General features: G+C 73.8%; 42 protein-coding genes and 5 pseudogenes (2 of these 47 running past the window's edge). 28 read left to right on the forward strand and 19 right to left on the reverse strand.

Features of this window, described 5'->3' with window-relative positions; genetic code table 11:
- Positions 1 to 197: the 5' end (the start) of a peptide-N4-asparagine amidase gene (locus J1792_RS26425; protein ID WP_207248346.1), read on the reverse strand. The gene continues 1417 nt to the left of window position 1, outside the view; the window shows 197 of its 1614 coding nt (coding positions 1–197); the start codon lies at positions 195 to 197; its stop codon lies beyond the left edge, outside the window.
- Between the two features lie 148 nt (positions 198 to 345).
- On the opposite strand from J1792_RS26425, the gene J1792_RS26430 reads away from it, so the two are divergent.
- Together J1792_RS26430 and J1792_RS26435 are read left to right on the forward strand one after the other, a co-directional pair.
- A complete protein-coding gene (locus tag J1792_RS26430) occupies positions 346 to 2151 on the forward strand; it encodes an ABC transporter transmembrane domain-containing protein (protein WP_207248347.1) in 1806 nt (601 codons plus the stop codon).
- A 72-nt stretch (positions 2152 to 2223) separates the two neighbouring features.
- Entirely contained in the window at positions 2224 to 4005 is a 1782-nt protein-coding gene (locus J1792_RS26435) for an ABC transporter ATP-binding protein (protein WP_086570316.1), read from the forward strand.
- Between the two features lie 56 nt (positions 4006 to 4061).
- On the opposite strand, the gene J1792_RS26440 is transcribed toward J1792_RS26435, so the two are convergent.
- Entirely contained in the window at positions 4062 to 4853 is a 792-nt protein-coding gene (locus J1792_RS26440) for a metal-dependent hydrolase (RefSeq protein ID WP_207248348.1), read from the reverse strand.
- 73 nt (positions 4854 to 4926) lie between these two features.
- Between J1792_RS26440 and J1792_RS26445 the strand changes: the two genes are divergently transcribed.
- Both J1792_RS26445 and J1792_RS26450 read left to right on the forward strand, forming a co-directional pair.
- The gene (locus J1792_RS26445) at positions 4927 to 7500 is read left to right on the forward strand and encodes a DEAD/DEAH box helicase (protein WP_179198904.1); all 2574 of its coding nucleotides are present in this window, start codon (positions 4927 to 4929) and stop codon (positions 7498 to 7500) included.
- A 49-nt stretch (positions 7501 to 7549) separates the two neighbouring features.
- Complete coding sequence (locus tag J1792_RS26450) at positions 7550 to 8413, forward strand: acyl-CoA thioesterase (RefSeq protein ID WP_086570310.1); 864 nt, start codon at positions 7550 to 7552, stop codon at positions 8411 to 8413.
- Between the two features lie 29 nt (positions 8414 to 8442).
- Here J1792_RS26450 and J1792_RS26455 read toward each other — a convergent pair whose 3' ends face one another.
- Together J1792_RS26455 and J1792_RS26460 are read right to left on the reverse strand one after the other, a co-directional pair.
- Entirely contained in the window at positions 8443 to 9387 is a 945-nt protein-coding gene (locus J1792_RS26455) for a DUF6397 family protein (RefSeq protein ID WP_207248349.1), read from the reverse strand.
- A gap of 66 nt (positions 9388 to 9453) precedes the next feature.
- The gene (locus J1792_RS26460) at positions 9454 to 9882 is read right to left on the reverse strand and encodes a roadblock/LC7 domain-containing protein (protein WP_086575402.1); all 429 of its coding nucleotides are present in this window, start codon (positions 9880 to 9882) and stop codon (positions 9454 to 9456) included.
- Positions 9883 to 10006: 124 nt separating this feature from the next.
- Between J1792_RS26460 and J1792_RS26465 the strand changes: the two genes are divergently transcribed.
- The 5 genes from J1792_RS26465 to J1792_RS26485 all read left to right on the forward strand — a co-directional run bounded on the left by J1792_RS26465 (position 10007) and on the right by J1792_RS26485 (position 14237).
- On the forward strand, positions 10007 to 10435 hold the full coding sequence (locus J1792_RS26465; protein WP_086575404.1) for a PPOX class F420-dependent oxidoreductase: 429 nt from the start codon (positions 10007 to 10009) through the stop codon (positions 10433 to 10435).
- Between the two features lie 107 nt (positions 10436 to 10542).
- A complete protein-coding gene (locus tag J1792_RS26470; protein WP_086575406.1) occupies positions 10543 to 10857 on the forward strand; it encodes a hypothetical protein in 315 nt (104 codons plus the stop codon).
- Between the two features lie 166 nt (positions 10858 to 11023).
- Complete coding sequence (locus tag J1792_RS26475; RefSeq protein ID WP_207248350.1) at positions 11024 to 11917, forward strand: alkaline phosphatase family protein; 894 nt, start codon at positions 11024 to 11026, stop codon at positions 11915 to 11917.
- 2 nt (positions 11918 to 11919) lie between these two features.
- Positions 11920 to 13203, forward strand: a complete 1284-nt coding sequence (locus J1792_RS26480; protein ID WP_207248351.1) for an MFS transporter — start codon at positions 11920 to 11922, stop codon at positions 13201 to 13203.
- Positions 13200 to 14237 (forward strand): TolB-like translocation protein, encoded by a 1038-nt coding sequence (locus J1792_RS26485; RefSeq protein WP_086571484.1) that lies wholly within the window; start codon positions 13200 to 13202, stop codon positions 14235 to 14237. The genes J1792_RS26480 and J1792_RS26485 overlap by 4 nt, the downstream gene beginning before the upstream one ends.
- Here the strand turns inward: J1792_RS26485 and J1792_RS26490 are convergent.
- Positions 14221 to 15273 (reverse strand): fatty acid desaturase family protein, encoded by a 1053-nt coding sequence (locus J1792_RS26490; RefSeq protein ID WP_207248352.1) that lies wholly within the window; start codon positions 15271 to 15273, stop codon positions 14221 to 14223. The genes J1792_RS26485 and J1792_RS26490 overlap by 17 nt on opposite strands.
- 279 nt (positions 15274 to 15552) lie before the next feature.
- Between J1792_RS26490 and J1792_RS26495 the strand changes: the two genes are divergently transcribed.
- Both J1792_RS26495 and J1792_RS26500 read left to right on the forward strand, forming a co-directional pair.
- Positions 15553 to 18480: an SCO1167/SCO6262 family helicase gene (locus tag J1792_RS26495; protein WP_372446182.1), complete on the forward strand. Its 2928-nt coding sequence runs from the start codon at positions 15553 to 15555 to the stop codon at positions 18478 to 18480.
- Positions 18477 to 19721: an SWIM zinc finger family protein gene (locus J1792_RS26500; RefSeq protein WP_086571490.1), complete on the forward strand. Its 1245-nt coding sequence runs from the start codon at positions 18477 to 18479 to the stop codon at positions 19719 to 19721. The genes J1792_RS26495 and J1792_RS26500 overlap by 4 nt, the downstream gene beginning before the upstream one ends.
- A 23-nt stretch (positions 19722 to 19744) precedes the next feature.
- On the opposite strand, the gene J1792_RS26505 is transcribed toward J1792_RS26500, so the two are convergent.
- On the reverse strand, positions 19745 to 20155 hold the full coding sequence (locus J1792_RS26505; RefSeq protein ID WP_086571492.1) for a hypothetical protein: 411 nt from the start codon (positions 20153 to 20155) through the stop codon (positions 19745 to 19747).
- A gap of 165 nt (positions 20156 to 20320) precedes the next feature.
- The gene (locus J1792_RS26510; RefSeq protein ID WP_086571494.1) at positions 20321 to 21178 is read right to left on the reverse strand and encodes a phosphatidylinositol-specific phospholipase C/glycerophosphodiester phosphodiesterase family protein; all 858 of its coding nucleotides are present in this window, start codon (positions 21176 to 21178) and stop codon (positions 20321 to 20323) included.
- 200 nt (positions 21179 to 21378) lie between these two features.
- Between J1792_RS26510 and J1792_RS26515 the strand changes: the two genes are divergently transcribed.
- From J1792_RS26515 to J1792_RS26525, 3 genes are all read left to right on the forward strand, one after another.
- Positions 21379 to 22617 carry a phosphodiester glycosidase family protein gene (locus J1792_RS26515; protein WP_086571496.1) on the forward strand — a complete coding sequence of 413 codons (1239 nt, stop codon included), beginning with the start codon at positions 21379 to 21381 and terminating at the stop codon, positions 22615 to 22617.
- A 178-nt stretch (positions 22618 to 22795) separates the two neighbouring features.
- The gene (locus J1792_RS26520; RefSeq protein WP_086571498.1) at positions 22796 to 24208 is read left to right on the forward strand and encodes a family 2B encapsulin nanocompartment shell protein; all 1413 of its coding nucleotides are present in this window, start codon (positions 22796 to 22798) and stop codon (positions 24206 to 24208) included.
- Positions 24209 to 24333: 125 nt separating this feature from the next.
- Positions 24334 to 25740 carry a family 2B encapsulin nanocompartment shell protein gene (locus J1792_RS26525; protein WP_086571500.1) on the forward strand — a complete coding sequence of 469 codons (1407 nt, stop codon included), beginning with the start codon at positions 24334 to 24336 and terminating at the stop codon, positions 25738 to 25740.
- Positions 25741 to 25770: 30 nt separating this feature from the next.
- Here J1792_RS26525 and J1792_RS26530 read toward each other — a convergent pair whose 3' ends face one another.
- Positions 25771 to 25965 (reverse strand): hypothetical protein, encoded by a 195-nt coding sequence (locus J1792_RS26530; protein ID WP_086571502.1) that lies wholly within the window; start codon positions 25963 to 25965, stop codon positions 25771 to 25773.
- 230 nt (positions 25966 to 26195) lie between these two features.
- On the opposite strand from J1792_RS26530, the pseudogene lysX reads away from it, so the two are divergent.
- Positions 26196 to 29580, forward strand: a pseudogene (gene lysX / locus J1792_RS26535) (bifunctional lysylphosphatidylglycerol synthetase/lysine--tRNA ligase LysX).
- Positions 29581 to 29601: 21 nt separating this feature from the next.
- On the opposite strand, the gene J1792_RS26540 reads toward lysX, so the two are convergent.
- The 6 genes and pseudogenes from J1792_RS26540 to J1792_RS26565 all read right to left on the reverse strand — a co-directional run bounded on the left by J1792_RS26540 (position 29602) and on the right by J1792_RS26565 (position 35793).
- A complete protein-coding gene (locus J1792_RS26540; protein WP_086575233.1) occupies positions 29602 to 30279 on the reverse strand; it encodes an ABC transporter ATP-binding protein in 678 nt (225 codons plus the stop codon).
- A pseudogene (locus J1792_RS26545) lies at positions 30272 to 31182 on the reverse strand (ABC transporter ATP-binding protein). The gene J1792_RS26540 and the pseudogene J1792_RS26545 overlap by 8 nt, the downstream one beginning before the upstream one ends.
- A gap of 38 nt (positions 31183 to 31220) precedes the next feature.
- On the reverse strand, positions 31221 to 32048 hold the full coding sequence (locus J1792_RS26550) for an ABC transporter permease (RefSeq protein WP_086575288.1): 828 nt from the start codon (positions 32046 to 32048) through the stop codon (positions 31221 to 31223).
- A 5-nt stretch (positions 32049 to 32053) separates the two neighbouring features.
- Complete coding sequence (locus J1792_RS26555) at positions 32054 to 33022, reverse strand: ABC transporter permease (protein ID WP_086575290.1); 969 nt, start codon at positions 33020 to 33022, stop codon at positions 32054 to 32056.
- Between the two features lie 35 nt (positions 33023 to 33057).
- Positions 33058 to 34655: pseudogene (locus J1792_RS26560) on the reverse strand (ABC transporter substrate-binding protein).
- 48 nt (positions 34656 to 34703) lie between these two features.
- Positions 34704 to 35793, reverse strand: a pseudogene (locus tag J1792_RS26565) (LacI family DNA-binding transcriptional regulator).
- 149 nt (positions 35794 to 35942) lie between these two features.
- Between J1792_RS26565 and J1792_RS26570 the strand changes: the two are divergent.
- The 8 genes and pseudogenes from J1792_RS26570 (at position 35943) to J1792_RS26605 (ending at position 49054) form a co-directional block, all read left to right on the forward strand.
- Positions 35943 to 37238: an extracellular solute-binding protein gene (locus J1792_RS26570; RefSeq protein ID WP_207248353.1), complete on the forward strand. Its 1296-nt coding sequence runs from the start codon at positions 35943 to 35945 to the stop codon at positions 37236 to 37238.
- A gap of 4 nt (positions 37239 to 37242) precedes the next feature.
- Complete coding sequence (locus tag J1792_RS26575; RefSeq protein WP_086574369.1) at positions 37243 to 38118, forward strand: carbohydrate ABC transporter permease; 876 nt, start codon at positions 37243 to 37245, stop codon at positions 38116 to 38118.
- On the forward strand, positions 38118 to 38948 hold the full coding sequence (locus J1792_RS26580) for a carbohydrate ABC transporter permease (protein WP_086574367.1): 831 nt from the start codon (positions 38118 to 38120) through the stop codon (positions 38946 to 38948). The genes J1792_RS26575 and J1792_RS26580 overlap by 1 nt, the downstream gene beginning before the upstream one ends.
- Before the next feature lie 16 nt (positions 38949 to 38964).
- The gene (locus J1792_RS26585; RefSeq protein WP_207248354.1) at positions 38965 to 40209 is read left to right on the forward strand and encodes a glycoside hydrolase 5 family protein; all 1245 of its coding nucleotides are present in this window, start codon (positions 38965 to 38967) and stop codon (positions 40207 to 40209) included.
- Positions 40206 to 42277: pseudogene (locus J1792_RS26590) on the forward strand (endo-beta-N-acetylglucosaminidase). Before J1792_RS26585 ends, J1792_RS26590 begins: the two are co-directional and overlap by 4 nt.
- Before the next feature lie 47 nt (positions 42278 to 42324).
- Positions 42325 to 45363, forward strand: a complete 3039-nt coding sequence (locus tag J1792_RS26595) for an alpha-mannosidase (protein WP_207248355.1) — start codon at positions 42325 to 42327, stop codon at positions 45361 to 45363.
- A gap of 98 nt (positions 45364 to 45461) precedes the next feature.
- The gene (locus J1792_RS26600) at positions 45462 to 48173 is read left to right on the forward strand and encodes an alpha/beta fold hydrolase (protein WP_207248356.1); all 2712 of its coding nucleotides are present in this window, start codon (positions 45462 to 45464) and stop codon (positions 48171 to 48173) included.
- A complete protein-coding gene (locus J1792_RS26605; RefSeq protein WP_086574491.1) occupies positions 48170 to 49054 on the forward strand; it encodes an ABC transporter permease in 885 nt (294 codons plus the stop codon). Before J1792_RS26600 ends, J1792_RS26605 begins: the two co-directional genes overlap by 4 nt.
- 19 nt (positions 49055 to 49073) lie before the next feature.
- Here J1792_RS26605 and J1792_RS26610 read toward each other — a convergent pair whose 3' ends face one another.
- Positions 49074 to 49982, reverse strand: coding sequence for an SDR family oxidoreductase (locus tag J1792_RS26610; RefSeq protein ID WP_086574490.1), 909 nt, complete (start codon positions 49980 to 49982; stop codon positions 49074 to 49076).
- Position 49983: 1 nt separating this feature from the next.
- The gene (locus J1792_RS26615) at positions 49984 to 50769 is read right to left on the reverse strand and encodes an SDR family oxidoreductase (RefSeq protein WP_242705295.1); all 786 of its coding nucleotides are present in this window, start codon (positions 50767 to 50769) and stop codon (positions 49984 to 49986) included.
- A gap of 73 nt (positions 50770 to 50842) precedes the next feature.
- Between J1792_RS26615 and J1792_RS26620 the strand changes: the two genes are divergently transcribed.
- The 4 genes from J1792_RS26620 to J1792_RS26635 are packed head-to-tail and all read left to right on the forward strand — an operon-like array spanning position 50843 to position 54331.
- Positions 50843 to 51664 carry an enoyl-CoA hydratase family protein gene (locus J1792_RS26620; protein ID WP_086574488.1) on the forward strand — a complete coding sequence of 274 codons (822 nt, stop codon included), beginning with the start codon at positions 50843 to 50845 and terminating at the stop codon, positions 51662 to 51664.
- A gap of 14 nt (positions 51665 to 51678) precedes the next feature.
- Positions 51679 to 52527, forward strand: coding sequence for a CoA transferase subunit A (locus tag J1792_RS26625; RefSeq protein ID WP_086574496.1), 849 nt, complete (start codon positions 51679 to 51681; stop codon positions 52525 to 52527).
- Positions 52524 to 53288, forward strand: coding sequence for a CoA-transferase subunit beta (locus J1792_RS26630; RefSeq protein ID WP_086574487.1), 765 nt, complete (start codon positions 52524 to 52526; stop codon positions 53286 to 53288). Before J1792_RS26625 ends, J1792_RS26630 begins: the two co-directional genes overlap by 4 nt.
- Complete coding sequence (locus J1792_RS26635; RefSeq protein ID WP_207248357.1) at positions 53285 to 54331, forward strand: NAD(P)H-dependent flavin oxidoreductase; 1047 nt, start codon at positions 53285 to 53287, stop codon at positions 54329 to 54331. Before J1792_RS26630 ends, J1792_RS26635 begins: the two co-directional genes overlap by 4 nt.
- 11 nt (positions 54332 to 54342) lie before the next feature.
- Here the strand turns inward: J1792_RS26635 and J1792_RS26640 are convergent, their stop codons facing one another.
- The 3 genes from J1792_RS26640 to J1792_RS26650 all read right to left on the reverse strand — a co-directional run bounded on the left by J1792_RS26640 (position 54343) and on the right by J1792_RS26650 (position 57042).
- On the reverse strand, positions 54343 to 55500 hold the full coding sequence (locus J1792_RS26640) for an acetyl-CoA C-acetyltransferase (protein WP_086570682.1): 1158 nt from the start codon (positions 55498 to 55500) through the stop codon (positions 54343 to 54345).
- Positions 55501 to 55596: 96 nt separating this feature from the next.
- Positions 55597 to 56211, reverse strand: a complete 615-nt coding sequence (locus tag J1792_RS26645) for a TetR/AcrR family transcriptional regulator (RefSeq protein ID WP_086570683.1) — start codon at positions 56209 to 56211, stop codon at positions 55597 to 55599.
- A 30-nt stretch (positions 56212 to 56241) separates the two neighbouring features.
- Positions 56242 to 57042 carry an SDR family oxidoreductase gene (locus J1792_RS26650; protein ID WP_086570680.1) on the reverse strand — a complete coding sequence of 267 codons (801 nt, stop codon included), beginning with the start codon at positions 57040 to 57042 and terminating at the stop codon, positions 56242 to 56244.
- 45 nt (positions 57043 to 57087) lie between these two features.
- Here J1792_RS26650 and J1792_RS26655 point away from each other — a divergent pair, with 45 nt between their 5' ends.
- On the forward strand, positions 57088 to 57671 hold the 5' portion of the coding sequence (locus tag J1792_RS26655) for an enoyl-CoA hydratase (RefSeq protein ID WP_207248358.1). Its footprint extends 268 nt past the window's final position; 584 of the gene's 852 nt are visible here — the first part of the coding sequence; the start codon lies at positions 57088 to 57090; its stop codon lies off the right edge, out of view.

Consider the following 57671-nt stretch of genomic DNA (forward strand, 5'->3'; position numbering starts at 1 on the left):
GGCGTGTAGTCGCGGAACTCCGTCTGGGCGACGGTCGCTTGGCACGAGGTCGTGCCGGGGGTGGCCACGGGCGGGGCCGCGGTGACCGGGTCGTGCCAGTCGGTGCCGAATTCGGGGGGCGCCGCGGCCGAGGCCGGGCCGATGCCCGTCAACAGGCCGAGTGCGGCGGCGCACAGCACGAGAAGCAGTCGTCTCATGGGGCAGGAGTGAAGCGCTTCGCCGCGCGTCACACCAGTAGCGGTCTGGCCTGATCCGCCGCTCCGGGGGAAAAACCAGTTGAACCGGATGCTCGCGGAGCGCGAGCCTTGCACGGCCCCGCCCCCACCATGCCGAAGCCGGGATGCCATGCAGATTCGCGATCTTCCGTATGCCGATCCGGGTCGACCGGACGTCCGGTCGGGTCCGCTCTTCCTGCTCTGGCTCGGGCGCCGTCAGCTCGGCGGCCAGGTACGGGCCATGCTGTGGGGCACCCTCCACATGGCGTCCGTGGCGCTGTTCCCGCTGGCCGTGGGCATGGCCGTGCAGGCCGTCATCGACGGGTCGCAGGCCCGGCTGGCCGCGGCCGGCGCGCTGATGCTGCTGCTCGGCGCGCTGACCGCGCTGGGCGACACGATGCTGCACCGCGCCGCGGTCACCAACTGGATCCTGGTCGCGGCACGGGTCCAGCAGCTTCTGGCGCGCAAGACCGCCGAGTTGGGCTCCGCGCTGACCCGGCGGGTGGCCGCCGGCGAGGTCGTCGCGGTGTCCACCGGGGACGTCGAGAAAATCGGCTGGTTCGTGGAGTCCCTGTCGCGCTTCGCCTCGGCCGCGTTCACCACGGTGGTGGTGTGCGCGGCCCTCGTCGTCCACCAGCCCGCGCTGGGTACGGTGGTGGCGGTCGGCGTGCCCGTACTGGCCCTGGCCGTCCTGCCGTTGCTGCCACCCGCCGCCGAACGGGCCGACGAGCAGCGGGAGAAGGCCGGACGCGCCACCGAACTGGCGTCGGACACCGTGGCGGGCCTGCGGGTGCTGCGCGGCATCGGCGGCGAGGAGCTCTTCCTCTCCCGCTACCGGCAGGCCTCGCAGGAAGTCCGCCAGGCGGCCGTGCGCAGCGCCCGCATGTGGGCGCTGATCGCGGCGGTGCAGGTGGTGCTGCCGGGGCTGCTGCTGATCGCGGTGGTCTGGTACGGCGTGACGCTGGCCCAGGACGGCCGGATCGGCATGGGTGAGTTGGTCACGGTGTACGGCGTGGTGACCTTCCTGCTGTTCCCGCTGCGGCAGTTCGAGGAGATCGCCATGGCCTATTCCTTCTCCCGGCCGTCCGCGCAACGCGCCGCCCGGGTGCTGGGGCTGGAACGCACCGCGTCCGCGGCGGACGCCGACGGGCCCGTCCCAGCGCTCAAGGGCGATCTGTACGACCCCGCGAGCGGCCTCCTGGCCCCGGCCGGGCGGCTGACGGCGGTGGTGTGCGGCGACCCGGACGCGGCAGGACGGCTCGCCGAACGGCTGGGCGGGCACGCGGCGGACGCCCCGGCCGGCACCCCCTCCGTGCTGCTGGGCGGGGTCGCGCTGGACGAGGTGCCGCTGGACGCCGCCCGCGCCGCGGTGCTCGTGCAGGACAAGGACCCCGTGCTGCTCTCGGGCACGCTCGCCGAACTGCTGGACGTACCGTCCTCGGGGGACGTCACGGCCGAGGCGGCCCTCGCGGCGGCACAGTGCGAGGACGTCCTGGTCTCCCTGGCCCGGGCCTCGGCGGACTCCGCCGGCGACCCGGCCCGGGCCCGGATCACCGAGCGCGGCCGCTCGCTGTCCGGCGGCCAGCGCCAGCGGCTGGCGCTGGCCCGGTCGCTCGTGACCGACCCGGAGGCGCTGGTGCTGGACGAACCCACCTCCGCCGTCGACTCGCACACCGAGGCGCGGATCGCGGACGGGGTGCGCACCCTGCGGCAGGGGCGCACGACGGTGGTGTTCTCCTCCAGCCCGCTGCTGCTCGACCGGGCGGACCGGGTGGCGTTCCTGCGGGACGGCCGCGTCACGGCGACGGGAACGCACGGCGAACTGCTGCGGGCCGACCCCGTTTACCGCGCGGTCGTCACCCGCAGGACGGACGAGGAACCGGACATCCGGCTCGCGAAGCCCGACGAACGCGAGCCGGCCGAGGAGTCGGCATGATCGCCGGTCTCGGCGTGGTCGTCGATCGGGCAATGGACATGATCGAGAGGTCGGCATGATCAGGGAGTCGGCATGATCGGAGTCACGCCGCCGGCGTACGACCCGGCGGCACCGGAATCCGCGACCACCCTGCCGGTCGGCGGGCCGGCCACCGTACGCGCCTACGTGCGCGACCTGCTGCGCAGGCACCGCACGGCCTTCACCGTGCTGGTGGCGGTGAACGCGGTCGCGGTGACGGCCTCGATGGTCGGCCCGTACCTGCTGGGCGAACTCGTCGAGGACCTCTCGGCGGGCTCGCGGGAGCTCCACCTCGGCCGCACGCTCTCGCTCTTCGCGGTCGCCCTGGCCGTGCAGACGCTGTTCGTCCGCATGGTGCGGCTGCGCGGGGCGGTGCTGGGCGAGCAGATGCTGGCCGACCTGCGCGAGGACTTCCTCGTGCGGTCGGTGGCCCTGCCGCCGGGCGTACTGGAACGGGCCGGGACCGGGGACCTGCTGTCGCGGATCACCACCGACGTCGACCGTCTGGCCGAGGCCATGCGGGAGGCCGTGCCCCAGCTGGCGATCGGCTTCGTCTGGGCGGGGCTGCTGCTGGGCGCGCTGACGGTGACCGCCCCGCCGCTGGCGCTGTGCGTGCTGATCGCGCTCCCGCTGCTGATCGCCGGCTGCCTCTGGTACTTCCGGCGGGCGCCGGGCGCCTACCGCTCCGAGGCCGCGGGGTACGCGGCGGTCGCCGCGGCGCTCGCCGAGACCGTGGACGCCGGGCGGACGATCGAGGCCCACCGGCTGGGCCGCCGCCGGGTGGCGCTCTCCGACCGGCGGGTCACCGAATGGACGGCGTGGGAGCGCTACACCCTGTGGCTGCGTTCGGTCCTCTTCCCCGTGATCAACGGGACGCACGCGCTGCTGCTCGCCTCGGTCCTGCTCCTGGGCGGGTGGTTCGTCCTGCGCGGGTGGCTGTCGGTGGGCGAGCTGACGACGGGCGCGCTGCTCGCGCAGATGCTGGTCGACCCGCTCGGTCTGATCCTGCGCTGGTACGACGAGCTCCAGATCGCCCAGGTGTCGCTGGCGCGGCTGGTGGGCATCCGCGAGATCGAGCCCGAACCGGCGGACGAACGCGTCCGCCCCGAAGGCCGTGACGTGCGCGCGGCGGACGTGCGCTTCGGGTACCTGGCGGGCGCCGACGTGCTGCACGACGTCTGTCTGGACGTCCGGCCGGGCACCCGCGTGGCGCTGGTCGGGCCGTCGGGCGCGGGCAAGTCGACGCTGGGCCGGCTGCTGGCCGGGATCTACGCGCCGCGCACCGGCACAGTGACCCTGGGCGGGGCCGAGCTGGCGCGGATGCCGGCCGAGCGCGTGCGCCGTCATGTGGCGCTGGTCAATCAGGAGCACCACGTCTTCGTGGGATCCCTGCGCGACAACCTGCTGCTCGCCCGCACGGACGCCGACGACGGGGACCTGTGGTCGGCGCTGGCCGCGGTGGACGCCGACGGCTGGGCGCGGGCGCTGGAGAAGGGCCTGGAGACCGAGGTCGGCTCCGGCGGCCTCGCCCTCACCCCGGCCCAGGCGCAGCAGATCGCGCTGGCGCGGCTCGTCCTGGCGGACCCGCACACACTGATCCTGGACGAGGCGACGTCGCTGCTGGACCCCCGGGCTGCCCGCCATCTGGAGCGGTCGCTGGCAAAGGTGCTGGAGGGCCGCACGGTCGTGGCCATCGCCCACCGGCTGCACACGGCGCACGACGCCGATGTGATCGTGGTGACCGAGAACGGCCGCGTCAGCGAGCAGGGCAGCCACGACGAACTGGTCGCCGCGGGCGGGGCGTACGCGGCGCTGTGGCGCTCCTGGCACCGGTAGCCGCCGGCGCCGCGCGGGGCCCCGGGCCAGGGCGTGGCCGGCCCATCGGACCCGCCCTAGAAGAGGTCCAGGGCCCCGAGCCCGCCGACGCCGCCGAGCAGCATGAACGCCGGCATCAGCACCTTCACCTCCACCCGGCTGCCCGCCCGGAACCGCATGGCCTTGGGCGGGCCGAGCGGGTACCACCGCTTGCGGGCGATGGGCAGCGGCCACAGGATCGGGCAGCCCGAGACGGTCAGGGCGTCGCCGATGTCGTGCACCAGCGCGCCGAGGACTATCGGCAGGCCCAGCCACAGGTACTCCTGGCCGGTCCCGGTGAACAGCCACGTGGAGCCGTTGCCCGGCCGGTCCAGGATCCCGGCGAGTATCCACGCGCTCGTCGCGCCCAGCAGCCAGACCAGGACGTCGCTGGAGGTGCGGGCCGCCCGCCACAGCAGCCCCTCGACGGCGAGCACCATATGGACGAAGAGGATGCCGAGCACGGCCCAGCGGCCGCCGGCCACCGCCAGCGCCGACGCCCCGGCCCCGATCAGCACGGCCCACAGCGCGGTGTGGGTCAGGGTGCGGTGACCGCCGTTGCGGCGCGGGTCGCCCTTGGCCCGGGTGGCCTTGTACACCGCGTGCGAGAGCTGGTCGATGATCCCGCACAGGATGCGGGAGAGCGGGCCGAAGGAGCGCGATATCGTCGCCGACTTGTGATCGAGGTCGGGGGCGAGCGCCGCACCGGCGCAGATCAGCGCCCCGATGACGAGCACGGGCCAGGGCATCGGGTGACCGACGCCCGCCGCGGCGGCTCCCACCCCCAGCCAGGCTGCGGCCCCGGAGAGCGAGTGCGCCGGTCCCATCATGGTCGTTCCACCCCTTGGTCCACCGGCGTCCGGCCGTCGTGACGCCGTGTCGGCCACTCAGCGTAATGCCCGGATGATCATCGTTCGACCGGCCGGTTCCCTGATCCGGGCGGGGGACAGGCAGTATGGGGGTGTGACCCTTATCGATCAGATGCCGAGCCATGCCGACCCCGATGCCCTCTTCGAGGCGTTCTCGACCTGGGCCGAGGAGCGGGGCATCACGCTCTACCCCGCTCAGGAGGAGGCGCTGATCGAGGTGGTCTCCGGCGCGAACGTGATCCTTTCGACGCCGACGGGCTCGGGCAAGAGCCTCGTGGCGGCCGGCGCGCACTTCACCGCGCTCGCCAACGACCAGGTCACCTTCTACACCGCGCCCATCAAGGCACTGGTCTCGGAGAAGTTCTTCGACCTGTGCAAGATCTTCGGCACCGAGAACGTCGGCATGCTCACGGGCGACGCCTCGGTCAACGCCGACGCCCCCGTGATCTGCTGCACCGCCGAGGTGCTCGCCTCCATCGCCCTGCGCGACGGCAAGGACGCCGACATCGGCCAGGTCGTGATGGACGAGTTCCACTTCTACGCCGAGCAGGACCGGGGCTGGGCGTGGCAGATCCCGCTGCTGGAGCTGCCGCAGGCGCAGTTCATCCTGATGTCCGCGACGCTCGGCGACGTCTCCCGCTTCGAGGAGGACCTCACCCGGCGCACCGGGCGGCCCACCGCGGTGGTGCGCTCGGCGACGCGGCCCGTTCCGCTGTCGTACGAGTACCGCGCGACGCCGCTCACCGAGACCCTGACCGAGCTCCTCCACACCCACCAGGCGCCGGTGTACATCGTGCACTTCACGCAGGCCGCCGCCGTCGAGCGGGCCCAGGCGCTGATGAGCATCAACATGTGCTCGCGCGAGGAGAAGGACGAGATCGCCAAGCTCATCGGCAATTTCCGCTTCACCACCAAGTTCGGCCGGAACCTCTCGCGCTACGTCCGCCACGGCATCGGCGTGCACCACGCGGGCATGCTGCCCAAGTACCGGCGGCTGGTGGAGCGGCTGGCCCAGGCCGGCCTGCTGAAGGTCATCTGCGGTACGGACACGCTCGGCGTCGGCGTGAACGTGCCGATCCGCACGGTGCTGTTCACCGCCCTGACCAAGTACGACGGCCAGCGCGTGCGGACGCTGCGGGCTCGGGAGTTCCACCAGATCGCCGGCCGGGCCGGGCGGGCCGGCTTCGACACGGCCGGATTCGTCGTGGCCCAGGCGCCCGACCACGTCGTCGAAAACGAGAAGGCGCTGGCCAAGGCGGGCGACGACCCGAAGAAGCGCCGCAAGGTGGTCCGCAAGAAGGCCCCCGAGGGCTTCGTCAACTGGACCGACAGCACCTTCGAAAAGCTCATCGGTGCCGAGCCCGAGCAGCTCACCTCCCGCTTCCGGATCACCCACGCGATGCTGCTGGCGGTCATCGCGCGGCCGGGCAACGCCTTCGACGCCATGCGCCGACTGCTCGAGGACAACCACGAGCCGCGCAAGAGCCAGCTGCGGCACATCCGCCGGGCCATCGCCATCTACCGCTCGCTGCTGGACGGCGGCGTGGTCGAGCGGCTCGAGGAGCCGGACGCCGAGGGCCGCATCGTCCGGCTGACGGTCGACCTGCAGGCGGACTTCGCGCTCAACCAGCCGCTGTCGACCTTCGCGCTCGCCTCCTTCGAGCTCCTCGACCCCGAGTCGCCGTCCTACGCGCTCGACCTGGTCTCCGTGGTCGAGTCCACCCTGGACGACCCGCGCCAGATCCTCGCCGCCCAGCAGAACAAGGCGCGCGGCGAGGCGGTCGCGGCGATGAAGGCGGACGGCGTCGAGTACGAGGACCGCATGGAGCGGCTCATGGACGTCACCTACCCCAAGCCCCTGGAGGAGCTGCTCACCCACGCCTACGACGTCTACCGCAAGAGCCACCCGTGGGTCGGCGACCACCCGCTGTCGCCGAAGTCGGTCATCCGCGACATGTACGAGCGGGCCATGACATTCACGGAGTTCACCTCTCACTACGACCTCGCCCGCACCGAGGGCATCGTGCTGCGCTACCTGGCGAGCGCCTACAAGGCGCTGGACCACACCGTGCCGGACGACCTGAAGTCCGACGACTTCGAGGACCTCATCGCCTGGCTGGGCGAGATGGTGCGCCAGGTCGACTCCAGCCTGCTGGACGAGTGGGAGCAGCTGGCGAACCCCGGGGAGGAGACGGCGGAGCAGGCGCAGGAGCGCGCCGACCAGGTCAAGCCGGTCACCGCGAACGCCCGCGCCTTCCGGGTGCTGGTGCGCAACGCCCTCTTCCGCCGGGTGGAGCTGGCCGCCCTGGACAAGGTCGGCGAGCTGGGCGAGATGGACGCCGAGTCCGGCTGGGACGAGGAGCGCTGGGGCGAGGCGATGGACGCCTACTGGGACGAGTACGAGGAGCTGGGCACCGGCCCCGACGCGCGCGGCCCGAAGCTGCTGCGCATCGAGGAGCGCCCGGAGGACGGGCTGTGGCGGGTCCGGCAGACCTTCGCCGACCCCAACGGCGACCACGACTGGGGCATCACCGCCGAGGTGGACCTCGCGGCGTCCGACGAGGAAGGCCGCGCGGTGGTGCGGGTCATGGACGTCGGTCAGCTGTAGCCTCCCCTTCGCGGGCCGGGGCGCGGGCCCCGGCCGAGGAGGAGTGGCGATGACGAGTCCCGCCGACCGTCTGGTGGGCCTGCTCGACCTGGAGCGGATCGACCTGAACATCTTCCGGGGCCGCAGCCCGGACGAGTCGCTCCAGCGCGTCTTCGGCGGGCAGGTGGCCGGCCAGGCACTGGTGGCGGCCGGGCGGACCACGGACGGGGACCGTCCGGTCCACTCGCTGCACGCGTACTTCCTGCGCCCGGGACGGCCGGGCGTGCCGATCGTGTACCAGGTCGAGCGGGTGCGTGACGGACGGTCCTTCACCACACGGCGGGTGGTGGCCGTCCAGCAGGGCCGTACGATCTTCAATCTCACCGCCTCCTTCCATCGGAGCGAGCCGGGCTTCGAGCATCAGGTGCCGATGCCGGACGTGCCGGACCCGGAGAAGCTGCCCCGGCTCGCGGACGAGATCCGCGACCGCCTGGGCGAGCTGCCCCAGGCGCTGGAGCGCATGGAACGCCGCATGGCCTTCGACATCCGCTACGTGGACCGGCTGCGCTGGACTCCCGAGGAGCTGCGGGAGGCCGAGCCGCGCAGCGCGGTGTGGATGCGCGCGGTGGGTCCGCTCGGTGAGGACCCGCTCGTGCACACCTGTGCGCTCACCTACGCCAGCGACATGACGCTGCTCGACGCGGTGCGCCTGCCGGTCGAGCCGCTGTGGGGGCCGCGGGGCTTCGACATGGCGTCGCTGGACCATGCCATGTGGTTCCACCGGACCTTCCGCGCGGACGAGTGGTTCCTGTACCAGCAGGAGTCGCCCATCGCCACCGGCGCCCGGGGCCTGGCGCGTGGCCTGATCTTCGACCGCGCGGGCAGGCTCCTGGTGTCGGTGATGCAGGAAGGGCTCTTCCGCCGGCACGACTGAACGACCGCCAACGTCTCGTCTGCCTGCCGCTACGTCCGGCGCCATGCCCTCGGCCGCAGCCATGCCCGCCATCGCGGTGGCCGCGCCCGTTCACCCGCCCGTTCACCCGCCCGTCCGGTGTCCGCCTCCGGTGGCTTCCTCTCCCCGGCGGGGGCGGCGGGTGCCGGCGGGGCGGTGGGCGGGTGGGCGCGACCGGGTGCCGGTCGGGCGGCGCGGGCTTGCGCCAGCGCCGCGGCCAGGCAGTGCCGGTACCACTCGATCTCGTCCGGGTCCTCCGCCAGCAGCAGGTCGTCCACGACATCGCGCGCGGCCGCGGCGTCCGGCCGGGACGGGACGAGCGCGGGACGCAGCGCGCACAGATAGGCCCGCTCGTCCGGGTCGGGAACCGCCCGGGCCAGTTCGCCGGGGTCCAGCACGGCGGCGGGCACCGCCGCCCGTTCCCAGGGGTCGCCGGCCTGGGCCCTCAGCTGGTCGAGCCGGCGGGCGCGCCAGCCGCGGGCACGCCGGTCGGGGTGTTTGTCGAGGGCGGCCTTCAGCAGGGCGGGCGTGCGGCCGGTCAGCAGCTCGGGGTTGCCGTCGGCGAAATCCGCCAGGTCAGAGGCCAGGTAGGACCAGACGACGACGCGGTAGCGGTTGACGTAGAAGCGCACCGGGGCGAAGCAGCCGCCCCGGGCGAGGCGGGCGAAGCGGGCGGGGACGATGCCCAGAAGCTCGGCACCCTCCGTGGTGCCCACGACCCACAGCCGGGTGCGCAGGGCCTTGGGGAATCCCTCGGCGGAGCGGTGGCGTTCGATCTCCTGCCGTGGCACCCGCCGCCGACCGCCCGGCTCCGCGGCGACGGTGCGCACCTCCCCCAGCTGGACGGCCAGTTCGAGCTCCCGGGGCTTGAGCTCCAGCTCCCTGGCCGCCCGCGCCTGCGGCACCGTCTCCTCGGCGACGTGCCGGTCCTGGTCCTGGTCCTGTCGTACCGTCATGACGTCCTCCCCACCATCGGTCGATCACTGACAGTGACGAAGGTAGCGCCCGGGTACGACAGTGCGTCAGGCCTGTGGATAACTCCCGGCCCGCTCCCCCGGCCCACCGTCCTCCGGCCGGCTGCCCTCCGGCCGGCCGTCGATGCGGTTGACCAGCAGCGTCATCTCGTAGCCGATGCGGCCGATGTCGGCGTCGGCGCCGCCCAGGACGCACAGGCAGCTGTCCTGCCCGGCAGCGGTCACGAACAGCACGCCACCGTCGAACTCGACCATCGTCTGCCGCACCCGGCCCGCCCGGAACTGGCGGCCCGTGCCCTTGGCCAGGCTGTGCAGACCCGACGCCACGGCCGCCAGGCGCTCGGCGTCCGACCTCTCCAGGCTCGCGCTCGCCCCCGTCACCAGTCCGTCGTCGGACAGCACCAGGGCGTGTCGTATTTCCCCCACGCGCTCCGTCAGACCGTCCAGCATCGCGTCGAGTTCCCTGCCGATCGACATACCCCGCCTCCCCGTTCCCCAATTCCCCGTAAGTGCCGTGCAAGCCTCGCTCACCTCTGTGCTCCCGGCAACCCGCCCGGCCCGTCGGCACGCGTCTGTGCGCCAGTTGGCACAGGATGGGGACATGGCACGGAAAATGAGCAAAGAAGAGTGGCGGGAATTTCTCTCGGCGGACGGCCGTACGGGCAAACTCGCCACGGTGCGGCCCGACGGCAGCCCGCACATCGCCCCCATCTGGTTCGTTCTCGACGGTGACGACCTCGTCTTCAACACGGGCAAGAAAACGGTCAAGGGCCGCAATCTCTCCCAGGACGGCCGGATCGCGCTCTGCGTGGACGACGACAAGCCGCCGTACGCCTTTGTCACGGTGCAGGGACGGGCGCGTCTGAGCGACGATCTGGACGAGATCCGCGCGTGGGCGACGACGATCGGCGGACGGTACATGGGAAAGGAGCGCGCGGAGGAGTACGGGGCCCGTAATGGTGTTCCGGGCGAGCTGGTCGTCCGGGTGCGGGTCGAGAACGTGGTGGCGGTCGCGGCGGTCGCCGAGTAGCACCGGGCATCGGGCACCGGTCGGCTCCCCGTCATTTGTCGGAGGTTCAACTCCCCTACCACCGGGAACACTTGAACGACCGCAGGAAATGCCGCTCATGGGGGCAGGTGATCCGCGTGTTCGAGAAACTTCGCAGGCGAGTCGAAGAGGCGCGGCAGGCACCCGCCCCGGGACCCTCGGCGAGTCCCGGTTCCGGCCGGGCGCGGCAGCGCAATCTTTTCGAGGCGGCGGCGGTTTATGTGGCGGCCTGCGCCGAGAACGACGTCGAAAAGAGCGCGGAAGCGGCCCGCTGGGTCTCTCCTGAGGCCCTCGGCTTCGGGGTGAACGAGCTGGCGTGCCGGGCCGTCATAGCGCTGGCCCGGGAGCGCGACGAGTCGCCGCAGACGGTGGCGCGCACGCTCCTGGGGCTGCCGGCGGCCTGAAGTCCGTCCCACCGGACGTGGCGCCGCGCGTGTCGCGGCGTCGTCTCCCGCTCGGCGGGCGTTCCCCGATCCGTCATCTTGAAGTCGTGTACATGTCACGCCGTGCGTCCTACGCTGCCATCGCACCCCGCGCGCCCCCACCGACTTCCCTCGCACGGAGGACCTCGTGCCCGCCGCAGCCCGCTCCGACAGCCCCCGCCCGCCCCGCCGCCGCTACTCCCTCGCCCTGGCCACGGCCTTCGGGCTGGCCGCCACGTCCCTGGGCCTGTGGGCCTCGGACTCCGCGGCCGCCCCGGCCGTGCCCACCCCGGACCATGTCGTGGTCGTCGTGTTCGAGAACCACGGCTACGGCCAGGTCATGGGCAACTCCGGCGCGCCGTACATCAACTCCCTCGCCGCGGGCGGCGCCAGCCTGACCGCCTCGTACGCCGAGACCCACCCGAGCCAGCCCAACTACTACGCCCTGTTCTCCGGTGACACCCAGGGCGTCACCGACGACAGCTGCGTCGAGCCCGGTTTCAGCGACGAGGCCAACCTCGCCTCGGAGCTCATGGCCAACGGCAAGACCTGGGCCAGCTACAACGAATCCCTGCCGGCCGAGGGGTCGACCACCTGCTCGAGCGGCAAGTACCGCCAGAAGCACAACCCGTGGTTCGGCTTCGACAACGTCCCCACCAGCACCGCGCACACCTTCGGCGCCTTCCCCCGCGACTACGCCACCCTGCCCACGGTCTCCTTCGTCGTGCCGAACATGTGCAGCGACATGCACGACTGCTCCGTAGGAACCGGCGACACCTGGCTGAAGAACAACCTCAAGGGCTACGCCGACTGGGCCAAGACCCACAACAGCCTGCTGCTGATCACCTTCGACGAGGACAACCGCCTCAGCGGCAACCGCATACCCACCGTCCTCTACGGCCAGCAGGTCAAGGCCGGCGCCACCTCCGCCACCACGTACAACCACTACGACGTGCTGCGCACGCTCGAGACGATGCACGGCCTGCCGCACGCCGGAAACGCCGCGAACGCCAAGGACATCACCGGCATCTGGAACAACTGACCGTGTATCTAGCGGACAGCCGTACCACCGCGGACACCGCCGGCCGCGACAGCGCTCCCGGCCGGCGGACCGCCGTCATACCGGCCACGGTGCTCACCCTGGGCGCCGTCAGCCTGATCACCGACGTCTCCTCCGAGATGGTCACCGCCGTACTGCCGCTCTACCTCGTCACCGGCCTGGGGCTGTCGCCCCTGGGGTTCGGCCTCCTGGACGGCGTCTACAACGGGGTCAGCGCGCTCGTGCGGCTCCTCGGCGGCCGGCTCTCCGACCGCGGCGACGGCGGCCACAAGACCGTGGCCGCCGTCGGCTACGGCATCTCCGCACTGTGCAAGCCGCTGCTGCTCGTCGCGCACAGCCTGCCGCTGATCGGCGCCGTCCTCGCCGCCGACCGCACCGGCAAGGGGCTGCGCACGGCACCGCGCGACGCGATGATCTCCCTGGCCTGCGAACCGGGCGGCCGCGGCCGGGCCTTCGGGGTGCACCGCGCGATGGACACCGCCGGGGCGCTGCTGGGCCCGTTGTGCGCCTTCCTCATCCTGCGGGCCGCGGCGGAGGGGTACGACGCGGTCTTCACCGTGAGCGGCTGCGTGGCGGCACTCGGGGTCCTGGTCCTGCTGCTGTTCGTGCCCGGCGGGCAGCCGAACCCCACGCACGGTCCGCGTCCCCGGCGCACCGGAGCGCGGATTCCGTTGCGCGAGGTGCTGCGACGGCCCGGCGTACGCCGGCTGACCGGCTGCGCGATGCTGCTCGGCCTGACCACCGTGAGCGACTCGTTCCTCTACCTCACTCTGCAGCGCCGCCTGGACCTGCCCGAGGCGTGGTTCCCGCTGCTGCCCCTGGGCACGGCGGGGACGTTCCTGCTGCTGGCGGTGGGACTGGGCACCCTCGCCGACCGCTTCGGCCGCCGCCGGCTCTTCCTCTGCGGCCACCTGGCGCTGCTCGGGGCGTACGTCCTGCTCCTCGCGCCGCTCGGCGGCTCACCGGCCCTGGCCGCCGTCGTCCTCGCCCTGCACGGCGCCTTCTACGCCGCCACCGACGGCGTCCTCGCCGCGGCGACCGCCGACGCCGTGCCCCGCGCGATCCGCGGCAGCGGACTGGCCGTGGTGCAGACCGGCCAGGCGGCCGCCCGCTTCGTCTGCTCGATCGCGTTCGGCGCCGCCTGGACCGCTTGGGGCGACCGTACGGCCCTGGGCGCCGCGGCGGCCGGGCTGCTGGTCTCCGCCGCGCTCAGCGCGCTGCTGCTGCGCCCGTCCCCCACCGACGCCACCCCGGAGCACGCACGGTGAACCGCGCCCCCCTCGACCGCAGGAACCGGCTGCTCATCCTGCTCACCGCCGTCCTGCTGCTGACCACCGTGGCCGTCGGCGCCACCCTGCACGCGGCGGATCGGGCCGGCGAGAAGGACCGCGCCCGCTCCGGCGGCCCGGCCGTGCGCTCCGGCAAGGTCACATTGGACGCCCCCGGCCGCGGCGTCTTCCGCAACATGGCCTGGGGCCCGCACCGCGACGAGATCGCCTCGGTGGCCGCCGACGACCCCTCCGGCCCGCGCACCGCCTCCGGCGTCCGCTGCCTGCGCTTCCACGCGGCCGGGGGAACCGGCGTCTGCCTCCAGGCGGTGCGCGGCGGACTCCGCGACCGCTACCGGGCCATCGTCCTCGACGCGCACCTGCGCGAACTGCGCCGCTACGACCTCGCGGGCATACCCACCCGCGCCCGGGTCTCCCCCGACGGCCACACCGTCGCCTGGACGGTGTTCGTCAGCGGCGACTCCTACGCGGGCACGGCCTTCTCCACCCGCACCTCGGTGCTGGACGTGCGCACCGGAGAGCTGGACCGCGATCTGGAGGCCTACGCCCTCTTCCTGGACGACCGTCCGCACAAGGCCGCCGACATCAACGTCTGGGGCGTCACCTTCGCCGACGACACCCACTTCTACGCCACCGTCGCGACGGGCGGCACGACCCATCTGGTGCGCGGGGACCGCGAGAGCAGGACCCTGCGCGCGCTGCACGAGAACGTCGAATGCCCGTCCCTGTCCCCCGACGGAACGCGCATCGCCTACAAGAAGCGCGTCCAGGGTGCCTCCTCCGACGCGCCCTGGCGGCTGTACGTACTGGACCTGAGGACCCTGCGCGAGAGCCCCACCGCCGAGCGGCGCAACATCGACGACCAGGCCGTCTGGCGGGACGCGGAGACTCTGGTGTACTCGCTGCCCGGCGACTACGGCTCCGACCTGTGGACCGTTCCCGCCGACGGCTCCGGCGCCCCCCGGGTGACCATGACGGCGGCTCTCGCCCCCGCCTTCACCGGCCGTTCCTGACGGGCGCCCCGCCGCGCAGCGGGGCGCCGACCTCGTGCATGTGGCGCAGCGCCTGTGCGTAGGAGCCGAGGAGTCCGGTCTCCGTGTACGGCAGTCCCGTCTCCCGGCAGTGGGCGCGCACCAGAGACCGGGCGAGCCGCAGGCGGTGCCGGGGCATGCCCGGGAAGAGGTGGTGCTCGATCTGGTAGTTCAGTCCGCCCATGAACCAGTCGGTGACCGGTCCGCCGCGGACGTTGCGGGAGGTGAGCACCTGCCGGCGCAGGTGTCCCCAGCGCTCGCCGCCGGGCTCGGGCATCTCCATGCCCTTGTGGTTGGGGGCGAAGACCATGCCCAGGTGAAGGCCGAAGAGGGCGTGGTGGAGCAGGGCGAAGGCGAGCGCCTTGCCGGGCGGCATGGCGGACAGCAGCAGAGTCGCGTAGCCGGCGGCGTGGAGGGCCAGGAACAGCGCCTCGACCCCGCGCTCGCCCGCCTCCTGCCGTTTGAGATCGAGCACGCCCGAAACCTTCAGATTGATGCCTTCGAGCAGCAGAAGGGGAAAGAACAGCCGCGCCTGATGCCGGGTGAGCCACCGTGCGAGGCCCTCGCGGCGGGCGGCCTGCCGCTCGGTCCACACCAGGACGCCGACCCCCACGTCGGGGTCCTTGTCGACGTGGTTGGGGTTGGCGTGGTGGCGGACGTGCTTGTCGTTCCACCAGGCGTGGCTCATGCCGAGCAGCAGATTGCCGTGCACGAGCCCCAGCAGGCGGTTGACGCGGCGGGTGGCGGCTATCTGGGCGTGCCCGCTGTCGTGGCCGACGAAGGCGACACGGGCGGAGAAGACCGCGGCGGGCACGGCCAGGAGGAGGACCCACCACGTGTCGCCGAGCGCCACCACGGCGGCGGCCGTCGCGGCGAGGGAGAGCAGGTCGGCCGCGACGGTCAGGGCGTAGCGGCGCCGGTCGCGCTCGAGGAGGCCCGCCGCCCTGACCTGTCGCAGGAGCGGGGCGAAGTCGCTGCCCGCGCGGGGTTCCGCACGGACGGCAGTGGCCTGGGGCATGAGGTCTCCGATGACTCGATCAGCGGCTTTCGGCGGTCGGTCCGACCTCAAGGACCGTACGGAGCAGGGCCCTTGGCGGACCATGGCGTCACCACCCGGGCCCTCGGGGGGGGCATCACCCGGACCGGCGGGGGGACAGCCCCCGGGTGCGGCGGGGGCCGAGCCCCCCTCCGGCGATATGGCGCACGTCACATGCTGAATCGCTTCGTCCGGAGCGCCGGACCTGTACCCTCGGCGACTCCGACTCCGGCTAGTCAAATTTGAGGAATGCGCAGCCCTGTGACTCCGCTTTCTGCCGCACCGCCCTCCGATGTCCACCTCCTCGCCCGTTGCACGGCGGTCTTCCTCCCCGAAGACCCCGCCCGCACGGGACGCGTCGCGTTCTGGCTGCCGGACGGCGAACCGCCCGTCGCGGCGGGAGGCGACGCCGGTCCGGCCGTCGAAGAGCTGACCGTCGTCGTCCCCGACGGCCCGGACGTCACCACCACGGTCGTTCGCGCCGTCGTGCTCCCCGTGCGTCAGGCCCTGCCCGTCCTCACCCGCGCCCGCGCAGCCGGCACCGACGAGGCGGCCGCCTTCTGGGGAGCCGCCGCCGTGCTCGCCCTCCAGCTCGCCGCACGCGGCAGGCTGCTCCCCGGGCTGACCGCCACCGACCACGACGCCTGGCGCGTCGGCCCGCTCACCCCCGAGGACCAGCGCCGGGTGCGCGAACTGGCCGCCGCCATGCCGCCGGCCGCGCACGCCGTCCCCCTGCCGGGCGACGGTCCGCCGCTGCTGGGCGAGCCCGAGTCGCTCGTCCGCGCCTTCCTCGACGCCGTCGCCGACGGCCTGCCCCGCTCCCCGGCCGCCGCCCTCGCCTCCGGCGGCCGCGCCTTCGCGGCCCCCGAGCCGCAGAAGCTGCCCGAGCACCGGCCCTGGGCCGCGGACGTCTCCGCCGGCCACGACGCGGGCGTACGGCTGTCCCTGCGCGTCGAGGTCCTCGGCCTGACCGGCCCGGCAGACGCGTCCGGCGACGACGCCGGGGAGCGGACCGCCCACCCGCGCTTCCGGGCCGTGCTCCAGCTGCACAGCCTCAGCGACCCGGCACTCGTCGCGGACGCGGCGGACGTGTGGTCCGGCGCCACCCCCGCGGGGAGCGCATGGGGGCGCGGCACGCGCATGCACGCGCTCCTCGCGCTGCGCCGTGCGGCGAGCGCCTGGCCCGCGCTGTCGCCCCTGCTGTCGGCGGCCGTTCCGGACGCCGTCGACCTCGCCGACGAGGAGGCCGGCGAGCTGCTGGGCGCCGCCTCCGTGGCGCTGGACGCCGCCGGCGTCGAGGTGCACTGGCCCCGGGAGCTCGTGCGCAAGCTCACCGCACGCGCCGTCGTCGGCCCGCCCGACGACGAGGACGCTCCCGCGCCCGACCGCCGCGCGGGTCCGCCGTCCGTGCTCTCAGCCGACGCCCTGCTCGCCTTCAGCTGGCGCTTCGCCATCGGCGACCAGGAGCTGACCCAGGAGGAACTCGACGTGCTCGCCGAGGCGAGCCGCCCCGCCGTGCGCCTGCGCGACCAGTGGGTGCTCGTCGACCCCGAGGCGGTGCGCCGCGCCCGCGAGCGCCGGGACCGCGCCCTCACCCCCGTCGAGGCGCTCGGCGCCGCGCTCACCGGCCGGGCCCGGGCCCGGTCCACCGGCGACGAGACCGTCGAGGTCGAGGCCACCGGCTGGCTGGCGGCCCTGCGCGACCGCATCGCCGACCCCGCGGCCACCCATGAACCGGTCGCCCAGCCGGCCGCGCTCGCCGCCACCCTGCGCGACTACCAGCTGCGGGGGCTGGACTGGCTGAACCGGATGACCTCGCTCGGCCTCGGCGGCTGCCTGGCCGACGACATGGGCCTGGGCAAGACCATCACCCTCATCTCCCTCCATCTGCACCGCCAGACCCTGCCCGAAGCCACCGGCCCGACCCTTGTCGTGTGCCCCACCTCCCTCATGGGCAACTGGCAGCGCGAGATCGAACGTTTCGCTCCCGGCACCCCCGTGCGCCGCTTCCACGGTTCCGCGCGCTCCCTGGAGACCCTGGCCGACGGCGAGTTCGTCCTCACCACCTACGGCACCATGCGGCGGGACTCCGAGGCCCTGGCCGGCACCGCCTGGGGCCTGGTCGTCGCCGACGAGGCCCAGCACGTCAAGAACCCCTACTCCGCGACCGCCAAGGCGCTGCGCACCATCGGCGCGCAGGCGCGGGTCGCGCTCAGCGGCACTCCGGTCGAGAACAACCTCTCCGAGCTGTGGGCCATCCTCGACTGGACGACGCCCGGCCTGCTGGGCTCGCTGAGCGGCTTCCGCCGGCGCTACGCCCAGGCCGTCGAGGGCGGCGCCGACCCGGCCGCGGCCGAGCGGCTCGCCGCGCTCGTCCGCCCGTTCCTGCTGCGCCGCCGCAAGTCCGACCCCGGCATCGCGCCCGAACTGCCTCCCAAGACCGAGACGGACCGGGCGGTCGCGCTCACCAAGGAGCAGACGGTCCTGTACGAGGCGGTGGTCCGCGAACTGCTCGCCGAGGTCGGCGAGGCGGACGGCCTCGAACGCCGGGGACTGATCGTCAAGCTGCTCACCGGCCTGAAGCAGATCTGCAACCACCCGGCGCAGTTCCTGAAGGAACACGCCCCCAAGGACGACACCGCGCGGTTCGCCGGCCGCTCGGGCAAGGTGGAACTGCTGGACGAACTGCTGGACACCATCCTCGCCGAGGGGGCGAGCGTGCTCGTCTTCACGCAGTACGTCCAGATGGCGCGCCTCCTGGAGCGTCATCTGGCCGCGCGCGGCGTCCCGGCGCAGTTCCTGCACGGCGGCACTCCGGTGCCCGGCCGCGAGGAGATGGTCCGCCGCTTCCAGGACGGCGAGGTCCCGGTCTTCCTGCTGTCCTTGAAGGCCGCCGGTACGGGGCTGAACCTCACACGTGCCGCGCACGTCGTGCACTTCGACCGTTGGTGGAATCCCGCGGTCGAAACCCAGGCGACCGACCGCGCCTACCGCATCGGCCAGACCCAGCCCGTCCAGGTGCACCGCCTGATCGCCGAGGGCACGATCGAGGACCGGATCGCCGAGATGCTCCACCGCAAACAGGCACTGGCCGACGCGGTGCTCGGGGACGCCGGGGAGGTGGCGCTGACCGAACTGACCGACGCGGAACTCGCCGAGCTCGTCGAACTGAGGGGGACCACTCGATGACCGAACGCACCTTTGAGGCACTGCCGCCCGTGCGGGACCGGGCCTTCGCCGGCAGTTGGTGGGGCCTGGCCTGGCTCCGGGCGCTGGAGGACAGCGCGCTGGACGGCCAGCAGGTGAAGGCCGGCCGCCGTCACGCGCGTGCGGGGGCGGTCGGCGCGGTGTCCGTACGCCCGGGCCGGATCACCGCGCTCGTGCGCGACCCGGACGGCACGGCCTACCGCTCCGACGTGCTGGTCCAGCAGTTGTCCGAGGCCGACTGGGACCGCTTCCTCACTCTCGTGGCGGACCGGGCGGGGCACATCGCCGCACTGCTGGACCGCGACATGCCGCCGCACCTGGGCGAGGACGCCGCCGCGGTCGGCGTCGAACTGCTGCCCGGCATCGGCGACCTGGAACCGGAGTGCGCCTGCGGAGCCTGGGACCACTGCCCGCACACCGCCGCGCTGTGCCATCAGGTGGCGCGCCTGCTCGACCAGGACCCGTTCGTCCTGCTGCTGTTGCGCGGCCGGGGCGAGCGCGAGCTGCTGGACGAGGTGCAGGCGCGCAGTACGGTGCACGCCACCGCGCACGCGCCCGAGCCGCCCGCCGGCATACCGGCGCGCGAGGCGTTCGCGGTGCGCTGGCTCGTACCGCCGCTGCCGGAGACCGTGCCCGCCGTCGACGCGCCGTGCCGCCCGCCCGTGCTCACCGGCGGCACCTCCCCCGCGCCCGGACTGGACGCCGGCGCGCTGGAGTTCCTGATCGCCGACGCCGCCGCGCGGGCCCGTCAGCTGCTGGCCGAGGCCCTGGCGCCCGGCCACGAGCACACGTCACCGCCCGAGGAACCGACGCTTCGCCAGGACGCCGTCCGCATGGCCGCCTCGGCGCCGCCCGAGCGCGTCACGGCCCGGCTCGCGGCAGGCTGCGACTACGGCCGGGCGGAGCTGGCCCGGGCGGTGCGGGCCTGGGAGTACGGCGGGCCGGCGGGGCTGGCCGCCCTGGAGGAGGAATGGACGCCGGGGCCCGCGGAACTGGCACGGGCCCGCGACCGCCTGGCCGCCGCCTGGCAGGACGAGGACGGCGCCCCTCGGCTGAGGGCGGCCGGCAACCGCTGGACGGCCCTCGGCACGGGCGCCCAAGTGCGCTACGGACGCGAGGGGCGCTGGTGGCCGTTCCGCAAGGAGGGCGGCCACTGGCAGCCCGCCGGCCCGGGCGACGACGATCCGGCGGCGGCTCTCGCCGGCGTGCTCGCGGGCGACTGACCCGGCGGCCCCGGGGGCGCCGTCTACAGCCCGAAGACACCGGTGGGGAAGGCCGACGGCAGGCTCGTGGGCAACCCCGAGGGGAGCCACGACGGAAGACCTGACGGCAGGCCCGACGGCAACGACGACGGCAGGCCGGACGGCAATCCCGACGGCAGGGAGAACGACGGCGACGCCTCGCCGCGCCCGCCGGCCGAGGCGTCCTGGCCCGGCGTGCCGTCGCTCCGGTGCCCCATGATCAGCACCGTCCCGAGGGTGACAGCCGCCACCGCCAGCAGCGCGATGACGGCCAGCGTGATCCGCCGCCCGCCGCCGGGCGGCGGATCGGGCGACCAGGAGGGGCCGCCGGGGCCGAAGCCGCCGGCCGGCGGAGCCGGCGGTCCCTCGGGCGGGCCGTACGGGGGGCCGGGTGGCGATCCGGGTGGAGTGGCCATGGGACCAGCGTCCCCCGCGAGCGGACGACCGCGGCCGCGCGGTGACGGTTCCGCTACACGTTCCCCGCTGGACCGCGACATTCCACCGCCGCGGGCCGCGTGGCGCACCCGGCGCAAGGCCGCCGCGACCGTACGATTTGACCGATGATGAGAGCGATCACCCTGTTAGCGGGCAGCCCGGAGGAAGGCTTCCAGGCCCGCCAGGTCGTCCGTGTTGAGGTAGTCGACCCCCGCGGCCAGCAGCTCCCGCCAGAGCGCCTCGCGCTCCGGGCCGGGCCGGTCCGGCGTGGCCCAGAAGCGGACCTTCCGGCCCTCGCTCCGCGCGGTGGTGACGATCCGTATGAGGATCTCCCGCTCCCGCTCCGGCATGGGCCCGGCGCCCTGCCAGGTGAAGTACTGCGTCCAGTTGTCGCTGACGAGCGGCGCGAAGGAGGCCGGCGCGCCGCCGAGGTCGGCGAGGCGGCCGTCGTAGAAGGCGTACCGCACCCGCTCCGCCTCCATCGGGATCCGCGCACCGCGGTCTCCGGAGACGACGGCGGCGACCGCGCCGCGGCGCACCTGCCCGCCGGAGCAGACGCTGAGCATGGCGCGATAGGGGCGCAGGTGCCGGGAGAGCGCCCGATAGGTCGCCTGCCCCTCGGATTTGATGTCGATGAGCAGCTGCAGCGTCAGGTCGTATCCGGCATACACGCGCCCGTGCTGCGAGCGTACCCGGCGCAGGAGCGGGTCGAGATAGAGGGCCTCCAGGGTGCGGGTGGGGTCGAGGTCGGAGGCGTCGTGGCCCACGAGGAGCCGGTCGCCGACCAGCCAGATGTCGGCCTCGACGCTGGAGAAGCCGTGCGCGAGCGCATCGGCGAGGGGGTGCGGATGCGCGTAGTCGTTGTGCGCGTGGGCGTGGCGCAGCGGCGGCCGGGGGCGCGCCGCGTCCGCCGGGACGTGGGCGGCGGCGCGTGCGGGGGCGGCGAAGGACCCCGCGAGGGCGGCTCCCAGGGTGATGACGGCGGCTCGGCGCGTACGGGGCATCGCGGTGCCTCCCGGCTCGGTGAGCGAATAGGCGCGGCCTGCGCGCGCCGACGTCTGTGAGTATCGGGGCCCATCGGGCCGTGCGACAGGGCCGTGCCGAGAGTTGACGGGGTCGGCTCCGGAGCGTTGCCCGCTGTTCTTTCGGGGCATGAATAAGGCCCTTGTGTCATGGCGGAGTTGCCGAGACCTCTGGGGTGACAATGGGTAGACGAGTTCGCCGCGTACGCGCGGTCACCGCGGTGCTGGTGGCCTGGGTCTCGCTGATCGCCGGCGGCCCGGCGTGGGCCGGCACGGAAGAGGCCTCCCCGCTGCGGCTCGAGGCTCCGGCCTCCCTGGGGCCCGGAGTGACGTACCGGGGCCTGTCTTTGAGGGGCTCGCACGGACCGGCGTACGGGCATCTGCTCACCGTCGACCTGCGCGACCCGCACGTGTCGGTCGATCTGCTGCACCCGGGCGCCGTGGCGGAGCGGGCCAGGGTGTCGCAACTGGCCGACAGGCGGGGTGTGGTGGCCGCGGTGAACGGGGACTTCTTCAACATCACCGAGACACAGCATCCCGGGGTCGAGGCGACGGGCGCCCCGGTGGGACCGGCCATCGCGGACGGGCGGGCGCTGAAGGCGGCGGTGCCGGACAGCCAGCGCTTCGGGCCCGCGATGCCGAGAGGCGTCACCACCGAGGACGTCCTCGGCGTGGGGACGAACGGGGTGGGCCGCCTGGACCGGCTCACACTGGAGGGATCCCTGCGCACGCCGGACGGAGAGCTGCCGCTGAACGGCTTCAACCAGTACGCGCTTCCGATGGACGGCATCGGAGCGTTCACCCCCGCCTGGGGCCGGGCCTCCCGGGTGCGCGCCACCTGCGGCACGGACACCGACCGGGGTGGTCCGTGCAGCGACAACACCTACGAACTGACCGTGCGGCGCGGCCGGGTGGCGACGGTGGCGCAACGGCCGGGACGGGGCCCGATCGCCCAGGGTTCGGTGGTGCTGGTGGGGCGGGAGGACGGTGCGCGCGAGCTGCGCAAGCTGTCGGTCGGCGACCGGGTGACGGTGGGGCAGCATCTGCGCGCCCGGCGCCGCGGGGCGCTGTCGTTCGCCGTCGGCGGCTTCCCGGTCCTGCGCGGCGGGCGGACGGCCTCGGGGCTGGACCCGGTGACGGCGGCCGTGCGCACCGCCGCGGGCCTGGCCTCGCACGGGCGTCGGCTGTACCTGCTGGCGCTGGACGGCGACCCGGCCTACCGTTCCGGGCTGACCGTGCCCGAACTGGCCTGGACGATGCGGGCGATCGGCGCCGTCGACGCCTTCAACCTGGACGGGGGCGGGTCCACCACGCTGGTCACCCGCGGCCGGGGCGGCGGGCGTCCCATCGTGCGCAACCATCCGTCGGGCGGCGCCGAGCGACCCGTGGCCAACGGCATCGGCGTCTTTATCAGCCCCTGACAATCACACTTCAATCCCATCCGTTTGAGTGATCGCGCCCGGCGAATGCCGCTGATAGCTTCGAGAGGAGCCGCGCGGGAATTTCCGGCAGCCTCCGCCCGGGTATTCCGTGGGGCCCGCAGCCGCAATGAACGCAGCCGTTTCGGGTACAGCCGTTGGGATGGGTGGGCATTCACATATGACGACGTCAGTCGAGTCCGGAACGGGCACGGACGATCCGCCGCACCGGCTGAGTCTGGGCACTCAGGCCGCCCGGAATCTGGCGACCACGACCAAGTCCGTACCGCAGATGCAGGGGATCACCTCCCGGTGGCTCCTGCGACTGCTGCCGTGGGTGCAGGTCTCCGGCGGTACGTACCGGGTGAACCGACGGCTGACGCACACGCTCGGCGACGGCCGGGTGGAGTTCTTCAGCACCGGCGCGGAGGTGCGGGTCATCCCGGCGGAGCTGGGCGAGCTGCCGCTGCTGCGCGGGTTCTCCGACCCCGAGGTGCTCGAGGGCCTGGCGGGCCGCTTCGCCCAGCGGGAGCTGCGGCCCGGCGAGGTGCTGGTGGAGGCCGGGCAGCCGGCCGATCAGGTGGTGCTGATCGCCCATGGCAAGGCCGAGAAGGTCCACGCGGGCGAGTACGGCGACGAGGCCGTGCTGGGCGTGCTCGCCGGCGGCGGGTACTTCGGCGACGGGGCGCTGGCCGCGGCCGAGGCGGGCGAGTGGGACTTCACCGTCCGCGCGGTGACCGCCTGCACGGTGCTGACGCTGCCGCGCCGGGAGTTCGAGGAGGCGCTGGAGCGTTCCGAGGGCCTGCGCTCCCATGTGGAGGCGTTCCGCGCCCGCTCCCTCCGGCCGCAGAACGACCAGGGCGAGTCCGCCATCGACGTCTCCTCCGGCCACAGCGGGGAGCCCGTGCTGCCCGGTGTCTTCGCGGACTACGAGCCCTCCCCGCGCGAGTACGGGCTGAGCGTGGCGCAGACGGTCCTGCGGGTGCACTCCCGGGTGGCGGACCTCTACAACGAGCCGATGAACCAGGTCGAGCAGCAGCTCCGGCTGACCATCGAGGCCCTGCGCGAACGCCAGGAACACGAGATGATCAACAACCGCGAGTTCGGCCTCCTGCACAACGCCGACCTGAGGCAGCGCATCCACACCCGCGGCGGCCCGCCCACCCCCGACGACCTCGACGACCTGCTGGCGACCGTCTGGAAGGACCCGGGCTTCCTGCTGGCGCACCCGCGCACCATCGCGGCGATGGCGCGCGAGTTCAACCGCCGGGGCGTCTACCCCGACCACGTGGACGTGGGCGGCCACCAGCTGCCGGCCTGGCGCGGAGTGCCGATCTTCCCGTGCAACAAGATCCCGGTCACCGAGACCGGTGTCAGCTCCATCCTGCTGATGCGCACCGGACAGGAGTCCCAGGGTGTCGTCGGACTGCACCGGACGGGAATCGCCGATGAATACCAGCCGAGCCTTTCGGTGCGTTTCATGGGAATCAGCGAACAGGCCATCATCTCCTATCTGGTGAGCGCCTACTATTCAGCGGCTGTTCTTGTGCCCGACGCTCTCGGAATTCTCGAGAACGTCGAAATCGGGCACTGACGGGGAAAGGCCGGGCGGGTCCCATTCCGGGGCACAGCCGCCGCCCGGCTCTCCGGCATGCCTTCGCAAGCCCCTCTCGTCTCATGTCCCGTCCCAGCCTTCTCACAGATGGGTGATCACCACCAATGAGCACGTCAGTGGAGCCGGAGAGCTCCGTGCAGCCGGCACAGGCCCAGCTGAGCCTCGGCACGGACGCGGCACGTCAGCTCGCGACGACCACCAAGTCCGTACCCCAGATGCGCGGGATCTCCTCGCGCTGGCTGCTGCGCGTGCTGCCCTGGGTCCAGGTGTCGGCCGGCACCTACCGGGTCAACCGGCGGCTGACCTACACCGTCGGCGACGGCCGCGTCGAGTTCGTCTCGACGGGCTCGGAGGTCCGGGTCATCCCGCCGGAGCTGGGTGAACTGCCGCTGCTGCGCGGGTTCTCGGACGCCGAGACGCTCGAGGCACTGGCGGACGCGTTCGTCCAGCGGGAGTACGCGGTGGGCGACACGCTCGTGGCCGAGGGGCAGCCCGCCGATCACGTCTTCCTGATCGCCCACGGCAAACTCGCCAGGACCGGCACGGGCAAATACGGCGACGAGACCTCCCTCGGCACCCTGGCCGACGGCGATTACTTCGGCGAGCGCGTGCCCCTCGAGCCCGACGCCACCTGGCACTTCACCGTCCGGGCGGTGACCCGATGCACGGTCCTGGCCCTGCCGCTGCAGGCCTTCCAGGAGCTCGCCGACCGCTCGGAGTCCCTGCGCACCCACGTCGCGGAATTCGCCGACCGCAGCACGCCGCCGGCGAACAAGCGCGGCGAGGCCGACATCGCCGTGACGTCCGGGCACTCCGGCGAGCCGGCCATCACGGGCACCTTCGTGGACTACGAACTCGCCCCGCGCGAGTACGAACTGAGCGTCGCTCAGACGATCCTCCGGGTCCACACCCGGGTCGCCGACCTCTACAACGAGCCCATGAACCAGGTCGAGCAGCAACTGAGGCTGACCATCGAGGCCCTGCGCGAACGCCAGGAACACGAAATGGTCAACAACCGCGAGTTCGGCCTCCTCCACAACGCCGACCTGGGCCAGCGCATCCACACCCGCGGCGGCCCGCCCACTCCCGACGACCTCGACGAGCTCCTCTCCCGGCGCCGCAAGACCCAGTACCTGCTGGCCCACCCGCGCACGATCGCCGCGTTCGGCCGCGAGTGCAACAGCCGCGGCCTCTACCCGCAGAACATCGACGTCCTCGGCACGGCGGTGCGCTCCTGGCGCGGCGTCCCCCTGCTGCCCTGCAACAAGATCCCGGTCAGCGAGACGGGCACCAGCTCGATCATCGCCATGCGCACCGGCGAGGACAACCAGGGTGTCGTCGGCCTCCACCAGACCGGTATCCCCGACGAGTACCAGCCCAGCCTGAACGTGCGCTTCATGGGCATCAACGAGCAGGCCGTCTCGTCCTACCTGGTGAGCGCCTACTACTCGGCCGCGATCCTGGTGCCCGACGCGCTCGGCGTCCTGGAGGACGTCGAGATCGGTCGCTGAGTCGTCATGGCCGTAGCCGGCGCCGAGCCGTCAGGGCCGTACGCCGGCGACGAGGTGCGCGGTGGCGGTGAGCCCGTTGGAGATGGTCGGCGCGATGCTCGTACTGGCCAGCAGGAAGCCGAGCAGGACGCAGACCAGCGCGTGCGAGGAGCGCAGGCCCCCGCTGCGCATGAACACCACCGCCAGGACCAGAAGCAACAGGACCACGGAGATGGAAACGGCCATGGTGTACCTCCTCGGAGGAGCGGCGGTCGACCGCCAGTCTCGCTCATCCCACCGCGGCGACCGGCGCGACGGGCATCCTCCAATCGGGTAGAAAATCACCGGTTCGGCCGTGGTCGGGCGAAAGCCGGGTGCGGGCGGGCGGAACGCGGGCACCCGGCTGTCGTACGCCTGTCGAAGGGCCCGCGCTCTTCGACAGGCGTACGACGCCGTGGCATGCCTAGGCTGACGGAATGAGCCGCACTGTCCGGGACCGCGAGGGCGCCCCGGCGCCGGAGGCCGGGGCCCGGGAGGCGGCGGTCCCCGGCACCGGGCGCGACACGGCGTGGCACCGCTTCCTGCACCGCGTGCCCAACGGGTTCGCGATCTTCTTCGGGCTGGTCGGCCTCTTCTGCGCGGTGACCGCGCTGATCCCCCCGCTGCGGCGCGCGGCGGCGCCGCTGACGGACGCGATGGACCTGCTGACCGTGCCCACGGCCCCGAACCTCGCCCTCGCCGTCTTCCTGTTGCTGCTCGCCACGGCCATGGCGGCCCGCAAGCGCGTCGCGCTGTGGTTCGTCCTCGGCTATCTGGCCCTGCTGCTGCTCGCGGACGCGCTGCTGGCGGCGGTGGGCTACTGGGACACGATCCCCTCGCTGGTGCTGTGCGTCGCCGCGATGGCGCTGCTGATCCTGGCTCGACGGGAGTTCTACGCCGCCTCGCGGCGCGGCGCGTTCCTGCGCGCCCTGCTCGTCCTCGCGGCCGGGCTCGCCGTGGCCGTACTCCTCGGCTGGGCCTTGGTCTCGGTCTTCCCCGGCACGCTGGAGCCGGGCGGCGGGAACCGGCTGCTGTTCGTCGTCAACAGGGTCTTCGGCGGCCTGTTCAGCGGCCGCCACTTCGCCGGACACCCGCCGCACTGGGTGTACTTCCTGCTGGGGCTGTTCGGGGCCCTCGCCCTGCTCAACGCGGCCATGGCGCTCTTCCGCTCGCAGCGCCTGGAGGCGGCCCTGCACGACGACGAGGAGCCGCGCATCCGCGCCCTGCTGGCCCGCTACGGCGGCCGGGACTCGCTCGGCTACTTCGCCACGCGCCGCGACAAGGCCGTCGTCTTCTCCCCCAGCGGCAAGGCCGCCGTCACCTACCGCGTGGAGGCGGGGGTCTGCCTGGCCTCCGGCGACCCGCTGGGCGACCCCGAGGCGTGGACCCCCGCCATCGACGCCTGGCTGGAGCTCGCGGGCCGCTACGGCTGGCAGCCCGCCGTCATGGGCGCCGGCGAGGAGGGCGCGCGGGCGTACGCCCGTTCGGGGCTGGGCGCCCTGCAGCTGGGCGACGAGGCCGTCCTGCAGGTGGCCTCCTTCGACCTCGAGGGCCGCGAGATGCGGGTGACCCGGCAGGCGGTCAACCGGGTGGAGCGCACGGGCGCGACCGTACGCGTCCGGCGTCACTCGGCGCTGTCCGACGAGGAGATGGGCGAGGTCATCCGGCGCGCCGACACCTGGCGGGACACCGAGACCGAGCGCGGCTTCTCCATGGCGCTGGGGCGGCTGGGCGACCCGGCCGACGGCGACTGCCTGCTGGTGGAGGCGTTCGACCGCGAGGGCACGATGATCGCGCTGCTGTCGTTCGTGCCCTGGGGGACCGACGGCGTGTCGCTGGACGTGATGCGCCGCGACCGGTCGGCGCCCAACGGCGTGATGGAGTTCATGGTCACGCGGCTGTGCGCGCAGGCCGGGCGGTTCGGCGTCAAGCGGATCTCGCTGAACTTCGCCGTCTTCCGCTCGGCCTTCGAGGAGGGCGCGCGGATCGGGGCCGGACCGGTGCTGCGGCTGTGGCGGAAGCTGCTGCTCTTCTTCTCCCGGTGGTGGCAGCTGGAGGCGCTGTACCGCTCGAACGTGAAGTACAACCCCGAGTGGCATCCGCGGTTCCTGTGCTACGCCGACGCGGGCGCGCTCGCCCGGATCGGGCTGGCGGCCGGCATCGCGGAGGGGTTCGTCGCCGTGCCGAGCCTGCGCACGCTGTGGAGCCGGGGCCGCCGCGGGGGGGGCGCGTCGCGGGGGCGGGGCGCGGCCGGCCTCCACCGCCGGGCTGCCCTCCCTGTCCGAACTCGGCTTCACCGGCGCCGAGGCCGCCGGCGCGGCCGGCCAGGACGAGCTCGCCGGCCTGCCGGAACAGGTGCGGGTACGGCGGCGCAAGCTGGAGCGGCTGCGCGAGGCCGGCGTCGACCCCTATCCCGTGAACGCCCGCCGCACCCACACCCTCGCCTCGATCCGGGCGGCGCACGCCGGGCTGGGCCCGTCGGCCCGTACCGGCGAGCGGGTCGTCGTGGCCGGCCGCGTGATGCTGATCCGCAACCACGGCGGGATCGCCTTCGCCGTGCTGCGCGACTGGACCGGCGACCTCCAGCTCGTCCTCAGCCGCGACGGCTCCGGCGAGGAACTGCTGCGCCGCTTCGCGACCCACATCGACCTCGGCGACCACATCGAGGCCGAGGGCGAGGTCGCCACCACGGACCGCGGCGAGCTGTCGGTGTTCGTCACCGCCGCCCGGATGACCGCGAAGTGCCTGCGGCCGCTGCCCGACAAGCGGCACGGGCTGAGCGACCCCGAGGCGCGGGTGCGGATGCGCTACGTCGACCTGGCGATCTCGCCGCGGGCCCGGCAGACCGTACGGGAGCGCAGCGCGGCCGTGCAGGCGCTGCGGCGGGGCCTGCTCGACCGCGGCTTCCTCGAGGTCGAGACGCCGATGCTGCAGCAGGTGCACGGCGGCGCGAACGCCCGGCCCTTCACCACCCACATCAACGCCTACGACCTCGACCTGTACCTGCGCATCGCCCCGGAGCTGTACCTGAAGCGGCTGTGCGTGGGCGGCATGGAGAAGGTCTTCGAGATGGGCCGCACCTTCCGCAACGAGGGCGTGTCCTACAAGCACAACCCCGAGTTCACGATGCTGGAGGCCTATCAGGCCTTCGCCGACTACCAGGTGATGCTGGACCTGACCCGCGAGCTCATCCAGCAGGCCGCCGTCGCTGCGCACGGCGCGCCGGTGGCGGTGCGGGCGGACGCGGACGGCCGGCGCGTCGAGCACGACATCTCGGGGACGTGGCCGGTCAAGACGGTCTACGGCGCGGTCTCCGAGGCGCTCGGCCAGGAGATCGGCGCGGACACCACGGTCGAGGCGCTGCGCGCGCACTGCGACGCGGCGGGCGTGCCGCACCGGCCGGAGAACGGGCGCGGCGACATCGTCCTGGAGCTGTACGAACGCCTGGTGGAGGAGCGGACCACTCTGCCGGTCTTCTACAAGGACTTCCCCACCGACGTCTCGCCGCTCACCCGCCCCCACCGTCACGATCCGCGCCTGGCCGAGCGCTGGGACCTGGTGGCCTTCGGCACGGAGCTGGGCACGGCCTACTCCGAGCTGATCGACCCCGTCGAGCAGCGCCGCCGGCTGACCGCCCAGTCGCTGCTGGCGGCGGGCGGCGATCCGGAGGCGATGGAGCTGGACGAGGACTTCCTGCGCGCGCTGGAGTACGCGATGCCGCCGACGGGCGGGCTGGGGATCGGCGTGGACCGGGTGGTGATGTTCCTGACGGGGCTGTCGATCCGCGAGACGCTGCCGTTTCCGCTGGTGCGGCACCGCTGAGGCGTCTCACAGAAGAAGGACTTACGAGGCGTCTGCCGTGTCCGGTACGAGGGAGTCCCAGCGGATCGTGCGGTCGCACCAGCGGTCCAGCAGCGCCGCGTCGTGGCCCACGGCCAGCAGTCCGGCGCCGCTCTCGCGCCGGTAGTCCTCGACGACGGCGACCAGCGCGGCCGTCGTCGACGCGTCCAGCATCGCGGTCATCTCGTCACAGATCAGCCAGCGGGGGCGCGGCACGAGCGCCCGCGCCAGGCAGGCGCGCTGCAGCTGGCCGTCGCTGACCTCGTGCGGGCGGCGCGCCAGCAGCTCCTCCGACAGGCCGACGGCGGCCGCCAGTTCGTCCACGCGGGCCGCCGCCTCGGCGCGCGACCGCCCCGCCGCGCGCAGCGGCTCGGCGATCACCTCGCGCAGCCGCAGCCGGGGGTCGGCGGACTGGCGGGGCTGCTGGAAGACCACGCCGAACGCCGTGCGCTGCTCGCGCGGGGCGCGGTGGCGCCAGCCGCGGGCGGGCTCGCCGTCGATGACGACGGTTCCGGCCGTCGGCCGGTGCAGCAGCGCGGCGACGCGGGCGAGGGTGGACTTGCCGCAGCCGCTGGGGCCGAGCAGTCCCACCGCCTCGCCGTCGGCGACGGTCAGGGACACGTCCCGTACGACGGGATCGCGGGGGTCGTAGCCGGCGGTGATGCCGCGCAGTTCAAGCACGGGAGGCCTCCCGGGCGGACGGGTGGGGGTGATGGCAGGCGACGCCGTCGACGAGGCGGGGAACGGCCTGGCAGCCGGCCGCAGCCCGGGGGCAGCGGGCGGCGAAGGCGCAGCCTTCGGGCAGGTCGCCCAGTTCGGGGGCATGCCGGGGATGGGGGTGAAGGCCCGCTCCGGCAGGGCGTCCAGCAGTCCGCGCGCGTAGGGGTGGCGGGGGCCGGGCCCGCCGAAGAAGGCTGCGGCGTCGGCGACCTCCACGATGCGGCCCGCGTACATCACGGCCACGCGGTCGGCGATCCGGTGTGCCGCCGCCAGGTCATGGGTGATCATCAGCAGGGCGCGGCCCGCGTCGGCGTGCCGGCGCAGCTCGTCGACGGTGCGGTCGACGAGGTCGCGGTCCAGGCCGGTGGTGGGTTCGTCGGCGAGCAGCAGGGGCGCGTCGCCGACGAGCGCGAGCGCGGTGGCCGCGCGCTGGGCAAGGCCGCCGGAGAGCTGGTGGGGGTAGCGGTCCAGGTGCCCGGCGGGGAAGGCCGCCCGGCCGGCCGCCGCCTCGGCGGCCGGCCGCAGGGCGCGCCGGCGGACGCCGGTGAGTTCCCCCACGGTCTCCTCGAGCTGCGAGCGCACGGTGCGGACGGGGGTGAGGTGCGCGGCGGGGCTCTGGGGGACGAGTCCGACGCGGCGGCCGCGTACGGTGCGGGCGAGCGTGCGCTCGTCGGCGGCCAGCAGGTCCAGGTCGCCGAGCAGGGCGCTGCCCTCGGTGCGCGCGTTGCCGGGCAGCAGCCCCAGCAGGGCGGAGGCCAGTACGGACTTGCCGCAGCCGCTCTCGCCGACGAGGGCGAGGCACTCCCCGGGGCCGAGCCGGAAGGACGCCTCGGTGACGGCGGCGACCTCCCGGCCGCCGCGCATGCGGAACCGTACGGACAGCCCGCGTACGTCCAGAACGGTCACAGCGTCAGCTCCGATCGGCGGCGCGGGTCGAGCCGTTCGCGCCAGGCGCCGGCCAGGCCCGCCACGGCCAGGGTGGGGACGATGATGAACAGGCCGGGGAAGAGGGTCGGCCACCAGTCGCCCGCGAGGAGGGAGCCTCGGGCGCTGTTGACCATGTTGCCGAGGCTGGCCTGGTGGGTGGGCAGGCCCAGGCCCAGGAAGGACAGGGCCGACTCGTGCCAGATGGCGTGCGGGATCATCAGGACCGCCGCGAGCCCGGCCTGGGGCAGCACCCCGGGCAGCAGGTGCCGCACGGCGACGCGCCACCGTGACGAGCCGCCCGAGACGGCCGCGTCGATGTACGGGCGGGTGCGCAGCGAGAGCACCTCGGCCCGTACGATCCGCGCGGTCGACAGCCAGTGGGTGACCGCGACCGACGCGATGACGGGCCAGACGCCGGGCCGGAACAGGGCCACGACGAAGATGCCGAGCAGCAGGTGCGGCACGGAGGAGAAGAGGTCGACGATCCGCATCAGCACCCGGTCCGCCCAGCCGCCGAGCGCCCCCGCCAGCGCGCCGACCGCCGTGCCGACGACGGTCGCGACGAGGGCCGCGACGACGCCGACCAGCAGCGAGACGCGCAGCCCGTAGACGCAGCGCAGCAGCAGGTCGCGGCCCACCTCGTCGGTGCCGAAGGGGTGGGACGGGCTGGGCGGCATCAGCTTCGCGGCGAGGTCGACGGCCTGCTCGTCCAGGGGGACGGCGAGCGGCACGACGAGGACGGCGAGGACGACGGCGGCCACGACCAGTCCCGAGGCGCGCAGCCGCGTGATCCGGTTACCCATCGCGGTCACATTCCTTCATGGGCGACCCTCGGGTCGGCCAGTCCGTACAGCAGGTCGGAGAGGAGGTTGCCGAGCAGGACGGCGGCCGTGGCGAGCACGGTCAGGGCCGCGAGCAGCGGGAAATCGACCTTGGTGGCCGCCTCGACCGTCGCCGAGGCGATGCCGGGCCAGCTGAACACCGTCTCGACCAGCAGCGCTCCGGTGATCAGTTCGGGCACACGGGAGCCGATGAGGGTGAGGACGGGCAGCAGTCCGGAGCGCAGGGCGTGGCCGAGCAGGACGGTGCGCTCGCTCAGCCCGCGGGCGCGGGCACCGCGCACGGGGTCCTCGGCCAGCGCGTCGCCGACGCCCTGGCGTACGTACAGCACGAACCACGGCAGCTGGGTGACGGCCAGCACGCCGGCGGGCAGGACGAGATGGGAGGCCACCTGCCCGGCGGTGACGACGTCGGCGCCGGTGTCGGTGAGGCCGCCGGCGGGCAGCGCGCCCAGCCGGATCGCGAAGAACCAGATGGCGAGCAGGCCCAGCCAGAAGGGCGGCGCCGCCTCGAGGGCGTACGCCAGCGAGGTGACGACCCGGTCGAGGAGGCCGCCGCGGCGGCGGGCGGCGAGCACGCCGAGCGTCGTGCCCACGACGACGGCGAGCACGAAGGCGACGCCGCACAGCAGCACGGACCAGCCGATGCGCTCGCCGATGACCTGGCTCACCGGCTGGCGCAGGGAGACGGAGTCGCCCAGGTCGCCGGTCAGGGCGGCGCTCAGCCACTCCCACCAGTGGGCGAGGAGGGGACGGTCGGCGCCGAGGTTCTCGCGCAGCTGGTCCAGTACGTCCTGGCGGGCGCCGAGCCCGGCGGAGCCGGCGTAGGCCCGGGCGGGGTCGAAGGGCGAGGCGGCGGCGAGGGCGAAGACGCCGAACGTCACCGCGCCCAGCAGGGGGACGGCGGCCAGCAGCCGCCGCCCGGCCATGCGCGCCATGGGTCCCCACGGGAGGCCGGTGGTGGTGCCGCGGGTCACTTCTTCGGCTGCCAGTCCTCGACGTTCCACCACGGGCCGGCGCCGAGGCCGTGGTCATGGGGCTCGACCTGGGTGGTGAGGTCCTTCCAGGCGTCGTTCATGACGTAGAGGTGGTCGACGTGGGTGAGGAAGACATAGCCGGGGTTGCCGGCGAGGCCCCGCTGCACCTTGTCGTACGCGGCCTTGCGGGCGGCCTTGTCGCCGCTGCGGCGGCCCTCCTCCAGGGCCTTGTCGACGTCCGCGTCGGCGTAGGCGGCCATGTTGTTGAAGCCGTCGAGGGCGAGGGAGGAGTGCAGGAGGTTGTAGAGGTCGAAGTCGGGGTCGGCGGGGTTGCCGCCGCCGGCGAGGACCGCGTCGTCCTTCATCCGCGGCTCGATGACCTCCCATGTGCCGCTGCGCACCTCGGCCTTGATGCCGGCCTTCTTGGCGTCGGAGGCGAAGGCGAGGGCGTGCTCCTCGCGGAGCTTGTCGCCCGCGGGGAACCAGAGGGTGAACGCGGCGCGCCGGCCGTCCTTCTCCCGGATGCCGTCGCCGCCGGGCTTCCAGCCCGCGTCGTCCAGCAGCTTCTTCGCCCTGTCCAGGTCGTGGGGGCGCTCGGTGCCCTTGGCGAACCACTCGCTGCCGGTGGGAACCGGCCCGTACCCGGCGCGGCCCGCGCCCTCCAGCAGCTTGTCGACCATGGCCTCGCGGTCGACGGCCAGGTCGAGGGCGCGGCGGACGGCGGTGTCGCCGGTGACCTCGTTCGCGGTGGGCAGGGTCACGCCGCGGAAGTCGGTGGTCTTCGCCGTGATGGTCCGCTTCGCCTTGTCACCCTTGAAGCCCTTGGCGAGGTGGGGCGGCAGGATGGCGCCGTCGAGGTCGCCGGAGCGCAGCCGGGTGGCGCGCACGTCGTCGTCCTTGACGATCGCCATGGTGAGCTTCCTGACCGCGGGCTCGCCGCCCCAGTAGCCGGGGTTGGCCTTGAAGGTCAGCTTCTCGCCCTTGCTCCAGCCGGTGAGCACGTAGGGGCCGGTGCCGACGGGGGCGGTGTTGAAGGAGCCGGTGTTGACGTCCTGTCCCTTGGCCACGTGCTCGGGGACGATGGGCAGGACCGTGCGCTCGGCGAAGGGGGCGTAGGGGTACTTGAGCGCGAAGACGACGGTGTCGTCGCCCTGGGCGGTCACCTTGTCGATCGCGTCGAGCTCGCCCTTGGCGGCGTTGTTGGTCTTCTCGTCGAGGATGGTCCGGTAGGTGAAGACCACGTCCTTGGCGGTGAACGGCTCGCCGTCGCTGAACTTCACGCCGTGGCGGAGTGCGAACGTGTACGTCCGCCCGTCGTCGGTGACCTTGGGCAGCCCGGCGGCGAGGGCGGGCCGGAGCTTCATGGCGGCGTCACGGCGCAGCAGCCCGTCGAAGACCTTGGAGTTGCCGTCCTTGCCGTAGCCGAGAAGCGGGCTGAGCGTCTCGGGCTCATTGGCGAGCCCCACCACGAGCGAGTCCTTCCCGCCGGAGCCCCCTCACCCCCGGCCCCGGGCGCCGAGCAGGCCACCGCCCCCGCCGCGAGTACGCCGGCCATGGCCGTGGCGGCCACTCCCCGTATGGACCGGGCCGTCATGCCCTACACCTCTGTTCAAGATCTGTTGCTATTGCGAACGAATTGCAATTAAACAACAGGCAAAGTGGCGCGGGGGCGGCGGGGGCCGTCAGTGGGGCGTGACGGGGGTGCTGACGTGCTGCTTCGTTGGGTCAGGCGCGGCACCGTGTCCTGGGTGCTGGTCGGGGGTCGCCGGCGAGGAGGGTGATGAGGTGGTGGGCGGCGTGGCGGCCGAAGGCCGGGGTGTCGCGGGTCAGGGCGGTGAGGGTGGGGTGGGTGTTGCGGCAGAGGGCCGAGTCGTCCCAGGCGACGATGGACAGGTCGGCGGGGACGGCCAGTCCGCGTTCGGCGGCGACCGCGAGGCCGGCGACGGCCATGACGTCGTTGTCGTAGACGATCGCGGTCGGGGACGACGGGCGGAGAGGGCGCGGCGGCGTGGCCTCGGCGCCCTGGGCGTCGGAGTAGTCGGTGGGGAGGGAGACCGCGTGGGTCATGCCGCGGCGGGCGGCCTCGGTGCGCAGGGAGTCGATACGGCGGCGGGTGTGGGAGAGCTCCGGCAGGCCCGCGATGTGGGTGATGCGGCGGTGGCCCAGGTGGTGGAGGTGGTCGACGACGGAGGCCATGGCGCCGGTGTCGTCGGCCCAGACGGTGGAGATCGGCGCGCCGGGCGGGACGGGCGCGGCGGGGGCGCCGACGATCACGGCGGGCAGGCCCAGCTCGGCGAGGAGGGCGGGGCGGGGTCGCCGTCGCGGGGGTCGACGACGAGCAGGCCGTCCACGCGGTGTTCGGCCCACCAGCGGCGGTGGACGGCGCACTCGGCGTCCAGGTCCTCCACCACCTGGAAGAGCAGGCCGAGGCCGTGGCCGACGAGGGTCTCCTGGACGCCGGAGAGGAGCTGGAGGAAGAAGGACTCGACGCCGAGGGTGCGGGCCGGGCGGGCGAGGACGAGGCCGACGGTCGCCGCGCCCTCGCCGGACAGCGCGCGGGCGGCGGTGCTGGGCCGCCAGCCGAGCTGTTCGGCGACGCGGCGGACGCGCTCTCGGGTGGCGTCCGAGACGCCGGGCCGGTCGTTGAGCGCGAAGGACACCGCGCTCTCCGAGACGCCGGCACGGCGCGCGATGTCCTTCATCGTCGGCCTGCGGGCCGGCCTGCGGCGCATGGCTGTCCTTCCCGCCGGAACGCTTCGGGGACACCGGCGCCACCACACTAAAGCGCATTAGTGCATGGCGGCAGTATTGACGAACTCCCGTACCGGGTGCAGGTTTTGACCTGCCTCCTGCCGACCCGATCGAAGGAGTTCCTCCCGCCATGCCCATACGCCGGTCCAGGCCCGTCGCCGTGCCGCTTCTCGCCGCAGCGCTGCTGCTCACCGCCTGCGGGCCGGGGGACGACGGCGGTGGGGGTTCACGCGCGGACGGAAAGCCGGAGGGCCGCATCACCTTCCAGACCTGGAATCTGCGCGCGAACTTCAAGGACTACTTCGACGGCGTGGTGAGGGATTTCGAGGAGAAGTACCCGGATGTGAAGGTCAAATGGGTCGACCAGCCCGCCGAGCACTACGCCGAGAAGCTCAGTGCCGACGCCGGCGGCGGTACGCTGCCGGACGTCGTCAACGTCTCCCCGGACCTGTCCTATCCGCTGGCCAGGGCGGGGTTGTTGATGAATCTGGACAAGGAGAAGGCGGCGGCGCGGTTCAAGGGCGAGTACACGCCGGAGGCGTGGCAGGGCAATGTGCTGCCAGGGCTGTCCGGTGCGTACTCCTTTCCCTGGTATCTGAACACCGGACCGCTGTTCTACAACAAGGCGCTCTTCCGCAAGGCGGGCCTCGATCCCGAGAAGCCCCCCAGGACGTACGACGAGTTGTTCGCCGCCGCGCACCGGTTGGCGACCGCGCCGGGCGGCAGGGCCGCCACCCTGGCGAGCGCCCCCACGATCGAGGACTTCGGGCGCTACGGCGTGCGGCTGATGAACGACGACGCCACGAAGTTCACCTACAACGAGCCGAAGGGCGTGGAACTCCTCGGCAGATACAAGGAGCTCTACGACCGCGGCGGCCTCGACCCGCAGGCGCTGACCAACACACCGGAGAAGGCGGGGCAGAAATTCCTCGAGCAGAAGGTCGCCATGAATCCCGGCGGCGCCCATGACCTGGAGACGTTCAAGAAGAACGCGCCCGGCCTCTACCGCGGCCTCGGCATCACGGACGCCCCCAACAACACCGGAAAGCCCAACATGTACGTGATGGGCCTGGCGGTGAGCGAGAAGAGCCGGCACAAGGCCGCCGCGGTCGCCTTCGCCCATTTCGTCACCGGGCGCCAGAATCAGGAGGCGTTCGCGCACAAGGTCGCCGTCTTCCCCAGCACCAGGGGTTCGCTCCAGGACCCGTACTGGACGCGGGACGACGGCACCGACGCGGGCCGGGTCCGGGTGGCGTCGGCGAGGATGCTCAAAGGCGCGGTCAATTACACGCCCGTCGTGATGAGCGACGAGATGAAGACGGTGCTCAGGAACGAGGTCGCGAAGGCCCTGCAGGGAAAGAAGTCCCCCCGCCGGGCGCTGGACGACGCGGCCGCGCAGAGCAACGCGCTCCTCGAGCGGGGCTGACCCCGTGCCCCGACGTACGCACCGGGCGCTCAGTCCCTGGCTGCTCCTGCTGCCGGGGCTCGCCGTGGTCGCCGCCTTCAGCCTCTGTCCGTTCCTCAGCACGGTGGGCACGGCGTTCACCGATGCGCGCACGCTCACGCCCGGCCGGTGGGTGGGGCTCGAGAACTTCCGTGCCCTGGCGGCCGACGAACAGTTCTGGGTCGCCCTGCGCAACAGCGGTCTGTACGTGCTCCTCGTCGTGCCCTTCACGGTGCTGCTGCCGTTGCTGCTGGCGCTGCTGGTGCAGAAGCGGCTGCCGGGCGTCGTGTTCTTCCGCTCCGCCTTCTACACGCCCGTGGTCGCGTCCGTCGTCGTGGCAGCCCTGATCTGGGTGTGGATGCTCGACGACCGAGGCCTGGTCAACGGCATTCTGGGCGCCCTCGGGGCCGGGCCGGTGCACTTCCTGGGCGACGCGTGGGCGCTGCTGCTGAGCGCCATGGCGCTCACGGTCTGGAAGGGCCTGGGCTACTACATGGTCATCTACCTCGCGGCACTGGGCAACGTCCCGCGCGAGCTGCACGAGGCGGCCGCCGTCGACGGGGCGGGCGCGCTGCGCCGCTTCGTCAGCGTGACCGTGCCGGCCGTGCGCTCCACCATGGTGCTGGTCGGCGCGCTGTCGTCGGTGGCGGCGTTCAAGGTCTTCTCCGAGGTCTATCTGATGGCCGGGCCGACCGGCGGGCCGGCCGGGCAGGACACCACGCTGGTGATGCTCGTCCAGCGCACCGGCACCGGGCTGAACGGACGGGTGGGCTACGCCTCGGCCCTCTCGCTGGTGGTCTTCGTCATCACGTTGCTGCTGATGCTTCTGGTGCTGCGCGCCGACCGTGAGGAGGAGGTCTGATGCGGCGCACGCCCGGCTGGGAGAAGGCGCTGCGCTACCTCCTGATGCTCCTCGTGCTGGCCGTCACCGTCGGCCCGTTTCTCTGGCAGCTGTCCACCTCGTTCAAGGGGACGACGGAGGACGTCTACACCTCGCCGCCGCGCTTCCTGCCCGCGCACCCTACGGCGGGCAACTACGCCGAGGTCGCGGACATCATCCCCGTCTGGGACTACGCGCTGAACTCCCTCGAGGTGGCCGTGGCGAGCGTGCTCACCAATCTCGCCGGCGCGTCGATGGCGGGCTACGCGCTGGCGCGGCTGCGCTTCCGGGGGCGCGCGTTCGCCGGTCACGCCTTCGTGCTGGCGCTGCTGGTGCCCCTGGAATCCGTGATCATCGCGCAGTTCACCATGGTCCGCGATCTCCACCTGAACAACACCCTCACCGCCGTCGTCCTGCCCGGATCGGTCGGCGCCCTGAACGTCCTGCTCATGCGGAACGCCTTCGCCGCCGTGCCCCAGGAGATCGAGGAGGCGGCCGTCGTGGACGGGGCGAACGTCTGGCAGCGGTTCACCCGGATCGCGCTGCCGTCGGTGCGGGGCACGCTGGCGGTCGTCGCGATCTTCTCGTTCATGGGGGCGTGGGACGACTTCCTCTGGCCGCTGATCGTGCTCTCCGACTCGGAGAAGTTCACGCTGACCGTCGGACTGAACTTCCTCCACGGCACGTTCGCCCAGAACCCCCGCCTGGTGGCCGCCGGCACGATCATCGCGGTCGCCCCGCTCGTCGTGATGTTCGCCTGCCTGCAGCGCTACTTCTTCCGCGGCGTCGGCGAGGGCGCCGTCAAAGGCTGAAGGGACGGAACGCCTCATGCGCTTCGGCGTCAACTACACCCCCACCCGGGGCTGGTTCCACCACTGGCTCGACTTCGCCCCGGACGACATCCGCGCCGACCTGGACTCCATCACCGCCCTCGGCGTCGACCACATCCGGGTCTTCCCCCTCTGGCCCCTCTTCCAGCCCAACCGCACCCTCATCCGCCCGCGTGCCGTCGAGCAGCTCACGCTGCTGGTGGACGCCGCCGGTGAGCGCGGGCTCGACGTCGGCGTCGACGGGCTGCAGGGCCACCTCTCCAGCTTCGACTTCGTGCCCTCCTGGACCACCACCTGGCACCGCCGCGGCCTCTTCACCGATCCCGACGTCGTCGAGGCCCAGGCCGCGTACCTGACCACCCTCGCCCGGGCGCTCGCGGACCGGCCCCACTTCCTCGGGATGACCGTCGGCAACGAGTTCAACCAGTTCTCCGGTCCCCCGCACCCCGACCCCGACCGGATCGGCCCCGCGCAGGCGGGCCGCTGGCTGCGCCGGATGCTCGACGCGTGCGAGAAGGGCGCGCCGGGGCGCGCGCATCTGCACGCTTCGTACGACGCCGCCTTCCACGACGGCACGCATCCCTTCACCCCCGCCCACTCCGCGCGGCTGGGGGCGATGACGGCGGTCCACTCCTGGGTGTTCAACGGCACCGCCCAGCGCCACGGGCCCGGCGGCGCCGCCACCGTGCAGCACGCGGCATACCTCGTCGAGCTGTCCAAGGCCTGGGCCACCGGTCCCGGCCGGCCCGTCTGGTTGCAGGAGGTGGGGGCGCCGGCCCCGCACATCCCGCCGGAGCGGGCGGCGGAGTTCACCGAGGCGACGATCGCCGCCGCGGCCGACTGCCCGGACCTGTGGGGGATCACCTGGTGGTGCTCCCATGACGTCGACCGCGCGCTGGCGGACTTCCCGGAGCTCGAGTACGGGCTCGGCCTGTTCACCAACGACCGGCGGATCAAACCCGCCGGGGAGGCGTTCTCACGAGGCGTACGGCGGTGGCGGGAGGAGGACCCTCCGGGTCCGGCGCCCCGGCGGACGGCGCTGGCCGTGGACGCGGGCGACGAGGAGACGGCGCCGGCGCGGGCGGTGTGCGCGCCGGGCGGGGCGTTCTTCGAGGCGTGGATGCGGCTGGCCGCCGACGGCGTCCGGCCGGCGGTCGTCCTGGCCCAGCGGGCCCACGATGCCGGACATCTGGCGGCGCGCGGCATCACCGAGGTGCTGACGGTGGAGCAGGTGGGGTCATGAGCGTGACGCGCCGCGAGGTCCTCGCCGCCGGTGCCGCGAGCGCCCTCGCGCCCACCCCCGTGGCCGGGGCGAGGCCCTCGGCGGCGGCCACCACCCGTGCCACCGGGGACCTCCGGCCGTACGTCTCCTACTGGTACCCCGACAGCCTCCCCGACGGCTCGCCCGGCCCCGGGGTCGTCTGGCGCGGCCTGGCCTCCTGGACGCCCGAACAGGACCCGGACCTGCCCTTCAACAGGGCCACCGTCCCCCTCGCCCCCGCTTCGCTCCCCTGCCCGCCAACCCCACCGCCCGCACCGGCCAGGCCCGGATCTGCGCCCTCGCCGCCTTCGCCACCACCTCCGGCAACCCCTCGCAGGGGTCGGAGACGGCCGACTTCTACGCCCTGACGCACTGGGCCTACCTCGACGAGCTGGTCTTCTGGGGCGGCTCCTCCGGCGAGGGGCTGATCCTGGCGCCCAACGCGCCCGTCGTGGACGCCGCCCACCGCAACGGCGTGCCCGTCCTGGGCACGGTCTTCCTGCCGCCCACGGCCTACGGCGGCCGGCTGCAGTGGACGCACGAGCTGGTCCGGCGCGGCGCGGACGGCGACTTCCCGGTGGCCGACAAACTGATCGAGGTGGCACGGGCGTACGGCTTCGACGGCTGGTTCGTCAACGCCGAGACCGGCGGCGGGGACGCCCGGCTGGGCGCGGACATGCGGGACTTCGTGGCGTACCTGCGGGCGCGCGGCGGCGGGCTCCGCGTCACCTGGTACGACGCCCTGGCCGTCTCCGGCGACGTCGCCTGGCAGAACGAGCTCAACGACGCCAACGCCCCGTTCTTCCGCGCCGCCGACACGATGTTCCTCAACTTCGGCTGGGACCGCTCCCGCCTCCTCTCCTCCGGCGAGCGCGCGCGAGGCATGGGGCGCGACCCGTACGAGCTGTGGGCCGGGATCGACGTCGAGGCGGGCGGCTGGGACACCCGCGTCGACTGGGACGCGCTCGTGCCGGCCGGCGCCCCGCACACCGCCTCGTTCGGCTTCTACCGTCCCGAGTGGACCTGGAAGAGCCTGCCCTCCGGCGGGCGTTCCCCCGGCGCCTTCCACGCGCGCGACGACCGCTTCTGGTCCGGGCACGCGCTGGATCCGGCCCGCCCGGACGACGCGGGGCCGTGGCGGGCCCCGGCCGCGTCCGTCGCGGACCGCTCCACGCTGACCGCGCTGCCGTTCGCGACGACCTTCAACACCGGTCACGGCCTCGGCTGGTACGAGCGGGGCCGGCGCACCGGCGAGAGCGCCTGGAGTCACCTGGGGCTCCAGGACCGGCTGCCCGGCCGCCGCTGGGTGATCCACACGGAGGGCGCCCGGCCGGCGGTCGGCTTCGACTTCGCCGACGCCTGGCGGGGCGGCAGCAGCCTCCTGGTCGACGGCACGCTCGGCGCTCCGGCGACGATCGAGCTGTTCACGGCGCGGCTGCCGCTCTCCGGCCCGGCCGTCGTGCAGTTGGCCCACCGCGCCGACCCCGGCTCGGCGGCCGTCCGCGTGGAGCTGGCGGTCGCGCTCGAGGAGCGGCGCCCGTACCGCTTCTCCTACGTGCCGGCCGGCACCGCGCGCGGGGACGGCAGCGGCTGGAGCACCGTCACGCTGCGCCTCGGCGCGCTCGGGGCGGCCGACCGGGGCGGCCGTACCGTGCGGGCCCTGGGCGTCCGGCTCACGGCCCCGGACGGCGGGGCGGTGCGCTGGCGGCTGGGCGGCCTGGCGGTGCGGGACGCCCCGGTGGCTGCGCCCGGCCGGCCGGGCGCAGCCGGCGTGACCGCGGCCGCGCGCGCCGCCGACGGCGCCGCCGCCCTGCGCGTCGCCTGGACCCCGCCCCCGTCCCGGCCGGACGCCCCGCCCGTACGCCACTACGAGCTGCACCAGGTGCTGCCCGGCGGGGCGCGCCGCTTCCTGGGCGGCACCTGTGGGCATGCCTACTACGTCCCGGCTCTGCGCCGTACGGCCGACGAGGCGGTCACCCGCCTCGAGGTGCGCGCCGTGGACGAGCTGTACACGGCGTCGGCCCCCGCTCGCGTCACGTACCGCTGGTAGTCCACGGACGAAACAACACGGACAAGACGACTCGGACAAGGAGAGGCATGCACAACGACCGCGCCATCACCGAAGCCCGGCTCACGAGGGTGCTGGAGGAGCGCATCCGCCCGGCCGTGTACCCCGAGTCCGTGCCGCTGGACGTCTCCGTGTGGCACGCGTCCGGCGAGCCCGTGCCCGTCGAGGAGGGGCTGGCGGCCCCGCGCACGCCCATCACGGTGGGCGAGCGGTGGGGGCCGGCGTGGGGCACCAGCTGGTTCACGGTGTCGGGGACGGTACCGGCGCGCTGGGCGGGCCGTACGGTCGAGGCCGTGCTGGACCTGGGGTTCGACGAGAACATGCCGGGTTTCCAGTGCGAGGGCCTGGTCTACCGCCCGGACGGCTCGCCGGTGAAGGGCCTCAACCCGCGCAACCAGTGGGTGCGCGTCGGGGAGCGCGTGGCGGGCGGCGAGCGGGTGCTGCTGCACGTCGAGGCCGCGTCCAATCCCGTGATCATGGACTACCACCCCTTCGTGCCGACCGAGCTGGGCGACCGGGAGACGGCCGACGACGCCCCCCGCTACCGCCTGGCGCGGATGGACCTGGCGGTCTTCGACCGGACCGTGTGGGAGCTGGTGCAGGACCTGGAGGTGCTGGGCCAGCTGATGACCGAGCTGCCGGTGGACTCGCCGCGCCGCTGGGAGATCCTGCGGGCGATCGAGCGGACGCTGGACACGGTGGACCTGCAGGACGTCGGCGGCACGGCGGAGCGGGCGCGCGGGGAGCTCGCTCAGGTGCTCTCCGCGCCCGCGCACGCCTCCGCGCACCGGCTCAGCGCCGTGGGGCACTCCCACATCGACTCGGCGTGGCTGTGGCCGCTGCGCGAGACGGTGCGCAAGGTCGCCCGTACCGCCTCCAACATGACCGCGCTGCTGGAGGACGAGCCGGACTTCGTCTACGCCATGTCGCAGGCGCAGCAGTTCGCGTGGATCAAGGAGCACCGGCCGGAGGTGTACGCGCGGGTGAAGAAGGCGGTCGCCGAGGGCCGCTTCGTGCCCGTGGGCGGCATGTGGGTGGAGTCCGACACCAACATGCCCGGCGGTGAGGCGCTGGCGCGGCAGTTCACGCACGGCAAGCGCTTCTTCCTGGAGGAGTTCGGGATCGAGACGGAGGAGGTGTGGCTGCCGGACACCTTCGGCTACTCCGCCGCGCTGCCGCAGCTGGTGCGGCTCGCGGGGGCGAAGTGGTTCCTGACGCAGAAGATCTCCTGGAGCCAGACGAATACGTTCCCGCACCACACGTTCTGGTGGGAGGGCTTGGACGGCACTCGGGTCTTCACCCACTTCCCGCCGATCGACACCTACAACTCCCAGCTCTCCGGGCAGGAGGTCGCGCACGCGGCCCGCAACTTCCGCGAGAAGGGCGGGGCGCGGCGTTCCCTCGCGCCGACCGGGTGGGGCGACGGCGGGGGCGGCACGACACGGGAGATGCTGGCGCGGGCGAAGCGGCTGGCGGATCTGGAGGGGTCGGCGAGGGTCGGCTTCGACAAGCCGGCGGCGTTCTTCGAGAAGGCCCACGCCGAGTACCCGCACGCGCCGGTGTGGGTGGGCGAGCTGTATCTGGAGCTGCACCGGGCGACGCTCACCAGTCAGGCGCGCACCAAGCAGGGCAACCGCCGTAGCGAGCACCTGCTGCGCGAGGCCGAGCTGTGGGCGGCGACGGCGGCGGTACGGGCCGGCTTCCCGTATCCGTACGAGCGGCTGGACCGGCTGTGGAAGACGGTCCTGCTGCACCAGTTCCACGACATCCTGCCGGGCACGTCGATCGCGTGGGTGCACCGGGAGGCGGCGCGGACGTACGCGGAGGTGGCCGCCGAGCTGGAGGCGGTCGTCTCGGACGCGCTGGCGGCCCTGACGGGCGGCGAGGGCCGCTCGGAGGGTGGCCCGGGGACGGTCGTCGTCAACGCCGCGCCGCACGTGCGCGACGGGGTGCCGGCGCTCGGAGGCGTCCTCGAGCCGACCGGCGGCGGGGGGCGGCTCACGGCCGCCCGCCCGCGCGAGAGCGGCGGGTTCGAGCTCGACAACGGCCTGCTGCGGGTCGGGATCGACGGGCGGGGGCTGGTCGTCTCCGTGGTCGACCTCGCGGCCGGCCGGGAGACCGTCGCACCGGGCGCGGCGGCCAACCTGCTGCAGCTGCACCAGGACTTCCCGAACATGTGGGACGCCTGGGACGTGGATCCGTTCTACCGCAACACCGTGACCGACCTGACGGACGCCGAGGTGGTGGAGGCGACCGCCGACGGGTGCGGGGTGCGGGTCGTGCGGGCCTTCGGGAACTCTCGGGTCGAGCAGCGGCTCACCCTGCTCGCCGGGGTGCGGCGGCTGGACGTCGACACGGAGGTCGACTGGCACGAGACGGAGAAGTTCCTCAAGGCGGCCTTCCCCCTGGATGTGCACGCCGACCGGGTGGCGGCCGAGACCCAGTTCGGCCACCTCTACCGCCCCACGCACGCCAACACCAGCTGGGACGCGGCGAAGTTCGAGGCCTGCGCGCACCGGTTCGTGCATCTGGCGGAGCCGGGGTGGGGGGTGGCCCTGGTCAACGACTCGACGTACGGCTACGACGTGTCGCGGACGGTCCGCGAGGGCGAGCACGCGGGCACCACGACGACGCTGCGGCTCTCCCTGCTGCGCGCCCCCCGCTTCCCCGATCCGCGCACCGACCAGGGGACGCACCGCTTCCGCTACGCCCTGGTGCCGGGCGCGACCGTGGCGGACGCCGTACAGGAGGGCTACCGCGTCAATCTGCCCGAGCGGCGGGTGCCCGGCTCCTCCGGCGTGGAGCCGCTGGTGGCCGTGGGGAACGAGGCGGTGGTCGTCTCGGCGGTGAAGCTGGCGGACGACGGCGGCGGGGACGTCGTGGTGCGGCTGTACGAGTCGCTGGGCGGGCGGGCCGTCACACGGCTGACCGCCGCCTTCCCGGTGGCGGAGGCCTCGGTCTGCGACCTGCTGGAGCGGCCCGTGAGCACGCTCGCGGCCGAGGACGGCGGCCTCGCGCTGTCGTTGCGGCCGTTCGAGATCGTCACCCTGCGGCTGCGGCGGGCCTGAGGCGTGCGCGCCCTTCGCCCCGGGGTGACGGTGCGACAACATGCCCGGCCGGCTGGGCGGGCGGCGAGGGGGAAGGCGGCTCCGCTTAGCATTCGAACATGAAGCTGCGTCTCCCTCGCCCGCGCGGGCGGCGGCTGGTGGCCGCCCTGGCCGCCGGCGCCGTGCTCGCCGGCGCCGGCACCTGGACGGTGGCCTCGGCCACCGGCGACGATCCCCCCGTGCACCGCGAGGACCGGCTGATCGCCATGGACGAAGAGCCCGGCGACGGCAAGGGCGGCGTCCGCGTCGACACCTCGTTCTTCACCTCCGGCGGCCCGGGCCGCCGGCCAGCGGTCCTGCTCGCCCACGGCTTCGGCGGCAGCAAGGACGACCTGCGGGCCCAGGCGGAGGACCTGGCCCGCGAGGGCTACGCGGTGCTGACCTGGTCCGCGCGCGGCTTCGGCCGGTCCTCCGGCCGCATCGGTCTCAACGACCCCGGCCACGAGGTCGCCGACGTCAGCCGGCTCGTCGACTGGCTGGCGCGGCGGCCGGAGGTGCGCCTGGACCGGGCGGGCGACCCGCGCGTGGGCATCGCGGGCGCCTCCTACGGCGGCGCGGTCGCCCTCCTCGCGGCCGGGCACGACAAGCGCGTCGACGCCATCGCCCCGCAGATCACCTACTGGAACCTCGCCGACTCCCTCTTCCCGGGCGAGGTGTTCAAGCGGCTGTGGGCCGGCATCTTCTTCACCACCGGCTCCACCGTCACCGGCTCCCCGGGCGCCGCCGGCAAGGCGTCGGCCGGCCCGGCCGGATCCGGCTGCGGGCGGTTCGAGAAGAGCCTGTGCGAGATGTACGAGCGGGTGGCCGTGGCCGGCCGGCCCGACGCGGCCGCCCGTGAACTGCTCGAGCGCCGCAGCCCCTCCGCCGTGGCGGACCGCATCAAGGTCCCCACGCTGCTCGTGCAGGGGCAGAACGACTCCCTCTTCCCCCTCGACCAGGCCGACGCGGCGGCCCGGGCCATCCGCCGCAACGGCGCGCCCGTCGCCGTCGACTGGGTCTCCGGCGGCCACGACGCGGGCATGACGAGCGAGCGGCAGCGCGTCGAGCAGCGCACGCGCGCGTGGTTCGACCGTTACCTCAAGGACGACGAAGGGGCGGACACCGGCCCCGCGTTCCGGGTCAGCCGGACCGGCGGCATCGACACCACCGACGGCGCGGTAAGACTGCGCACCGCGGCCGGCACCCGCTACCCCGGGCTGCGCAACGAGACGCGTACGGTCGCGCTGGCCGGCGGCCGGCAGTCCTTCGCCAACCCGGCCGGAGCCAACCCGGCCGCCGTCTCCGCCGTGCCCGGCATCGGCGGGGCCGCCGCCCAGCTGTCGGGGCTGGGCGTCGGGGTGTCCCTCGACTTCCCCGGCCAGTACGCCCGCTTCGACTCCGGCAGGCTCACCGAGGGCGTGCACCTCACCGGCTCGCCCACCGCCACCGTGAAGGTGGCCTCGGACACCGGCGAGGCGGTGCTGTTCGCGAAGGTCTACGACGTCGGCCCGAACGGGCAGCAGCAGCTGCCCGGACAGCTCGTCACCCCCGTGCGCGTCACCGGCGCCGAGAAGGGCCGCACGGTCGAGCTGCGGCTGCCGGCCGTCGACCACACCTTCGAGGCCGGCCACCGGATGCGGCTGGTGCTCGCCGCCACCGACCTCGGCTACGCCTCGCCGGTGCGGCCGGCCGCGTACACCGTCTCCCTGGCGGGCGACGGCCTGAGCGTACCGACGGCTCCCGGTGTGCGGACGGCCGCGTCCGGGCTGCCGTGGTGGACGTGGGGGCTGCCGCTGGGCGGCGTCGCGGTCGCGGCGATGGTCCTGCTGACGGGCCGCAGGCGCGCCGCCACGCCGCCGCCGGACCCGGCGCTGGCCGACGTCCCGCTGCAGATCACCGGGCTGGGCAAGCGCTACGCCAAGTCGGCCGACCGGTACGCCGTGCGGGATCTGTCGTTCCGGGTCGAGCGCGGCCAGGTGCTGGGCCTGCTCGGGCCGAACGGCGCGGGCAAGACGACCACGCTGCGCATGCTCATGGGTCTCATCCGCCCCGACGCGGGCGAGATCCGCGTCTTCGGACACGCCATCCGCCCGGGCGCGCCCGTGCTGTCGCGGGTGGGGGCCTTCGTGGAGGGCGCCGGGTTCCTTCCGCACCTGTCGGGCCGGGCCAATCTGGACCTGTACTGGCGGGCGACGGGCCGGCCGGCCGAGGACGCGCACGTCGACGAGGCGCTGGAGATCGCGGGCCTGGGCCCGGCGCTGGAGCGGGCCGTGCGCACGTACTCCCAGGGCATGCGGCAGCGCCTGGCGATCGCGCAGGCCATGCTCGGCCTGCCGGACCTGCTGATCCTGGACGAGCCGACCAACGGCCTGGACCCGCCGCAGATCCGGGAGATGCGGGAGGTGATGATCCGCTACGCGGCCGCCGGGCGTACCGTCATCGTCTCCAGCCATCTGCTCGCGGAGGTCGAGCAGTCCTGCACCCACCTGGTCGTCATGGACCGCGGGCGGCTGGTGAGCGCCGGGCCGGTGGCGGAGATCGTCGGTTCGGGCGACACGCTGCTGGTGGGCGTCGCGGGCCGGCTGTCGGAGGTGATGGCCGACAAGGTGGCGGCCCTGCCGGGCGTGGCCTCGGCGGTACGGACCGACGAGGGCCTGCTCGTACGGCTCGACGGCGCGACCGCGCCGGAACTGCTGGCGGAACTGGTCCGGCTGGAGATCCCGGTGGCGAGCGTGGGCCCGCACCGACGGCTGGAGGACGCGTTCCTGACCCTGATCGGAGGCTCGGCATGAGCTCGGCGACTACTTCCGGCACGGCGGCGGCCCCGGCCCCGGAGTCCGCCCCCGGCTACCGTGCGCGGCGCACCCTGCCGCTGCGGGTGGAGGCGGCGCGTCAGCTGCGCCGGCGCCGCACCCTGGTGATGGGGGCGGTGCTGGCCGTGCTGCCGTTCGTCCTCATCGCGGCCTTCGCGATCGGCGGGGATCCGGGCGGGCGCAACAACCGGGTGACGCTGATGGACACGGCCACGGCCTCGGGAGTGAACTTCGCGGCCACCGCGCTGTTCGTCTCGGCGGGCTTTCTGCTCGTGGTGCCGGTGGCGCTGTTCTGCGGCGACGCCGTGGCGTCGGAGGCGAGCTGGTCGTCGCTGCGTTATCTGCTGGCGGCCCCGGTGCCGCGCGCCCGGCTGCTGCTGAGCAAGCTGACGGTGGCGCTGGGGTTCAGCGCGGCCGCGATGGCGCTGCTTCCGCTGGTGGCGCTGGCGGCGGGCACGGCGGCCTACGGGTGGGGGCCGCTGCGGATCCCCACCGGCGGCTCGCTGGAGGCGGGCACGGCGACGGGCCGGCTGGCGGTCGTCGTGGCCTATGTGTTCGTCGGCCAGCTGGTCACGGCCGCGCTGGCGTTCTGGCTGTCGACGGTCACCGACGCGCCGCTGGGCGCGGTGGGCGGGGCGATGGGGCTGACCATCGTCGGCAACGTCCTGGACGCGGTCACGGCGCTGGGGCACTGGCGCGACCTGCTGCCGGCCCACTGGCAGTACGCGTGGGCCGACGCGCTCCAGCCGCACCCGGAGTGGGGCGGGATGGTGAAGGGGACGGCGGTGTCGGTGGCGTACGCGGTGGTGCTGTTCGCCTTCGCGTTCCGGCACTTCCGGGGCAAGGACGTGGTGTCCTGAGGGCCGGCCGGCCGGGGCGCTACGCCCCGTACGCCGGCCGGGCCCGGCGGGCTCCCGCCAGGAGTCGCCGTACCGCCTCCCCCGCCTCGGCCGGCGCCCAGCGGTCGCCCTTGTCGGCCGTCGGCCCGGGGTGCCAGCCCTCCATGACCGTGATGCGCCCGGCTTCCGCCTCGAAGACCTGGCCGGTGACCCCGGCGGAGCCGGCGGAGGCGAGCCATACGACGAGCGGCGAGACGTTGGCCGGTGCCATGGCGTCGAAGGTCCCGTCCGGTGGCGCGGCCATGGCCTCGGGGAAGACGTTCTCCGTCATACGGGTCCGGGCGGCGGGGGCGACGGCGTTGACCTGGACGCCGTAGCGCCCCAGTTCGGCGGCGGCGACGAGCGTCAGGCCGACGATCCCCGCCTTGGCCGCCGCGTAGTTCCCCTGGCCCACGCTCCCCAGCAGCCCGGCGCCCGAGGTGGTGTTGACCACGCGGGCGTGCGGCCCGCGATCGGCCTTGGCCTCCGCCCGCCAGTGCGCGGCGGCGTGCCGCAGGGGCAGGAAGTGGCCCTTGAGGTGGACGCGGACGACCGCGTCCCAGTCGTCCTCGTCCAGGTTGACGAGCATGCGGTCGCGCACGAACCCGGCGTTGTTGACCAGCGCGTCGAGCCGTCCGAACGTCTCCAGCGCGGCGGTGACGAGGGAAGCGGCCCCCTCGCCGGTGGCGATGTCGCCGCGGTGGGCGACGGCTTCGCCGCCGCGCGCCCGTATCTCGTCGGCCACCTCCTGCGCGGGGTCGGCGGACGTGCCCTGCCCGTCGGGCCCGGCGCCCAGGTCGTTGACGACGACGCGCGCGCCCTCGGCGGCGAGCGCCAGCGCGTGCGCCCGGCCCAGGCCCCGCCCGGCCCCGGTGACGACGGCGACGTGCCCGGAGCAGATTCCGGTCATCTCACGGCTCCCCATGGTCGGTGTGCGCGGCGTCCAGGAAGGCCGGGCGTTCGCCGCCGCCGTGGACGAGCAGGCTGGCGCCGGTGATGTACGCGGCGCGGTCGGAGGCGAGGAACACGGCGGCCTCGCCGATCTCGTCGGGCTCGGCGAGGCGCCCGGCGGGCACGGTCCGGGCGACGGCGGCGACGCCGTGTGCGTCGCCGTAGTGCGCGGCGGCGGACTCGGTGCGCACCATGCCCAGGACGAGCGTGTTGACGCGTACGGCCGGGGCCCATTCCACGGCCATGGTGCGCGCGAGGTTCTCCAGGCCGGCCTTGGCCGCGCCGTAGGCGGCGGTGCCGGGCGAGGGGCGGGTGCCGCTCACGCTGCCGACCATCAGGACGCAGCCGCCCCCGCGCCGGCCGCGCATGAGCCGGTGGGCGGCGAGGGAGGCCGTGAGCGCCGCGGTGAGGTTGAGGTCGATGACGCGCAGGTGGCGCTCGGGGTCCGCCTCGTCGAGCCGCCGGTGGGGCGTGCCGCCGGCGTTGTTCACCAGCACGTCCAGTCTTCCGTGGTCGCCGGCCACCTGGTCGAAGAGGGCCTGGACGGCGGCGGGTTCGCGCAGGTCCACCGGCAGGAAGCGGGCCGTGCGGCCGGCCGCCGCGACCGGTTGTCCGGGCGGTCTGCGGGCGCAGACGACGACGTCCGTGCCGGCGCGCAGGAACGCGCGGGCGATGCCCGCGCCGACGCCGCGGGTGCCGCCGGTGACGACGGCGACGCGGCCGTCCGGGCGTGGTGCGCTGACCACTTCGGGTACCTCCCGCGGCCGTGGGTCCGCTGCTACCGTCGCACCTAACAAACGTTTGGTGGAAAGGTAGCCGATGAGCGTCTCCACCGCACGCCCCGAACCGGGCATCGCCGTCGTCACCGTCGACTTCCCGCCGGTCAACGCCCTTCCCGTGCGCGGCTGGTACGAACTGGCCGACGCCGTCCGCGCCGCGGGCGGCGACGCCGGCACCCGCTGCGTGGTCCTCGCCGCCGCCGGGCGCGGCTTCAACGCCGGTGTGGACATCAAGGAACTGCAGCGCGTGCCCGGCCACCGGGCCCTGGTGGGCGCCAACCACGGCTGCTCCGCCGCCTTCTCCGCCGTCTACGACTGCGAGGTCCCGGTCGTGGCCGCCGTGCAGGGCTTCTGCCTCGGCGGCGGCGTCGGCCTGGCCGGCAACGCCGACGCGGTCGTCGCCTCCGACGACGCCACGTTCGGCCTGCCCGAGCTGGACCGGGGCGCCCTGGGCGCCGCCACCCACCTGGCCCGGCTCGTCCCCCAGCACCTGATGCGCACGCTCTACTACACCTCCCGCACGGTCACCGCCCGCGAACTGCACCGGCACGGCGCGGTGTGGCGGGTGGTGCCGCGCGGGGAGCTGATGGCGGCGGCCCTGGTGCTGGCCCGGGAGATCGCGGCCAAGGACGGGTCGTTACTGCGGCTGGCCAAGGCCGCGCTCAACGGCATCGACCCCGTCGACGTGCACCGCAGCTACCGCTACGAGCAGGGCTTCACCTTCGAGGCGAGCCTGACCGGCGTCGCCGACCGCCATCGCGACGCGTTCGTCTCCGGCGGAACGGCGACGACGGGCTCGGCGACGACCGGAACGGCCACGACCGGCACAGCGCCGGGGAGCGCGGGAAGGGAGCGGTCGTGACCGCCGACAAGACGATGACCGCCGACGAGGCCGTCGGCCGGCTGGAGAGCGGCATGACGATAGGCATCGGCGGCTGGGGCTCGCGCCGCAAGCCGATGGCGCTGGTCCGGGCCCTCCTCCGCTCCGACCTCACCGACCTCACCGTGGTCTCCTACGGCGGCCCGGACGTGGGCCTGCTGGCGGCGGCCGGACGGATCCGCAAACTCGTCGCCTCCTTCGCCACGCTCGACTCGATCCCCCTCGAACCGCACTTCCGCGCGGCCCGGCAGCGCGGCGAGCTGGAGCTGATGGAGCTGGACGAGTCCATGTTCATGTGGGGGCTCACGGCCGCCGCCCACCGGTTGCCGTTCCTGCCGGTGCGGGCCGGGCTGGGCTCGGACGTGATGCGGGTCAACCCCACGCTGCGGACGGTCACCTCGCCGTACGCGGACGGCGAGGAGCTGGTGGCCGTCCCCGCGCTCACCCTCGACGCGGCCCTCGTCCACCTCAACCGCGCCGACGCGCACGGAAACGCCCAGTACCTGGGCCCGGACCCGTACTTCGACGACCTCTTCTGCGAGGCCGCGCGCGAGGCGTACGTCTCCTGCGAACGCGTCGTGGACACCGAGGAGTTCGCGGCGGCCGGCGGCCCCCAGACGCTGCTGGTGCAGCGGCACTGCGTCACGGGCGTCGTCGAGGCGCCGGGCGGCGCCCACTTCACCTCCTGCGCGCCGGACTACGGACGGGACGAGGCCTTCCAGACGGCGTACGCCAAGGCCGCGGCGGACCCGGACGCCTGGCGGGAGTTCGCTGAGCGTTTCCTGTCCGGGGACGAGGAGGACTACCGCGCAGCGGTCGCCGACAGCGTGCGGGAGGCGTCGTGAGCAGCGCCGTGGCGACCAGGGCCGAGGTGTGCGTGGTGGCCTGCGCGGAGGCCTGGCGCGGCGACGGCGAGATCCTGGCGAGCCCGATGGGCGGCGTGGTGCCCACGGCCGGCGCCCGGCTGGCCAAGCTCACCTTCGCGCCGGAGCTGCTGCTGACGGACGGCGAGGCGATGCTGGCCGCCGACGTCCCCGCGCTGGGGGCGAGGCCGCGGGTGATCGAGGGCTGGCTGCCCTACCGCAGTCACCTGGCGCTGGTCGCCGGCGGGAGGCGGCACGTGATGATGGGCGCGAGCCAGCTGGACCGGCACGGCAACCAGAACATCAGCTGCGTCGGCGACTGGCGCCGCCCGGCCCGTCAGCTGATCGGCGTGCGCGGCGCGCCCGCCAACACCCTCAACCACCCGACCAGTTACTGGATCCCCCGGCACTCCCCCCGCGTCCTGGTCGAGCGCGTCGACATGGTCAGCGGCGTCGGCTACGACCGGGCGGCGGCCGCCGGCCCCTCCGCCGCCCGCTTCCACCGCATCCCGCGCGTCGTCACCGACCTCGCCGTGCTCGACTTCGAGACCCCCGACCGGACGATGCGCGTGCGCTCCCTGCACCCCGGCGTCACCGCCGAGGAGGTGCGGGCGGCCACGGGGTTCCCGCTGGACGTCCCCCCGGACGTCCAGCGCACCCGCGACCCCACGGCCGCCGAACTGCGCCTGATCCGCGAGGTCCTCGACCCGGCCGCGCTGCGCGACCGCGAGGTGCCGGCGTGAGGACCGCGCTGACCGAGCTGGTGGGCGTCCGGTACCCGGTCGTGCAGACCGGCATGGGCTGGGTGGCCGGCCCCCGCCTGGTGACCGCGGCGGCCGAGGCGGGGGCGCTCGGCATCCTGGGGTCCGCGACCATGTCCCCCGACCGGCTGCGGGCGGCCGTGCGCGAGGTGCGCTCGCGCACGGACCGCCCGTTCGGGGTGAACCTGCGGGCGGACGCGGGCGACGCCGCCGAGCGCGTACGGATCCTCGTCGAGGAGGGGGTGCGGGTCGCGTCCTTCGCACTGGCGCCCTCCCGGGAGCTGATCGCCCGGCTCAAGGACGCCGGGGTCCTCGTCATGCCGTCCGTCGGGGCCCGGCGGCACGCCGAGAAGGTGGCGGCCTGGGGCGCGGACGCGCTCGTCGTGCAGGGCGGCGAGGGCGGCGGGCACACCGGGCGGGTGGCGACGTCGGTGCTCGTCCCCCAGGTGGTGGACGCGGTCGGGGTCCCCGTCGTGGCCGCCGGCGGCTTCCGCGACGGGCGCGGCCTGGTCGCGGCCCTCGCCTACGGCGCCTGCGGCATCGCCATGGGCACCCGCTTCCTGCTCACCTCCGACAGCACCGTCCCGGCGGCGGTGAAGGCCGCCTACCTCGCCGCGTCGGTCACGGACGTCACCGTCACCACCAAGGTCGACGGCCTCCCGCACCGCGTGCTGCGCACACCGTTCGTCGCCTCGCTCGAGCGCGCGGGCCGCGTGGGCACGCTGCTGCGGGCCCTGCGGCACGCCGCCGCCTTCCGCCGGCTCTCGGGCATGAGCGCCCGGAGCATGCTGCGCGACGGCCTGGCCATGCGGCGCGGCACGGACCTGTCCTGGGGCCGGGTCCTGCTGGCGGCGAACACGCCGGTGCTGCTCAGGGCCGCGATGGTGGAGGGCCGCACCGACCTCGGCGTGATGTCCGCCGGGCAGGTGGCGGGGGTGATCGAGGACCTGCCCTCGTGCGCCGAGCTGCTCGAGTCGATCATGGCGGAGGCGCACGGGACGCTGCGCCGCCTGGCCACCCCGTAGGCCTCCGCCGCTCAGAGCCGTTCGATGATCGTGACGTTGGCCTGGCCGCCGCCCTCGCACATCACCTGCAGGCCGTAGCGGCCGCCGGTGCGCTCCAGTTCGTACAGGAGCGTGGTCATCAGCCGGGCGCCGCTCGCGCCCAGCGGGTGGCCGAGGGAGATCGCGCCACCGTTGACGTTGACCCGGCCGGGGTCGGCGCCGGTCTCGTGGATCCAGGCCAGCACCACGGACGCGAACGCCTCGTTGATCTCGACGAGGTCGATGTCGTCGAGCGTCATGCCGGCCCTCTTCAGCGCGTACGCGGTCGCGGGGATCGGCGCGGTCAGCATGCGGATGGGGTCCTCGCCGCGGACGGACAGATGGTGGATCCGGGCGCGCGGGGTCAGGCCGTGGTCCCGCACGGCGCGCTCGCCGGCCAGCAGCAGGACGGCGGCGCCGTCGGATATCTGAGAGGAGAGGGCCGCTGTCAGCCGCCCGCCGGACACCACGGGCTCGAGGGCGGCCATCCTCTCCAGGGTGGTGTCCCGGCGCGGTCCCTCGTCGGCGGTCATGCCGCCGTAGGGGGCGATCTCGCGGTCGAAGCGGCCCTCGTCGGCGGCGCGCACCGCCCTTCGGTGCGAGGCGAGGGCGAACTCCTCCATCCGCCCCCGGGTGATCCCCCATTTGTGGGCGATGAGTTCGGCGCCGTGGAACTGGTCGACGGGCCGGTCGCCGTAGCGTTCCCGCCAGCCACGGGAGCCCGCGAACGGGCCCTGCGCCAGGCCCAGCGGCTCGGTGGCCCGGCGGGCGGCGTAGGCGATGGGGATCTGCGACATGTTCTGCACCCCGCCCGCCACGACGAGGTCCTGGGTGCCGGAGAGCACGGCCTGGGCGGCGAAGTGGACGGCCTGCTGGCCCGAACCGCACTGCCGGTCGACGGTGACGCCGGGCACCTCCTCCGGCAGGCCCGCCGCCAGCCAGCTCGTGCGGGCGATGTCGCCGGCCTGCGGCCCGACCGCGTCGAGGCAGCCGAGGACGACGTCCTCCACCGCGGCCGGGTCCACGCCCGTGCGGTCCATCAGCGCCCGCAGCGCATGCGCGCCCAGGTCGGCCGGGTGGACGGCGCTCAGGCCGCCGCCCCGCCTGCCGACGGGTGTGCGGACCGCTTCGACGATGTATGCCTCGGCCATGGCCTGCTCCTCGGTGCTCGGTTCGTACGGCTCCGGGTTCGTGCGGCTCTTGGTGCGAACAGCTCTGGGTTCGTGCGGCTCCAGGTGCGTGCGGCTCTAGGTGCGTACGGCGATCCCGTCCAGGACCATCGACAGGTACTGCCGGGCGATCTCCTCCGGGCTGTGCGCGCCGCCCGGCCGGTACCACGACGCCGCCACCCACACCGTGTCGCGCACGAAGCGGTAGGCGAGGCGGACGTCGAGGTCGGCGCGGAACGTCCCGTCGGCGACGCCGCGTTCGAGCGTGCCCAGCCAGGCCCGCTCGAACTTCCGCTGGGACTCGGCGAGGTAGCCGAAGCGCGGCCTGCCGGCGAGGTCCTTGGCCTCCCGCTGGTAGATGGCGACGGCCGCGCGGTGCCGGTCGATCTCCCGGAAGGACTCGGTGACCAGCGCCTCGAGGGTCTCGCGGGGCCCGAGCCGGGCGGCCAGCACGGCGTCGTAGCCGGCCCAGAGCTCGTCGAGGAAGGTGGAGAGGATCTCGTCCAGCATCGACTCCTTGGAGTCGAAGTGGTAGTAGAGGCTGCCCGCAAGCAGGCCTGCGGCGTCGGCGATGCGACGGACGGTGGTGGCGGTGTAGCCCTGCGCGGCGAACACCTCGGCCGCCGTCGCGAGCAGTTCCCCGCGCCGCCCGGGGGCCTGCTTGTCGGTGGTGGTCTTCTTGCTGATCGGCACGCTCTCATTGTCGGTCACGTTCTTTCACGATCACGCGCGCTGGCTGCTGACGGCCACGGTCTCCCCCGTCATGTACGAGGAGTAGCCGCTGGCCAGGAAGACGATGACGTTGGCGACCTCCCACGGCTGGGCCGCCCGCCCGAACGCCTCGCGCCGGGCCAGCTCGGCCAGCAGCCCGGGGGCGGCGACCCGGTCCAGATGGGGGTGGGCGGCCAGGCTGGGCGAGACGGCGTTGACGCGTACGCCGTAGGCGGCGGCCTCCACCGCCGCACAGCGGGTGAGCGCCATGACGCCGGCCTTGGCGGCGGCGTAGTGGGCCTGGCCGCGCTGGGCGCGCCAGCCCACGACGGAGGCGTTGTTGACGACGGTCCCGCCCGCGCCGCTCGCCCGCATGCGGCGCAGGGCGGCGCGGGTGCAGCGGAACGTGCCGTGGAGCGTGACGTCGAGGACCCTGTCCCACTGCTCGTCGGTCATGTCCACGAGCTCGGCGGTGCCGCCCAGGCCGGCGTTGTTGACGAGGATGTCGAGGGGGCCGTGCCGCTCCTCGGCGAGGTCGAGGAGCGCGGCGACCTGCGTCTCGTCGGTGACGTCGCAGACCGTTCCGGCGACGCGCGCCGCGCCGAACTCCCCCGCCAGCGCGGTGACGGTGTGCGTGAGGCGGCGGGCGTGGACGTCACCGAGGACGACGCCGGCGCCCTCCTCGAGGAAGCGGCGGGCGGTGGCCCCTCCGATGCCGGTGCCGGCGGCGGCGGTGATGACCGCGGTGCGGCCGGACAGCAGCTCGTGGGCGGGGGGACAGGGCGGCGGGCCGAAGCTCTCGACGCTGCTCATGACCGTACGTTAACCTACCAAACACTTGTTAGGGAAGGATGGTTGATGACCACTGACCCTGTGACCGCCGACCCCGTGGTGCGCTACGAACGCCTCGGCCCCGTCGCGACGATCACGATGAACCGGCCCCGGTACCGCAACGCCCAGAACTCCCGCATGACGTACGCCCTGGACGACGCCTTCGGCGCGGCCGCGGCCGACGACGGGGTCAGGGTGGTCGTCCTCACAGGGGAGGGCGAGCACTTCTCGGCGGGGCACGACATCGGCACCCCGGAGCGGGACGCGCACCTGCCGTTCGCGCGCCGGGCGGGGCTGTGGTGGGACCACACGGCCACGGCGGGCGCCGAGGGGCGCTTCGCCCGGGAGTCCGAGGTGTACCTGGGCATGTGCCGCCGGTGGCGCGAGCTGCCCAAGCCGGTGATCGCCCGGGTCCAGGGCGCCTGCGTGGCGGGCGGGCTGATGCTGGCGTGGGTGTGCGACCTGATCGTGGCGAGCGAGGACGCCTTCTTCGCCGACCCGGTGGTGCGGATGGGCATCCCCGGCGTCGAGTACTTCGCCCACCCGTGGGTGATGCCCCCGCGCGTGGCGAAGGAGTTCCTCTACACCGGCGACCGGATGAGCGCGCGGCG

The sequence above is a fragment of the Streptomyces triculaminicus genome, assembly GCF_017349075.1.
Classification (GTDB): Bacteria; Actinomycetota; Actinomycetes; order Streptomycetales; family Streptomycetaceae; genus Streptomyces; species Streptomyces triculaminicus.

What these genes read in the sequence shown, in the direction of transcription:
- J1792_RS26555 (WP_086575290.1), bottom strand. Translation starts at nt 33,022, where the DNA reads ATGGCGCGCATGGCCGGGCGGCGGCTGCTGGCCGCCGTCCCCCTGCTG.
- J1792_RS26595 (WP_207248355.1), top strand. Translation starts at nt 42,325, where the DNA reads ATGCACAACGACCGCGCCATCACCGAAGCCCGGCTCACGAGGGTGCTG.
- J1792_RS26445 (WP_179198904.1), top strand. Translation starts at nt 4,927, where the DNA reads ATGATCATCGTTCGACCGGCCGGTTCCCTGATCCGGGCGGGGGACAGG.
- J1792_RS26440 (WP_207248348.1), bottom strand. Translation starts at nt 4,853, where the DNA reads ATGATGGGACCGGCGCACTCGCTCTCCGGGGCCGCAGCCTGGCTGGGG.
- J1792_RS26570 (WP_207248353.1), top strand. Translation starts at nt 35,943, where the DNA reads ATGCCCATACGCCGGTCCAGGCCCGTCGCCGTGCCGCTTCTCGCCGCA.
- J1792_RS26530 (WP_086571502.1), bottom strand. Translation starts at nt 25,965, where the DNA reads ATGGCCGTTTCCATCTCCGTGGTCCTGTTGCTTCTGGTCCTGGCGGTG.
- J1792_RS26460 (WP_086575402.1), bottom strand. Translation starts at nt 9,882, where the DNA reads ATGTCGATCGGCAGGGAACTCGACGCGATGCTGGACGGTCTGACGGAG.
- J1792_RS26580 (WP_086574367.1), top strand. Translation starts at nt 38,118, where the DNA reads ATGCGGCGCACGCCCGGCTGGGAGAAGGCGCTGCGCTACCTCCTGATG.
- J1792_RS26585 (WP_207248354.1), top strand. Translation starts at nt 38,965, where the DNA reads ATGCGCTTCGGCGTCAACTACACCCCCACCCGGGGCTGGTTCCACCAC.
- J1792_RS26605 (WP_086574491.1), top strand. Translation starts at nt 48,170, where the DNA reads ATGAGCTCGGCGACTACTTCCGGCACGGCGGCGGCCCCGGCCCCGGAG.
- J1792_RS26450 (WP_086570310.1), top strand. Translation starts at nt 7,550, where the DNA reads ATGACGAGTCCCGCCGACCGTCTGGTGGGCCTGCTCGACCTGGAGCGG.
- J1792_RS26510 (WP_086571494.1), bottom strand. Translation starts at nt 21,178, where the DNA reads ATGCCCCGTACGCGCCGAGCCGCCGTCATCACCCTGGGAGCCGCCCTC.
- J1792_RS26465 (WP_086575404.1), top strand. Translation starts at nt 10,007, where the DNA reads ATGGCACGGAAAATGAGCAAAGAAGAGTGGCGGGAATTTCTCTCGGCG.
- J1792_RS26435 (WP_086570316.1), top strand. Translation starts at nt 2,224, where the DNA reads ATGATCGGAGTCACGCCGCCGGCGTACGACCCGGCGGCACCGGAATCC.
- J1792_RS26650 (WP_086570680.1), bottom strand. Translation starts at nt 57,042, where the DNA reads ATGAGCAGCGTCGAGAGCTTCGGCCCGCCGCCCTGTCCCCCCGCCCAC.
- J1792_RS26625 (WP_086574496.1), top strand. Translation starts at nt 51,679, where the DNA reads ATGACCGCCGACGAGGCCGTCGGCCGGCTGGAGAGCGGCATGACGATA.
- J1792_RS26610 (WP_086574490.1), bottom strand. Translation starts at nt 49,982, where the DNA reads ATGACCGGAATCTGCTCCGGGCACGTCGCCGTCGTCACCGGGGCCGGG.
- J1792_RS26525 (WP_086571500.1), top strand. Translation starts at nt 24,334, where the DNA reads ATGAGCACGTCAGTGGAGCCGGAGAGCTCCGTGCAGCCGGCACAGGCC.
- J1792_RS26515 (WP_086571496.1), top strand. Translation starts at nt 21,379, where the DNA reads ATGGGTAGACGAGTTCGCCGCGTACGCGCGGTCACCGCGGTGCTGGTG.
- J1792_RS26520 (WP_086571498.1), top strand. Translation starts at nt 22,796, where the DNA reads ATGACGACGTCAGTCGAGTCCGGAACGGGCACGGACGATCCGCCGCAC.
- J1792_RS26500 (WP_086571490.1), top strand. Translation starts at nt 18,477, where the DNA reads ATGACCGAACGCACCTTTGAGGCACTGCCGCCCGTGCGGGACCGGGCC.
- J1792_RS26455 (WP_207248349.1), bottom strand. Translation starts at nt 9,387, where the DNA reads ATGACGGTACGACAGGACCAGGACCAGGACCGGCACGTCGCCGAGGAG.
- J1792_RS26430 (WP_207248347.1), top strand. Translation starts at nt 346, where the DNA reads ATGCAGATTCGCGATCTTCCGTATGCCGATCCGGGTCGACCGGACGTC.
- J1792_RS26600 (WP_207248356.1), top strand. Translation starts at nt 45,462, where the DNA reads ATGAAGCTGCGTCTCCCTCGCCCGCGCGGGCGGCGGCTGGTGGCCGCC.
- J1792_RS26505 (WP_086571492.1), bottom strand. Translation starts at nt 20,155, where the DNA reads ATGGCCACTCCACCCGGATCGCCACCCGGCCCCCCGTACGGCCCGCCC.
- J1792_RS26640 (WP_086570682.1), bottom strand. Translation starts at nt 55,500, where the DNA reads ATGGCCGAGGCATACATCGTCGAAGCGGTCCGCACACCCGTCGGCAGG.
- J1792_RS26490 (WP_207248352.1), bottom strand. Translation starts at nt 15,273, where the DNA reads ATGCCCCAGGCCACTGCCGTCCGTGCGGAACCCCGCGCGGGCAGCGAC.
- J1792_RS26550 (WP_086575288.1), bottom strand. Translation starts at nt 32,048, where the DNA reads ATGGGTAACCGGATCACGCGGCTGCGCGCCTCGGGACTGGTCGTGGCC.
- J1792_RS26620 (WP_086574488.1), top strand. Translation starts at nt 50,843, where the DNA reads ATGAGCGTCTCCACCGCACGCCCCGAACCGGGCATCGCCGTCGTCACC.